Annotated in this window: 47 protein-coding genes, 5 tRNA genes, 1 other RNA gene and 2 pseudogenes (2 of these 55 cut by a window edge); 29 read left to right on the forward strand and 26 right to left on the reverse strand. The window is 36.2% G+C overall.

Annotated elements, in window-relative coordinates; translation table 11 throughout:
- Window positions 1-1,082: the 3' portion of an APC family permease gene (locus H3T83_RS04815; RefSeq protein ID WP_198215243.1), read on the forward strand. 367 nt of this gene lie to the left of the window's left edge; the window shows 1,082 of its 1,449 coding nt (coding positions 368-1,449); its start codon lies beyond the left edge, outside the window; its stop codon occupies window positions 1,080-1,082.
- Between the two features lie 76 nt (window positions 1,083-1,158).
- Here the strand turns inward: H3T83_RS04815 and rimL are convergent, their stop codons facing one another.
- The 4 genes from rimL to H3T83_RS04835 all read right to left on the reverse strand — a co-directional run bounded on the left by rimL (window position 1,159) and on the right by H3T83_RS04835 (window position 4,017).
- Window positions 1,159-1,704, reverse strand: a complete 546-nt coding sequence (gene rimL, locus H3T83_RS04820; protein ID WP_065652071.1) for a 50S ribosomal protein L7/L12-serine acetyltransferase — start codon at window positions 1,702-1,704, stop codon at window positions 1,159-1,161.
- A gap of 185 nt (window positions 1,705-1,889) precedes the next feature.
- Window positions 1,890-3,254: a PTS ascorbate transporter subunit IIC gene (locus tag H3T83_RS04825; protein ID WP_034900872.1), complete on the reverse strand. Its 1,365-nt coding sequence runs from the start codon at window positions 3,252-3,254 to the stop codon at window positions 1,890-1,892.
- Between the two features lie 15 nt (window positions 3,255-3,269).
- Complete coding sequence (locus H3T83_RS04830; protein ID WP_034900870.1) at window positions 3,270-3,542, reverse strand: PTS sugar transporter subunit IIB; 273 nt, start codon at window positions 3,540-3,542, stop codon at window positions 3,270-3,272.
- Window positions 3,543-3,573: 31 nt separating this feature from the next.
- The gene (locus tag H3T83_RS04835) at window positions 3,574-4,017 is read right to left on the reverse strand and encodes a PTS sugar transporter subunit IIA (RefSeq protein ID WP_034900868.1); all 444 of its coding nucleotides are present in this window, start codon (window positions 4,015-4,017) and stop codon (window positions 3,574-3,576) included.
- Between the two features lie 317 nt (window positions 4,018-4,334).
- On the opposite strand from H3T83_RS04835, the gene H3T83_RS04840 reads away from it, so the two are divergent.
- The gene (locus H3T83_RS04840; RefSeq protein WP_065578297.1) at window positions 4,335-5,366 is read left to right on the forward strand and encodes a LacI family DNA-binding transcriptional regulator; all 1,032 of its coding nucleotides are present in this window, start codon (window positions 4,335-4,337) and stop codon (window positions 5,364-5,366) included.
- A gap of 107 nt (window positions 5,367-5,473) precedes the next feature.
- On the opposite strand, the gene H3T83_RS04845 is transcribed toward H3T83_RS04840, so the two are convergent.
- The 3 genes from H3T83_RS04845 to tgt all read right to left on the reverse strand — a co-directional run bounded on the left by H3T83_RS04845 (window position 5,474) and on the right by tgt (window position 6,927).
- Window positions 5,474-5,604: non-coding RNA, RtT sRNA (locus H3T83_RS04845), on the reverse strand.
- A gap of 34 nt (window positions 5,605-5,638) precedes the next feature.
- Window positions 5,639-5,715: transfer RNA gene (locus H3T83_RS04850), tRNA-Pro, on the reverse strand.
- A 57-nt stretch (window positions 5,716-5,772) separates the two neighbouring features.
- Window positions 5,773-6,927, reverse strand: a complete 1,155-nt coding sequence (tgt, locus tag H3T83_RS04855) for a tRNA guanosine(34) transglycosylase Tgt (protein WP_034900864.1) — start codon at window positions 6,925-6,927, stop codon at window positions 5,773-5,775.
- A 139-nt stretch (window positions 6,928-7,066) separates the two neighbouring features.
- Between tgt and H3T83_RS04860 the strand changes: the two genes are divergently transcribed.
- Window positions 7,067-7,747 (forward strand): M48 family metalloprotease, encoded by a 681-nt coding sequence (locus tag H3T83_RS04860; RefSeq protein WP_198215244.1) that lies wholly within the window; start codon window positions 7,067-7,069, stop codon window positions 7,745-7,747.
- 45 nt (window positions 7,748-7,792) lie between these two features.
- On the opposite strand, the gene queA is transcribed toward H3T83_RS04860, so the two are convergent.
- Window positions 7,793-8,824 carry a tRNA preQ1(34) S-adenosylmethionine ribosyltransferase-isomerase QueA gene (gene queA / locus H3T83_RS04865; RefSeq protein WP_198215245.1) on the reverse strand — a complete coding sequence of 344 codons (1,032 nt, stop codon included), beginning with the start codon at window positions 8,822-8,824 and terminating at the stop codon, window positions 7,793-7,795.
- 157 nt (window positions 8,825-8,981) lie between these two features.
- On the opposite strand from queA, the gene H3T83_RS04870 reads away from it, so the two are divergent.
- Window positions 8,982-9,740 (forward strand): M48 family metallopeptidase, encoded by a 759-nt coding sequence (locus H3T83_RS04870; RefSeq protein ID WP_034900860.1) that lies wholly within the window; start codon window positions 8,982-8,984, stop codon window positions 9,738-9,740.
- Between the two features lie 187 nt (window positions 9,741-9,927).
- Here H3T83_RS04870 and H3T83_RS04875 read toward each other — a convergent pair whose 3' ends face one another.
- Entirely contained in the window at window positions 9,928-11,145 is a 1,218-nt protein-coding gene (locus tag H3T83_RS04875) for a pyridoxal phosphate-dependent aminotransferase (RefSeq protein ID WP_198215246.1), read from the reverse strand.
- A gap of 143 nt (window positions 11,146-11,288) precedes the next feature.
- Between H3T83_RS04875 and H3T83_RS04880 the strand changes: the two genes are divergently transcribed.
- The 11 genes from H3T83_RS04880 (at window position 11,289) to nusG (ending at window position 20,350) form a co-directional block, all read left to right on the forward strand.
- Window positions 11,289-11,558 carry an ACT domain-containing protein gene (locus H3T83_RS04880; protein WP_034900855.1) on the forward strand — a complete coding sequence of 90 codons (270 nt, stop codon included), beginning with the start codon at window positions 11,289-11,291 and terminating at the stop codon, window positions 11,556-11,558.
- A 35-nt stretch (window positions 11,559-11,593) separates the two neighbouring features.
- Complete coding sequence (locus H3T83_RS04885) at window positions 11,594-12,949, forward strand: PFL family protein (protein ID WP_065578304.1); 1,356 nt, start codon at window positions 11,594-11,596, stop codon at window positions 12,947-12,949.
- Window positions 12,950-13,336: 387 nt separating this feature from the next.
- Entirely contained in the window at window positions 13,337-14,131 is a 795-nt protein-coding gene (gene tcdA / locus H3T83_RS04890) for a tRNA cyclic N6-threonylcarbamoyladenosine(37) synthase TcdA (protein ID WP_370528009.1), read from the forward strand.
- 296 nt (window positions 14,132-14,427) lie between these two features.
- Window positions 14,428-17,130: a bifunctional acetaldehyde-CoA/alcohol dehydrogenase gene (adhE, locus tag H3T83_RS04895; protein ID WP_065652060.1), complete on the forward strand. Its 2,703-nt coding sequence runs from the start codon at window positions 14,428-14,430 to the stop codon at window positions 17,128-17,130.
- A 367-nt stretch (window positions 17,131-17,497) separates the two neighbouring features.
- Window positions 17,498-17,573 (forward strand) — tRNA-Thr (locus H3T83_RS04900).
- A gap of 32 nt (window positions 17,574-17,605) precedes the next feature.
- Window positions 17,606-17,690 (forward strand) — tRNA-Tyr (locus H3T83_RS04905).
- A gap of 55 nt (window positions 17,691-17,745) precedes the next feature.
- Window positions 17,746-17,820 (forward strand) — tRNA-Gly (locus tag H3T83_RS04910).
- Window positions 17,821-17,823: 3 nt separating this feature from the next.
- Window positions 17,824-17,899 (forward strand) — tRNA-Thr (locus H3T83_RS04915).
- 183 nt (window positions 17,900-18,082) lie between these two features.
- Complete coding sequence (tuf, locus tag H3T83_RS04920) at window positions 18,083-19,267, forward strand: elongation factor Tu (protein WP_034900851.1); 1,185 nt, start codon at window positions 18,083-18,085, stop codon at window positions 19,265-19,267.
- 134 nt (window positions 19,268-19,401) lie between these two features.
- Window positions 19,402-19,803, forward strand: a complete 402-nt coding sequence (gene secE, locus H3T83_RS04925) for a preprotein translocase subunit SecE (protein WP_065577660.1) — start codon at window positions 19,402-19,404, stop codon at window positions 19,801-19,803.
- 1 nt (window position 19,804) lies between these two features.
- Complete coding sequence (nusG, locus tag H3T83_RS04930) at window positions 19,805-20,350, forward strand: transcription termination/antitermination protein NusG (protein WP_065602493.1); 546 nt, start codon at window positions 19,805-19,807, stop codon at window positions 20,348-20,350.
- A gap of 84 nt (window positions 20,351-20,434) precedes the next feature.
- On the opposite strand, the gene H3T83_RS04935 is transcribed toward nusG, so the two are convergent.
- Window positions 20,435-22,357 (reverse strand): ABC transporter ATP-binding protein, encoded by a 1,923-nt coding sequence (locus H3T83_RS04935; protein ID WP_198215248.1) that lies wholly within the window; start codon window positions 22,355-22,357, stop codon window positions 20,435-20,437.
- Window positions 22,358-22,447: 90 nt separating this feature from the next.
- On the opposite strand from H3T83_RS04935, the gene H3T83_RS04940 reads away from it, so the two are divergent.
- The gene (locus H3T83_RS04940; protein ID WP_086361607.1) at window positions 22,448-23,608 is read left to right on the forward strand and encodes a sugar diacid recognition domain-containing protein; all 1,161 of its coding nucleotides are present in this window, start codon (window positions 22,448-22,450) and stop codon (window positions 23,606-23,608) included.
- 86 nt (window positions 23,609-23,694) lie between these two features.
- On the opposite strand, the gene garD is transcribed toward H3T83_RS04940, so the two are convergent.
- Entirely contained in the window at window positions 23,695-25,233 is a 1,539-nt protein-coding gene (gene garD, locus H3T83_RS04945) for a galactarate dehydratase (RefSeq protein WP_370528010.1), read from the reverse strand.
- Between the two features lie 456 nt (window positions 25,234-25,689).
- Here garD and H3T83_RS04950 point away from each other — a divergent pair, with 456 nt between their 5' ends.
- From H3T83_RS04950 to H3T83_RS04975, 6 genes are all read left to right on the forward strand, one after another.
- Window positions 25,690-27,021 carry an MFS transporter gene (locus H3T83_RS04950; protein ID WP_034900846.1) on the forward strand — a complete coding sequence of 444 codons (1,332 nt, stop codon included), beginning with the start codon at window positions 25,690-25,692 and terminating at the stop codon, window positions 27,019-27,021.
- Window positions 27,022-27,060: 39 nt separating this feature from the next.
- The gene (locus tag H3T83_RS04955) at window positions 27,061-28,398 is read left to right on the forward strand and encodes an enolase C-terminal domain-like protein (protein ID WP_065577657.1); all 1,338 of its coding nucleotides are present in this window, start codon (window positions 27,061-27,063) and stop codon (window positions 28,396-28,398) included.
- A 42-nt stretch (window positions 28,399-28,440) separates the two neighbouring features.
- Window positions 28,441-29,775 carry a glucarate dehydratase gene (gudD, locus tag H3T83_RS04960; protein ID WP_198215250.1) on the forward strand — a complete coding sequence of 445 codons (1,335 nt, stop codon included), beginning with the start codon at window positions 28,441-28,443 and terminating at the stop codon, window positions 29,773-29,775.
- 47 nt (window positions 29,776-29,822) lie between these two features.
- Entirely contained in the window at window positions 29,823-30,593 is a 771-nt protein-coding gene (gene garL, locus H3T83_RS04965; protein ID WP_034900840.1) for a 2-dehydro-3-deoxyglucarate aldolase, read from the forward strand.
- A 36-nt stretch (window positions 30,594-30,629) separates the two neighbouring features.
- The gene (gene garR, locus H3T83_RS04970; protein WP_198215251.1) at window positions 30,630-31,511 is read left to right on the forward strand and encodes a 2-hydroxy-3-oxopropionate reductase; all 882 of its coding nucleotides are present in this window, start codon (window positions 30,630-30,632) and stop codon (window positions 31,509-31,511) included.
- A 62-nt stretch (window positions 31,512-31,573) separates the two neighbouring features.
- Entirely contained in the window at window positions 31,574-32,722 is a 1,149-nt protein-coding gene (locus H3T83_RS04975; protein WP_065613814.1) for a glycerate kinase, read from the forward strand.
- A gap of 48 nt (window positions 32,723-32,770) precedes the next feature.
- Here the strand turns inward: H3T83_RS04975 and H3T83_RS04980 are convergent, their stop codons facing one another.
- Window positions 32,771-34,774, reverse strand: coding sequence for an OPT family oligopeptide transporter (locus tag H3T83_RS04980; RefSeq protein WP_198215252.1), 2,004 nt, complete (start codon window positions 34,772-34,774; stop codon window positions 32,771-32,773).
- A 226-nt stretch (window positions 34,775-35,000) separates the two neighbouring features.
- Here H3T83_RS04980 and mazG point away from each other — a divergent pair, with 226 nt between their 5' ends.
- Both mazG and H3T83_RS04990 read left to right on the forward strand, forming a co-directional pair.
- Window positions 35,001-35,798 (forward strand): nucleoside triphosphate pyrophosphohydrolase, encoded by a 798-nt coding sequence (mazG, locus tag H3T83_RS04985; protein WP_198215253.1) that lies wholly within the window; start codon window positions 35,001-35,003, stop codon window positions 35,796-35,798.
- The gene (locus tag H3T83_RS04990) at window positions 35,791-36,231 is read left to right on the forward strand and encodes a hypothetical protein (RefSeq protein WP_065577652.1); all 441 of its coding nucleotides are present in this window, start codon (window positions 35,791-35,793) and stop codon (window positions 36,229-36,231) included. Before mazG ends, H3T83_RS04990 begins: the two co-directional genes overlap by 8 nt.
- Before the next feature lie 78 nt (window positions 36,232-36,309).
- Here H3T83_RS04990 and H3T83_RS04995 read toward each other — a convergent pair whose 3' ends face one another.
- Together H3T83_RS04995 and gltB are read right to left on the reverse strand one after the other, a co-directional pair.
- The gene (locus H3T83_RS04995) at window positions 36,310-37,722 is read right to left on the reverse strand and encodes an FAD-dependent oxidoreductase (protein ID WP_198215254.1); all 1,413 of its coding nucleotides are present in this window, start codon (window positions 37,720-37,722) and stop codon (window positions 36,310-36,312) included.
- 14 nt (window positions 37,723-37,736) lie between these two features.
- Window positions 37,737-42,194 (reverse strand): glutamate synthase large subunit, encoded by a 4,458-nt coding sequence (gene gltB / locus H3T83_RS05000; protein WP_198215255.1) that lies wholly within the window; start codon window positions 42,192-42,194, stop codon window positions 37,737-37,739.
- A gap of 395 nt (window positions 42,195-42,589) precedes the next feature.
- On the opposite strand from gltB, the gene H3T83_RS05005 reads away from it, so the two are divergent.
- Entirely contained in the window at window positions 42,590-43,774 is a 1,185-nt protein-coding gene (locus H3T83_RS05005) for an NAD(P)/FAD-dependent oxidoreductase (protein ID WP_198215256.1), read from the forward strand.
- Here the strand turns inward: H3T83_RS05005 and H3T83_RS05010 are convergent.
- Window positions 43,771-45,192 carry a sigma-54-dependent Fis family transcriptional regulator gene (locus tag H3T83_RS05010; protein WP_198215257.1) on the reverse strand — a complete coding sequence of 474 codons (1,422 nt, stop codon included), beginning with the start codon at window positions 45,190-45,192 and terminating at the stop codon, window positions 43,771-43,773. The genes H3T83_RS05005 and H3T83_RS05010 overlap by 4 nt on opposite strands.
- Window positions 45,193-45,449: 257 nt before the next feature.
- Between H3T83_RS05010 and lysA the strand changes: the two genes are divergently transcribed.
- The 4 genes from lysA to H3T83_RS05030 are packed head-to-tail and all read left to right on the forward strand — an operon-like array spanning window position 45,450 to window position 50,893.
- Entirely contained in the window at window positions 45,450-46,847 is a 1,398-nt protein-coding gene (gene lysA, locus H3T83_RS05015; protein WP_065577647.1) for a diaminopimelate decarboxylase, read from the forward strand.
- Window positions 46,848-46,902: 55 nt separating this feature from the next.
- The gene (locus H3T83_RS05020) at window positions 46,903-48,315 is read left to right on the forward strand and encodes an APC family permease (protein WP_034900800.1); all 1,413 of its coding nucleotides are present in this window, start codon (window positions 46,903-46,905) and stop codon (window positions 48,313-48,315) included.
- A gap of 19 nt (window positions 48,316-48,334) precedes the next feature.
- A complete protein-coding gene (locus H3T83_RS05025) occupies window positions 48,335-49,441 on the forward strand; it encodes an alanine/ornithine racemase family PLP-dependent enzyme (protein WP_034900798.1) in 1,107 nt (368 codons plus the stop codon).
- 54 nt (window positions 49,442-49,495) lie between these two features.
- The gene (locus tag H3T83_RS05030; RefSeq protein ID WP_198215258.1) at window positions 49,496-50,893 is read left to right on the forward strand and encodes an amino acid permease; all 1,398 of its coding nucleotides are present in this window, start codon (window positions 49,496-49,498) and stop codon (window positions 50,891-50,893) included.
- Between the two features lie 110 nt (window positions 50,894-51,003).
- On the opposite strand, the gene H3T83_RS05035 is transcribed toward H3T83_RS05030, so the two are convergent.
- The 11 genes and pseudogenes from H3T83_RS05035 to murQ all read right to left on the reverse strand — a co-directional run.
- Complete coding sequence (locus H3T83_RS05035) at window positions 51,004-51,609, reverse strand: MarC family protein (RefSeq protein WP_198192160.1); 606 nt, start codon at window positions 51,607-51,609, stop codon at window positions 51,004-51,006.
- 157 nt (window positions 51,610-51,766) lie between these two features.
- The gene (gene rplS / locus H3T83_RS05040; protein WP_034900792.1) at window positions 51,767-52,117 is read right to left on the reverse strand and encodes a 50S ribosomal protein L19; all 351 of its coding nucleotides are present in this window, start codon (window positions 52,115-52,117) and stop codon (window positions 51,767-51,769) included.
- Between the two features lie 31 nt (window positions 52,118-52,148).
- Window positions 52,149-52,901 (reverse strand): tRNA (guanosine(37)-N1)-methyltransferase TrmD, encoded by a 753-nt coding sequence (gene trmD, locus H3T83_RS05045; RefSeq protein ID WP_065613829.1) that lies wholly within the window; start codon window positions 52,899-52,901, stop codon window positions 52,149-52,151.
- A gap of 16 nt (window positions 52,902-52,917) precedes the next feature.
- The gene (gene rimM / locus H3T83_RS05050; protein ID WP_034883158.1) at window positions 52,918-53,448 is read right to left on the reverse strand and encodes a ribosome maturation factor RimM; all 531 of its coding nucleotides are present in this window, start codon (window positions 53,446-53,448) and stop codon (window positions 52,918-52,920) included.
- Window positions 53,449-53,467: 19 nt separating this feature from the next.
- Entirely contained in the window at window positions 53,468-53,716 is a 249-nt protein-coding gene (gene rpsP, locus H3T83_RS05055; protein ID WP_034900786.1) for a 30S ribosomal protein S16, read from the reverse strand.
- A 274-nt stretch (window positions 53,717-53,990) separates the two neighbouring features.
- Window positions 53,991-54,359: a DUF956 family protein gene (locus H3T83_RS05060; protein WP_065651529.1), complete on the reverse strand. Its 369-nt coding sequence runs from the start codon at window positions 54,357-54,359 to the stop codon at window positions 53,991-53,993.
- Between the two features lie 150 nt (window positions 54,360-54,509).
- The gene (locus H3T83_RS05065; protein WP_065651528.1) at window positions 54,510-55,421 is read right to left on the reverse strand and encodes a PTS system mannose/fructose/sorbose family transporter subunit IID; all 912 of its coding nucleotides are present in this window, start codon (window positions 55,419-55,421) and stop codon (window positions 54,510-54,512) included.
- 16 nt (window positions 55,422-55,437) lie between these two features.
- Window positions 55,438-56,238 (reverse strand): PTS mannose/fructose/sorbose transporter subunit IIC, encoded by an 801-nt coding sequence (locus H3T83_RS05070; RefSeq protein WP_065577640.1) that lies wholly within the window; start codon window positions 56,236-56,238, stop codon window positions 55,438-55,440.
- A 21-nt stretch (window positions 56,239-56,259) separates the two neighbouring features.
- Window positions 56,260-56,799 (reverse strand): annotated as a pseudogene (locus H3T83_RS11520) (PTS system mannose/fructose/N-acetylgalactosamine-transporter subunit IIB); the annotation flags it as partial.
- Between the two features lie 65 nt (window positions 56,800-56,864).
- Window positions 56,865-57,231, reverse strand: a pseudogene (locus tag H3T83_RS11525) (PTS sugar transporter subunit IIA); the annotation flags it as partial.
- Window positions 57,232-57,454: 223 nt separating this feature from the next.
- Window positions 57,455-57,671 carry the 3' portion of an N-acetylmuramic acid 6-phosphate etherase gene (gene murQ, locus H3T83_RS05080; RefSeq protein WP_199283280.1) on the reverse strand. The gene runs 683 nt beyond the window's last position, so the window shows 217 of its 900 coding nt (coding positions 684-900); the start codon falls outside the window, past its right edge; it ends in the stop codon at window positions 57,455-57,457.

Genomic DNA, 57,671 nt, shown 5'->3' on the forward strand with positions numbered 1-57,671 from the left:
TATTTGGGATCAATGATGCCTATCGTATGGCGGTAAGCGCTGGTGTTTTGGGGCTTATTGCATGCATTAATTCAATAGGCGTAAAACAGGCTGGATATCTGCAAACCATAGCTACCTTTTGTAAGCTTGTTCCCATTTTGTTATTAGCAATATTTGGTTTGTGGAAAGGTAATGGTCAAGTTGCATTATTTAATGCTAGTGGTCAAGGTATTGAAACTTATGCGCCATTTGCAGTAGCAATCTTGGCGACGCTATTTGCTTATGATGGATGGGCGCAAGTTGCCTCTGTTGCTGGTGAAATTCGTAATCCATCAAAAGTATTACCTAAAGCAATTATTCTAGGCATAATATTTTTAGTAATTGTTTATGCATGTATCAATATTGCACTGTTCAAGATATTTCCAGTACAAGAAATGGTTACACTTGGCCATGACGCTTCAGCAGTTGCTTCACAGCGCATGTTTGGACATTTAGGCGGTAATTTAGTTGCTGTTGGTATTATGGTTTCAATTCTTGGTGGTATTAATGGTTATATTATGACCTTATCTCGAACTATTTTTAGTATGGGAGAACGAGGCACTATTATTGGGGCAAAATTTTTAAGTACCATTGATGACGATAGCCGTTCACCAGTGAATGCAATTATTATATTGGTTGTTTTTTCATTCCTTTATTCAACGCTACTTGATGCTGATCGCTTATCTGAAATTTCGATGTTCTCCATTTGGGTTTTTTATCTATTAACGTTTATTGGGGTAATTATCGCGAGGAAAAAATTTGCTGATATCCCAAGACCTTATAAAGTCATTGGTTACCCAGTTATTCCTCTTATCGCTATTTTAGGTGCTGGATATGTTATATACGGTATGTTAATTCACCAAACTGTAAATGGGATAGCCTCGATAGTGTTAACCCTAATTGGTTTACCTCTTTATTACTATTTTGATAATAAAAATAAACATATTGAACTTTCACTTGGTGAAGTGAAGAAATATCAATTCAAAACCAAGTATATGATTGCGATATCTTCAATTATTATTGTTTTAGGTTTAATCGCTTACGGTTATTTTATAATCAAATAATCGTTAAACACATTTACTAAACAATTGTTAATCAAAACCGACTTAGGTCGGTTTTTTTATCAGCAAATAATTAAACTTAATCGACAATCAAACCATAAATATTTTGATCATGAAAAGTTTCATTAATATATTCAGCTTGTTTTAAAGTACCTTCATAACTAAAACCACAGCGTTTGGCTAAAGCATTACTTTTCTCATTATAAACAGTACACTTAATTACAAATCGTCTAATTATTTTTTGCATAGCATAATGCTTTATTAATGCATTGAGTGCCACGGTCATTACTCCATTGCCTTGCATTGAACCATCTAACCAATAACCGATATAAGCTGTTTTATTATTTTTATCAATCTGATTAAAAGATAGTAATCCAATAGCTTGACCTTTTAATAAAATGACATAGGTTTTGCTTTCATTCTGTTGATGTTTTAACCAACAAGAATCTAAAAAATGCGCTGTATCAGCTTGGTTTTTTACAAATTTAGGCCATGCCATAAATTGACTAAAGTACTCTCTATTGCTAGCGATAATATTATAAATATCTGATGCATATTGATTATTTGCTGGTACTAAGCAAAGATGTTTATTAATATCAATTATATCTTTTTGATTATTTGTCATTATTAACTTTTTTAAAATACCTAACAAAGTTGCTTAAATATTTTAAACAAATTATGTTGTCATGTATATTAAATAAACGACGTTGTTGAAAGTTGATAGGCTAAGTTGTAGTAAGATGAAATAGTATAAAATTGCCAGACTAACAAGTCTGGCATCATATTGTTACTTAATGAAAAGATAATAATCTATTTTTCATTGTTACTTTTTTTAGGTTTTGTTAATGCATTATGTACAACTAACAAAGCAAAAATAGCGATAAAGATTCCCATAATAATATCTTTATTGAACCATTTTGCCATATTGCCCAGAATAATTCCTACACCACAAAAGTCTACATCAGAGAAAGTTGTATTAGAAAAACCAAGTGACCCTAAAACTGGTAATAAAAGTACTGGTAGGAATGTCACTAATAAGCCATTTGCAAATGCACCAAGCATTGCACCTCGACGGCCTCCCATAGCATTACCAAATACGCCAGCAGTTGCGCCACAGAAGAAATGAGGTACAACACCCGGTAAAATAAGTACAGCATTTAGTTGTCCTAGTACAAATAATCCAACTAATCCACCAAGAAAACTAAATAAGAAGCCAATTAATACTGCATTTGGTGCATAAGGGAAAACAACAGGACAGTCTAAAGCAGGTTTTGCATTTGGTACTAATTTTTCTGAGAAACCAGTAAATGCAGGAACAATTTCAGCTAAAATAAGTCTAACCCCTTGAAGGATGATGAATACACCTGCCGCAAATGTGATGGCTTCAATAATCGCATAAACTAAATAATTATCTCCTTTACTTAGGTTTGTTTGAATATAATCAGGGCCAGCAAATATAGCTAAAATTAAGTAGATAATCATCATTGTTAATGAGATAGAAATTGAGCTGTCACGTAAAAAACTTAAGTTTTTTGGTAAATTCATTTCTTCAGTAGAACGTGAGCCTTTACCAAAGGCAGAACCAAGCCAACCCGCTAATACATAACCTAAGGTTCCGAAATGACCGAATGCAACATCATCATTGCCAGTTATTTTGCGCATTTGTGGTTGGGCTAAAGCTGGGAAGAATGCCATGATCAAGCCGAGAACCAATGAGCCAGTAAATACTAATTGCCAACCTTCAAATCCAGCAACGGTCAAAATAATACTGATCATACATGCCATATAAAAAGTATGATGGCCAGTTAGAAAAATATATTTTAAGCATGTGAATCTAGCAACCATAATATTTGCAACCATACCGAATGCCATAATTAACGCGGTTGCTGTCCCATATTCATTTAATGCCATTGAAACGATGGCTTCATTATTAGGGATGATACCTTGAAGTTTAAAAGCTTCTTCAAACATTAAACCTAAAGGAGTAATTGCACTGATTAAAACCGTTGCACCACCACCTAATACTAAAAAACCTAAAATTGTTTTAACCGTTCCTTTAACTGTATCTGCAAATGATTTTCGTTGTGCTAATAGCCCAACCATGGCGATTAGACCTACGAGTATTGCTGGAACTTTTAATATATCAACAACGAATTTAATTACTTCTTGAATCATAGCATTACCTCATAATTAGGCTTTATTAAAATGTTCAACGAGTTTTTGCTCTAAATCGTTGATATCAATAATATTGTTTAAAACTACTAATTTATCTTGTGGAATGCCAGAACTTGCTGCTAGATCTTTAGTCATCACAAAAAGATCTGCTTGTTCTGGTGTGGCTGAGGCAAGATCGGCATGTGTTACTTCAGCATCAATGTTTAATTTTTTGAGTACTTTTTTGATATTCATTTCAACCATGAAACTACTACCAAGTCCTGAACCACAAACAGCCATAATTTTCATATTATTTATCCTTATATTAATTGGTTTGAATTTAATAACGATCAATTACTGTTAAAATTTCATCGCTATTTTTAGCATTAAAAATTGTATTAACATCATTTGATTCAGCAAATAATGAAGCTAACTGAGTTAACATTTCGATGTGACTAGTGCTATCACTTGCGGCTAACAAAGTAATTAAATAAACAGGATCATTTTCTTCTGAATTAAAATTAACGCCATTTTTAACTAATAGCATCGATAATCCTAAATTATTTACTCCTTGTTCTGGTCTGGCATGAGGCATTGCAATTCCTGGTGCTAATACATAGTAAGGACCAATTGATTCATGTAGCTGAAAGATAGCATCAATATAGTTTGGTGTTATTGATTGATTCTCTAATAATGGAGTGGCGCAAAGCTCTATTGCTTCTTTCCAATCTTTGACAGAATCAACAATTTTTACCGTTTGACCAGTTAACCATTGATTTAACATTTTACCTCCGAAAAACTGATTTATTATCTGTTAATATTACGATAGTAGAAAATTAACACATTGGCTAACAATAATAATTTAAAAAAAACAAAAATGTGATAGCGCTATCATTTTTTAGTCAATAATTTTCCTATTTTGTGATTTGGATAGCATTTTTAATATATATTTGAAAAAAAATTGTTATTGCATAATATTATAATAATCTCTTTTCTTTTGATTAAATATTTAAATTAGTAAGTTAACTTATTGTAATTATTTGTTTTGTGAAATTTTGGAGTATACATTTAACTATTAGTTAGTTCTAGTTGAGATCAGATATGCAGGATACAAAAAAGCGCAGAAGTACAGGTCAAACAACTTTATTTGATGTCGCTAAATATGCTGGTGTTGGTACGATGACTGTTTCAAGAGCATTACGAACGCCAGATAAAGTGTCGGATAAACTGCGTCAAAAAATCCAACTAGCAGTTGAGACATTAGGCTATAAGCCTAATATAGCAGCCAGTTTACTCGCATCAGCTTCTGCCAATAAAGTTATTGCAGTCATTACTACAAAAATTTATGAAGATTCAACCCGTATAGCACTCAATTCACTGCAAGCATATTTACTAAAAGAAGGTTATACCACAATTATATTTGAATCTTATTATTTCTATAAACGTGAATCACAACTATTAGATACTCTCTATAGTAATAATCTTGAAGCGATATTGCTCTTTTATATTGAAAATGATGATTTTGTTGAAAAAATATTAAACAATAAAACGATTCCTACTTTCAATATTGGTAAGTCGTATGATGAAGTGGCAAATATACATATCGAAGTGGATGATAGTTTAGCAATGTGTATGTTGACTGAACATGTAATAAAAAAAGGCTATCGCCATATTGGTTTACTTTGTGCTGACCATCAATGTCATGTTTTTCAACAAAGGTTACATGGTTGGCATAAAGCTATGTTAAACAATCATTTGCCAACCCATAGAATAATTAATCCGGCAAAACCGGCTAATTTTAGTACTGGTAGTGCATTGTTACCTGATATCTTGTTGAACTGGCCTGAAATAGATGCATTAGTTTGTACTACCGATGAGTTGGCGTGTGGTGTGCTCTATGAATGTCAAAGACGACATATTCGCGTTCCTTATCAATTAGCCGTTTGTGGATTTGGTGATAGCGAATTTAGTCAGGTAAGCATTCCAACACTCACTACTGTTTCTTTACCTTCAAAGAAAAAAGGGGAATATATCGGTAATTTATTATTGAATGAATTAACAGATAAAGGTGGTCATTCAAGTTTCGAAATATCAACTCTGGTACCAACAATTTGTTTAAGAGATAGTTTGTAATTTAACCAGAAAGTTAATTGTTTAAAGAAATACTTTAAGTTTGAATTAATCTAATAGCTATGATAATAAAAAAGCCCACTCAAACGAGTAGGCTTTCTTATTAAATTGGTCGGCGAGAGAGGATTGACTCGCATTTTATGCTCGCCCTACGGGTCGTTGCTAAAGCAACGCTGTCTCGTTCTACTCGGCTCGAACCTCTTATCGGTTCGAATCAAATGCATCGTTGTAGTAATAAAAAAGCCCACTCAAACGAGTAGGCTTTCTTATTAAATTGGTCGGCGAGAGAGGATTCGAACCTCCGACCCACTGGTCCCAAACCAGTTGCGCTACCAAGCTGCGCTACTCGCCGTTAGGAAGCGCATAATACTGCGCTAACTATAATGTGTCAATAGTTGATATATAAATTTTAGCAACTTTGTTCGGCTTTGTTACCTAATGGTGCTGGTGTTTTACCTATTCGTTGATAGAATTCAGTAACAAACGCTTCATATCGTCTATTTGCTACCGCTTCGCGTATTTCAGCCATTAAACGTTGATAATAACGTAAATTGTGAATAGTATTTAAGCGAGCTCCCAATATTTCACCGCATTTATCTAAATGATGAAGATATGATTTTGTGTAGTTTTTACAGGTATAACAATCACAGTGCGGATCTAGTGGTGTCGTATCGTCTTTATATTTGGCATTACGAATTTTTATAACTCCATTGGTAACAAATAAATGACCATTACGAGCGTTTCGAGTTGGCATTACGCAGTCGAACATATCGATACCTCGACGTACACCTTCAACTAAATCTTCTGGTTTACCAACACCCATTAAATAACGGGGTTTATCGGCAGGTAATTGTGGGCAGGTTCCTTCAAGTATGCGGTGCATATCTTCTTTCGGTTCACCAACCGCAAGCCCACCAACCGCATAACCATCAAAACCAATTTCGGTTAAACCCTTAATTGAAATATCACGTAATTCTTGATGTATACCACCTTGTACAATACCAAATAATGCATTTTTGTTATTTAGTTCATCAAAACGTTGTCGGCTACGTTTTGCCCAACGTAAGGACATCTCCATTGATTTTTTGACATAATCCCATTCAGCAGGAAAGGGGGCACATTCATCAAAAATCATTACAATATCAGAACCAAGATCATATTGGATTTCCATTGAAATTTCAGGAGATAAGAAAATTGAATCACCATTAATTGGATTACGAAAATAAACACCTTCTTCTTTTATTTTACGAATATCACCAAGACTGAAAACTTGAAATCCCCCTGAATCGGTTAAGATTGGTCCTGACCACTGCATGAAATCATGAAGATCTCCGTGTTTGCGCATAATTTCCTGTCCTGGTCTTAACCATAGATGAAAAGTATTACCCAATAAGATTTGTGCTCCTGTTGCTTTTACTTCTTCAGGAGTCATACCTTTTACTGTGCCATAGGTACCAACCGGCATAAAGGCAGGAGTCTCAACGGTATATTCCACTCCACGACGATCAAACTTCATACGGCCACGACGAGCTAAGCCGTCAGTATTATCTAACTCAAATTTCATTTTTATATTAACCTCTTGCGACCAAATAAACAGTTTGGCGCCAATTATTGCTATAATACAAACTTGTATTATTAAATAGTGGCGCCTAGTGTATCGTGCTAAGCTTAATTAGACAATATTTGTAAGGATTTTCGAACCATTGAAATCTATTATTTTATTTATCTCATGTGTTGTAATACTTATGCAGGTTGGATGTCAAAGCCAAACTAGAATACCACCAACGATTGTTTCACCTGAAGGAGTTAAAAGCTTATCGGAAAATGATATATTGGCAATTAGTCAACAAGCATGTATTGAAAATGACAATAGAGCGATTATTCCTCCTGATTATCATCATCTTAATCGTCGATTATCTAAAATAGCCCAAAGTTTACCGAAACGAATAAATAATATTGAATTAAACTATAAGGTTTATATTGATACAGACCCCAATGCTTGGTCAACAGCTAATGGTTGTATTCGAATAAATAGTGGTTTAATAAAATTACTTGAAGATAATGAGTTACAAGCCGTACTTGCGCATGAACAGGCTCATATAGCCCTAAAACATGGGATAAGTTTGTTTCGACAAGCTCCTTATATTGAAATTACTGACAAAGCTAATGAACTTGTAATTATTGTAAAAGAAGAAACCTCACATCAATATGAGGTTGAAGCAGATAGTTATGCTTTTAATTTATTAGTGCGAGAAAGTATAGATCCAATTGGTTTGCTCAAAATGTTAACAAAAATGCCAATTCATTCTAAAAATCAACCTACCTCACATCCATCAAGAATAAAACGAATGGCCAATATTGTTGATAGGTTGAATTATCATTAACCATTTTTAATTTATTGAATATAAATGATTTATTCTAGATATAAATCATTTATTATTGGTAATTAGCATTGCATCACCATAACTAAAGAATTGATATTTTTCTTTTACGGCATACTGATAAGCATTCATGGTGTTCTCATAACCAGCAAATGCTGAAACCAGCATAATTAATGTTGATTCAGGTAAATGGAAGTTAGTGATAAGAGAATCAATGACTTTAAATTGATAGCCAGGGTAAATAAAAATTCGGGTGTCAGCAATAAAAGGTGCTATAGTTCCAGTTTGTTGTGCCGCACTTTCAAGAGCTCTGACCGATGTTGTTCCTACAGCAATAACTTTATTTCCACGAGCTTTACAGTCTAAAACAGCTTTCACAACTGATTCTGGAACTTCTGCATATTCGGCATGCATAATATGGGTTTCAATATTTTCAACTCTGACCGGCTGAAATGTACCAGCGCCCACATGTAAGGTAACAAATTCCATCTCAACACCTTTTTGTTTAAGTTTGTCTAATAAAGGTTTATCAAAATGAAGACCTGCTGTTGGGGCTGCGACAGCTCCGGGAACTTTGCTATAAACGGTTTGGTATACTTCACGATCTTGAGCATCATCAGGGCGATCTATATAAGGAGGTAATGGAATATGGCCAATTTCATTTAAGATGCTAAGCACATCGTCAGGAAATTGTAGCTCAAATAATGCATCATGGCGTGCTACCATAGTAACTTGGATATTTTCATTTTCACCTAAAATAAGTTCTGCTCCTATTTTAGGCGACTTTGAGGCTTTAATATGTGCGAGTGCTCGATTTCCTTCTAACAATCGTTCAATCAATACTTCAATTTTTCCACCTGATACTTTTTTTCCATATAACCGTGCAGGAATCACTTTAGTATTATTGAAAATGAGTAAATCACCAGCATTGATATAATTAACAATATCTGTAAATACTTTATCTTCAATTTTACCTGTATGGCCATCAAGTGCTAATAATCGACAAGAACTTCTTGTTTCTGAAGGGTATTTTGCTATCAGTTCTTTGGGGAGAGTAAAATTGAAATCAGACAGTTGCATAATTATGTTCCTCAAAAAAATGAGGCACTAGTCTAAATGGCTAATTATCTCTAAGCAAGTAATTATTTGTTGATTATTATTAAAGTTGCGTTAAAATTCAATTTATCTAACATTTATGTTAGAAGAAAGTAAAGTCTGTTAATATAAGGAAAATATTATGAAAAAACATCAAAAAACATTGCTTGTTGCACTACCTTTAGTTGCAGCTATGTCTTTAGCTGGCTGTAAAAATATGAGTGCTAGTGATTTAACTAGTCTTGGTATGAAAGGTTTAAAAGCAGCAACACTCAGTGATAATGATGTGAAATCATTAAGCCAACAATCATGTGCGCAAATGGATGCTCAATCAAAAATTGCTCCAGCTAAAAGTGCTTATACTAAACGCTTAAATAAAATTGCTAAAGCTCTTGGTAATAATATCAATGGAACTCCAGTTAACTATAAAGTGTATATCACTAAAGATGTTAACGCTTGGGCAATGGCTAATGGTTGTGTTCGTGTTTACAGTGGTTTAATGGATATGATGACTGATAACGAAATTCAAGGCGTTTTAGGTCACGAATTAGGTCACGTAGCTTTAGGTCATAGTAAAAAAGCAATCCAAGTTGCTTATGCAACAGAAATTGCTCGTGATGCAGCGGCGGCATCAGGTAACAGTACTGTTGCAGCATTATCTAAATCTTCTTTAGGTGCTTTAGCTGAAGCTGTTATCAATGCTCAATTCTCTCAATCACAAGAACAAGACGCTGATAATTTCTCTTTTGATTATTTAGTTAAGAAAAAAATCAATCCAGCTGGTCTTGCAACTGCATTTGATAAATTAGGTGGCGGTGATGCATCAATTTTAAGCAGCCATCCATCTTCAGCAAAACGTGCTGAAAATATTCGTAATAAATTAGCTGAATTAAAAAGATAATTCATTTAATTAATTTATTAGAAAAAAAGCGCCTTTTTGGCGCTTTTTTATTGGTTACTGTTTATGATTAATAATAAATAACAAGCTTAAGCAATGATTAAGCAATTTAATACTTTGTTGAAATAAAAAATAGTTTTTAATAGTTGAATATCCCCCTATCTATAATTAGAGGGATATAGGAATTAAATTATGCTTGTTTATAGTTAGATAAAAAGTGTGCGAATCGAGCTATAGCGTCTTGTAGTTCTCCAGTATGAGGTAAAGCAACAATTCTAACATGATCTGGTTTATGCCAATTAAATCCACTTCCCTGAACTAACAGTACTTTTTCTTGTAACAAAAAGTCTAAAACTAATTTTTGATCGTTATGAATATTAAATTTTTTCTGATCCAGCTTAGGGAATAGATATAAAGCACCCTGAGGTTTGGTACAAGAAACGCCGGGAATATCATTTAATAAACGCCATGCCAACATACATTGATCATAGAGTCGACCGCCAGGCACAATAAATTCGTTAATACTTTGATAACCACCCAATGCACCTTGAATTGCATGTTGCAGTGGTACATTGGCACATAAACGCATTGAAGCTAACATATTTAGACCTTCAATATAGCCTTTAACATGTTGTTTGGGTCCACACAGTGCCATCCAACCTTGCCTAAAACCAGCAACTCGATAAGTTTTCGATAAACCACTCATAGTAATAACAAATAGATCTGGCGCTAAAGCTGCTATTGAATGATGTACGGCATCATCATATAAAATTTTATCGTAAATTTCGTCAGCAAAAATAATTAGATTATTTTGGCGTGCGATTTCCGCTATTTCGAGTAAAACTTCTTTACTATAAACTGCGCCAGTAGGATTATTTGGGTTAATAATCACAATCCCTTTGGTTTTAGGGGTGATTTTTTGTTTGATATCTTGTAAATCAGGTGACCAATTAGCTTCTTCATCACAAAGATAGTGAACCGCGTTACCACCAGATAAACTAACGGCAGCAGTCCAAAGTGGATAATCAGGCATTGGTACTAATATTTCATCACCACTATTAAGTAATGCTTGCATTGATTGAACAATTAACTCAGAAACACCATTACCAATATAGATATCTTCTACATCTAAATTAGTAATTCCTCTGGATTGATAATGCTGCATAATCGCTTTACGAGCAGAATAAAGACCTTTTGAATCACAATATCCTTGTGATGTTGGTAGGTTGCGAATAACGTCGACTAATAATTCATCTGGAGCAGTAAAACCGAAAGGGGCGGGATTTCCAATATTAAGTTTAAGAATGGTTTGACCTTCTTCTTCAAGCTTTTTTGCATGATCAAGAATTGGTCCACGAATGTCATAACAAACATGATCCAATTTATTGGATTTTTGATAATTCACCATAATAACGCCCTTTCATTTTATCTTTTTGTTTTTTATTTTGATTAAAAAAACAATCTACTCCTATTTAGATAATTTTTGAAGGTGTTATTATAAACAACTCAATAAATATTTTTTAAGTGTATAAAATTTGTGCGGAGAGTGTGATGAAAACAATTTTAACGGTAATCGGAAAGGACCAAACAGGAATTATTGCAGGGATAAGCCAAAAGTTATATGAATTAAATATTAATATTTTAGATGTTAGCCAAACTATCATGGATGAGTATTTCACCATGATTATGTTATTAGATTTATCTAAAATTAACGCCACTTTTGATGAAGTTAAAAATACTTTAGTACATACCGGTGAGCAGTTAAAAGTTAAAGTGAATATACAACGAGAAGAAATTTTTGATGCAATGCATCGTTTATAAGCTCAATTTCATATTTTTACGAAAGGATAGAACTAATGGAAACAAAACAGATCCTCGAAACAATTAAGATGATAGAGGAAGAAAAACTTGATATCCGCACAATAACCATGGGTATATCTCTTCTTGATTGTATTGATAGTGATGGTGCAAAAGCGCGTCAAAAAATCTACGATAAAATTACACGATTAGCGAAAGATTTAGTTAAAGTTGGCGATCAAATTACTTCTGAATTTGGTATCCCTATTATTAATAAGCGTATTTCGGTTACGCCTATATCATTGATTGCAGGCGCAAGTGACGATAAAGACTATGTTGCTTTTGCTAAAACACTCGATGAAGCAGCCAAAGCGGTTGGTGTTAATTTTATAGGTGGATTTTCTGCATTAGTGCAAAAAGGTTATCATAAAGGCGATGAAATTCTTATTAAATCAATCCCACAAGCATTAGCACAAACCGAACGAGTTTGTTCATCAGTTAATGTCGGTTCTACTCAAACTGGTATTAATATGGATGCAGTAAAGCAAATGGGACAAATTATTAAAGAAGCGGCAGCTTTAACCGCCGATAATAGTAGTATGGCTTGTGCGAAATTAGTGGTATTTGCTAATGCAGTTGAAGATAATCCATTTATGGCTGGTGCCTTTCATGGTGTTGGTGAAGCTGACTGTGTGATTAATGTCGGTGTGAGTGGGCCGGGTGTAGTTAAGCGAGCATTGGAAAAAGTTAAAGGTCAGCCTTTTGATGTTGTTGCTGAAACCATTAAAAAAACAGCCTTTAAAATAACTCGTATGGGGCAATTGGTAGGTAAAGAAGCGTCAGAACGGTTAGGGGTTAAATTTGGGATTGTTGATTTATCATTAGCGCCAACTCCTGCCATCGGTGACTCAGTAGCACATATTTTAGAAGAAATGGGACTAGAAGTTGTTGGAACACATGGAACTACCGCTGCGCTAGCGATGCTGAATGATGCCGTGAAAAAAGGTGGCGTAATGGCTTGTGGCCATGTAGGTGGATTAAGTGGTGCATTTATTCCTGTCTCAGAAGATGCTGGTATGATTGATGCGGTAAACAATGGGGCACTAAACCTTGAAAAATTAGAGGCCATGACTTGCGTTTGCTCAGTGGGGCTAGATATGATTGCTATTCCTGGTGATACACCAGCTGAAACTATTTCAGCAATTATCGCTGATGAAGCAGCAATTGGCGTAATTAATCATAAAACTACGGCTGTCAGAATTATCCCTGCGGTAGGTTTGAAAGTAGGCGATAATATTGAATTTGGTGGTTTACTTGGCCATGCGCCAGTAATGCCTGTAAATAAATTTAGTTCATGTGATTTTATTAGTCGTGGTGGGCGTATTCCAGCTCCAATTCACTCCTTTAAAAATTAAGTTATTATGATTCTGCCTTAAATATTTATTTAGGGCAGAGTTACAAATTATTTCTCATCATAAAACATATCGATAACATAGATTCAATGTTTAGTGTGCTTATTCTAAATTGTTCATATATGCAATATTATTTGCTAATTAATTCTTGCTCTTGATTTATATTATAAAAAAACAATTAGTTAAACCAAATACCATCAGGTTAATTGTCAATTATAGGGATGCCAATTAATATCAATAATTCTAAACAAATTAATGTTTCACTCTTGAAAAGGTATAATAGGAATAATATTAATGGATAAGTTATCAATAAAAGAGAATAAATATTCTCATCTAAAAAGGTTTGAGGAGTATATGGTGTTTAAACATAAACACTATCAGTAAATAATGATGAAAACAGAACTCTATTTTCAACGCTTTAGTGGTATCGCTAGACTTTATGGTGAACAGGCATTACAACGTTTCTCTCAAGCTCATGTCTGTGTCATTGGTATTGGTGGTGTGGGGTCTTGGGTCGCTGAATCGCTTGCTCGAAGTGGTATTGGACAAATTACTTTGATAGATATGGATGATGTTTGTATTACCAATACTAATCGTCAAATTCATGCTTTAAAATCTAATATAGGTAAAGCAAAAACCTCGGTGATGGCAGAGCGGATCTTACAGATTAATCCTGAATGTATTGTTAATGAAATAGATGATTTTATTAATGCCGATAACGTTAATGATTATTTGGGTTCTAAACAACATCCTCGTTATAACTATATTATCGACGCAATTGACAGCGTCAAAGATAAAGCTGCTGTTTTGGCTTATTGTAAGCGACAAAAATTAAAGGTCATTACAATCGGGGGCGCGGGGGGGCAAAAAGATCCTACACAAATTAAAATCGCCGATTTAGCGAAAACAATTCAAGATCCTTTAGCGGCTAAATTGCGTGAACGATTGAAAAATGATTATAAACTTAACAAAGATAGTAAAGGCAAATTTACTATTCCATGTGTTTTTTCAACTGAACAATTTACTTATCCGGCATCTAATGGCCAAACTTGCTTAATGAAAAGCCAAGCGCAAGGTGCAAAAAAAATGGATTGTGAATCAGGTTTTGGGGCAATCAGCACTGTCACGGCAACATTTGGTTTTGTGGCGGTTAGTTATGTGTTAAATAAGTTAAGCATTACATAATATTTATTATTTATTTACGCTAAAAAAATATATTTTTTACTTTGTTGTAAATTGTTTTTTTTGAAATGCTTTGATATTAAATTAATAGAATTTTGAATTTTAATCAGCAAAAAAACAATAAAAATATTTGCTCTTTTAAATAACATTCATTTTTTGTGAATATCTTATTGTGTAAAGTAAAAAACTGATTTACGATATCCAACAATTTCGTTTTGCTATTATAAATATGCTTTAAATATGTTCAAGGAAGACGCCAAACGATCCAAGTTTATTTTTTAATTTTCAAGGAGAAATCTATGGCAGTAACCAATATGAATGAGTTAAATGAGTTAATGACTCGAGTTAAAAAAGCTCAGGAAACTTATTCTACTTATACTCAAGAGCAAGTTGATAAAATCTTCGTGGCAGCAGCAACAGCCGCAGCCGCAGCTCGAATCCCTCTTGCACAGCAAGCTGTTGCTGAATCAGGAATGGGGATTGTAGAAGATAAAGTTATTAAAAACTTATTTGCTGCAGAGTATATTCTTAATAAATATCGCAATGACAAAACTTGTGGTGTTGTTGCTGAAAATGAGTCTTATGGTACCATTACAATAGCGGAGCCATTAGGGATTATTTGTGGAATCGTGCCGACTACAAACCCGACTTCAACCGCAATTTTTAAATCATTAATCAGTTTAAAAACTCGTAATGCTATTGTCTTTTCACCACATCCACGCGCTAAAAAATCAACTATTGAAGCCGCTCGAATTGTGCTTGATGCAGCAATTAAAGCCGGTGCTCCAAAAGATATTATTGGCTGGATTGATGAGCCGTCTATCGAATTATCTAATGCATTAATGCATCATGATGATGTATCAGCTATCTTGGCTACTGGTGGTCCAGGTATGGTTAAAGCCGCTTATAGTTCAGGTAAACCAGCATTAGGTGTGGGTGCAGGTAATACCCCTGTAATTATCGATGAAACTGCTGATTTAAAACGTGCTGTTGCATCAGTACTTATGTCTAAAACTTTTGATAACGGTATGATTTGTGCGTCAGAGCAAGCCATTGTTGTGGTTGATTCAGTTTATGATGAAGTACGTGATTTATTGACTCAATATGGCGCTTATGTTTTAAATGCTAAAGAAACAAAAGCTGTTCAAGGTATCATCTTAAATGATAAAGGCGCTTTAAATGCTAATATCGTAGGTCAACCAGCAACTAAGATTGCAGAAATGGCTGGCATTAAAGTTCCTGCCGGTTCGAAAGTACTTGTTGGTGAAGTAAGTAAAGTGGATTTATCTGAACCATTTGCTCACGAAAAACTTTCACCAACATTAGCTATGTTTAAAGCTAAAGACTTTAATGAAGCGGTAGATAAAGCTGAAAAACTCGTTGAAATGGGTGGTATGGGACATACTTCAGTACTTTATACTGATCAAGATAGTAATCGTGATCGTGTTGCTTATTTTGGCAGTAAAATGAAAACATGTCGTATTTTAATCAACCAACCAGCTGCTCACGGTGGTATCGGTGATTTGTATAACTTTGATTTAGCGCCATCTTTAACATTAGGATGTGGTTCTTGGGGTGGTAACTCGGTCTCAGAAAATGTCGGTCCGAAACACTTAATTAACAAGAAAACAATCGCTAAGAGAGCAGAAAACATGTTATGGCACAAATTACCAAGTTCTATCTATTTTAAACGTGGCTCACTTCCAGTTGCTTTAAATGAAGTGATTGAGCAAGGTGCCAAACGAGTATTTTTAGTAACTGATAAATTCTTATTTAATAATGGCTACTCAAAACAAATTACTGATCAACTTGAAGCGCAAGGTGTGATTTGTGAAACCTTCTTTGATGTTGAAGCTGACCCAACATTAAGTGTCGTCCGTAAAGGTACTGATTCAATGACAGCATTCCAACCTGATACTGTTATTGCTTTAGGTGGTGGTTCACCAATGGATGCGGCGAAAATTATGTGGGTTCTTTATGAACATCCAGAAACTAAATTTGACGAATTAGCATTGCGTTTCATGGATATTCGTAAACGTACTTGTCATTTCCCTAATATGGGTAAAAAAGCAAAACTAATTTGCGTGACAACCACATCTGGTACTGGTTCTGAAGTGACACCGTTTGCGGTAGTTACTGATGATGCAACTGGTCAAAAATATCCATTAGCTGATTACGCAATTACACCAAACATGGCAATTGTCGATGCTAACTTAGTTATGAATATGCCAAAATCACTTTGTGCTGCAGGTGGTTATGATGCGGTAACTCATGCTTTAGAAGCTTATGTGTCAATTATGGCAAGCGAGTTTTCTGATGGTCAAGCATTACAAGCATTAAGTTTATTAAAAGCTTACTTGCCAACAAGCTACAAAGAAGGAGCAAAAAATCCTATCGCTCGTGAAAAAGTGCATAATGCTGCAACTTTAGCTGGTGTTGCGTTTGCTCAATCATTCTTAGGTGTTTGCCACTCAATTGCCCATAAAATTGGTGCGGCATTCCACATTCCTCATGGTGTAGCGAATGCGATGTTAATTAGTAATGTTGTTCGCTTTAATGCAACGGATAAACCGACTAAACAAGGTACATTTAGCCAATATGGTTATCCTCAAGCTGTAAGACGTTATGCTGAGATTGCTGAACATCTTGGCTTAACTGTAGCAACAGATAAAGACGAGAAGAAAGTTGAGAAACTAATTGCTTGGTTAGATCAATTAAGAAAAGATCTAGATATTCCTTTCTCTATCAAAGAGTTTGGTGTAGATGAGAAAACTTTCTTAGCTCAAGTTGATCAACTTGCAGTTGATGCATTTGATGACCAATGTACTGGTGCTAATCCTCGCTATCCTTTAATTGCAGAATTAAAACAAATTCTACTTGATACTTACTATGGTCGTGCGTATCAAGATAAAGGTGATATTAGTGAAGATGTAGCTGTTCACACTGCCGCTAAAGGTGCAGCAGCAACGACAACTAAGAAAAAAGCGCCAAAAAAGAAATAATTTAAATATTATTCTTGATTAGCAAAAGCCTGAGATAGTTTATATCTCGGGCTTTTTTATTGTTTAATTTTATTAAACTTATAAATTCTGCTTGAAATTCGTTATAGTATTGCGTCAATATAAGGGCAATATTTATAATAATTTTGCTATTAATACCGTTTTTAAACAGTAGTTTGTAACTAAAACCAAGAAAAAAGCGTAAAAGAAGAATTAATTTAACATATATTTCTTGATTAAAAAAAATTCTAAAATAGTTTATATCTCAGTCTTTTTTGGTTTTTTTGATTTTTTTTTAAGCAAACAATAAAAAAAATGTTTTTTTTGCTTGCAAGCTTAAATGTTCTAGTACATAATGCGCAGCACTTAGGCCGGCTTAGCTCAGTAGGTAGAGCAACTGACTTGTAATCAGTAGGTCGCCAGTTCGATTCCGGCAGCCGGCACCATTTTCCTAAGTAAACAGTTTATAATGATTCGGGGTGGGGTTCCCGAGCGGCCAAAGGGAGCAGACTGTAAATCTGCCGTGTCACACTTCGAAGGTTCGAATCCTTCCCCCACCACCATTATCTAACATTAGCAATTGCTAATTGAAGCATTTAGGTAGCCGAGTTTGAACATGCGGGCATCGTATAATGGCTATTACCTCAGCCTTCCAAGCTGATGATGCGGGTTCGATTCCCGCTGCCCGCTCCAATTGCTGATATAGCTCAGTTGGTAGAGCGCACCCTTGGTAAGGGTGAGGTCGGCAGTTCAAATCTGCCTATCAGCACCATTCTTGTTACTTTCCTAAACCTTCTAAAAAAATTAGATTTGACTGCTTTAGAGCTTGTCACTTGACGGCTTTATCTGGTATCATTCAGAGCTAATTTTAAGTTAGTATTATGTTAAAACTAAATATGATACTTGGTTAATGTGGTGAATCACCACCGATTTGTATTACATTGAGGGACGATAAATGTCTAAAGAAAAATTTGAACGTACAAAACCCCACGTTAACGTTGGTACAATCGGCCACGTTGACCATGGTAAAACAACTTTAACTGCAGCGATCACATCAGTATTATCTAAAAAATACGGTGGTCAAGCTCGTGCATTCGATCAAATCGATAACGCACCAGAAGAAAAAGCACGTGGTATTACCATCAATACTTCACACGTTGAATACGATACACCAACTCGTCACTATGCACACGTAGACTGCCCAGGCCATGCTGATTATGTTAAAAACATGATCACTGGTGCGGCACAAATGGACGGTGCTATCTTAGTAGTAGCAGCAACTGATGGTCCAATGCCACAAACTCGTGAGCACATTCTTTTAGGTCGTCAAGTAGGTGTACCTTACATCATCGTATTCTTAAACAAATGTGATATGGTTGATGATGAAGAGTTATTAGAATTAGTTGAAATGGAAGTACGTGAACTTCTATCTCAATACGATTTCCCAGGTGACGATACACCAGTAATTCGTGGTTCAGCGCTTAAAGCGTTAGAAGGCGATGCAGCATGGGAAGACAAAATTGTAGAATTAGCAGAAGCATTAGACAGCTACATTCCAGAACCAGAGCGTGACATTGATAAACCATTCTTATTACCAATCGAAGACGTATTCTCAATCTCAGGCCGTGGTACAGTAGTAACAGGTCGTGTAGAGCGCGGTGTAATCAAAGTTGGTGAAGAAGTTGAAATCGTTGGTATCAAACCAACAACTAAAACAACTTGTACTGGTGTTGAAATGTTCCGTAAATTACTAGACGAAGGTCGTGCTGGTGAGAACGTAGGTGTATTATTACGTGGTACAAAACGTGAAGAAATCGAACGTGGTCAAGTATTAGCAAAACCAGGTTCAATCACTCCACATACAGATTTCGAATCAGAAGTGTATATTCTAAGTAAAGATGAAGGTGGTCGTCATACTCCATTCTTCAAAGGTTACCGTCCACAGTTCTACTTCCGTACAACAGACGTAACAGGTACTATTGAATTACCAGAAGGCGTAGAAATGGTAATGCCAGGTGATAACATCAAAATGACAGTATCATTAATTCACCCAATCGCAATGGCAGACGGTTTACGTTTCGCTATCCGTGAAGGTGGTCGTACTGTTGGTGCTGGTGTTGTTGCTAAGGTTATTAAATAATTTCAGCAATCGCGATCATAGAAAGGGTATCTTTTGATACCCTTTCTTACCTAGTCTGTTTAGCAAAATGTTTTTAGAGAAAGAGCATTTTGGAAAATGGATAATATTATAAATAACATAATCATAGGTTTTATATGCTAGTAAGTAACGAGAGTCAAGATACAAGCACTGTTCTAGACAAATTTAAATGGGTTTTGGTTCTAGTATTAATTGCGTTAATTGTTTGGGGAAATTCTTATTTCTCTGTACCTAATGATATATATCAACCAAATGCGATCGTTCGAATTATTGCAGTTGTTGTGGTTTCGCTTTTAACCTTATTTATTGCATTTACAACCACTAAAGGAAAATCGTTTATAACATTTCTGCAAGAATCACGAAAAGAACTAAGAAAAGTTGTATGGCCTACTCGTAAAGAAACTGTACAAACAACCTTATTAATCGCTGTTATTACCGTTATTGTTGGTACTGCGCTTTGGGGAATGGATTCTTTGTTCCGTTCAATCATCTTTTATCTAACTTCAATAGGGCGTTAATATGAGTGAAACACAACAAAAACGCTGGTATGTGATCCAAGCTTATTCTGGCTATGAAGCACGTGTTGCACAATCATTACGTGAATATATTAAATTACATAATATGGAAGACTCTTTCGGTGAAGTTTTAGTACCAACCGAAGAAGTTGTTGAAATGAAAAGCGGCCAACGCCGTAAAAGTGAACGTAAATTTTTCCCTGGTTATGTTTTAGTTGAAATGATGATGAACGATGCGACTTGGCATCTCGTTAAAAGTGTACCAAGAACAATGGGATTCATTGGTGGAACATCAGATAGACCAGCGCCAATTAGCCAACGTGAAGTTGATGCAATTATGAATCGTCTACAACAAGTTGGTGATAAACCACGTCCTAAAACCTTATTTGAGCCAGGTGAACTTGTTCGTGTTAACGAAGGTCCATTTGCTGACTTTAATGGTGTAGTTGAAGAAGTGGATTATGAAAAGAGCCGCTTAAAAGTATCGGTTTCTATTTTTGGTCGTTCTACGCCGGTTGAATTAGATTTTAGCCAAGTAGAAAAAAGTTAATCTATTTGTCATCTAATTAAAAAAATCACAGCTATATGCTGTGATTTTTTGTTTTTAGGCATTTAAATTTTGCTAAATTGATGGTTAACTTCCCTCAAACTCTTCCAATTGTTGCTGTAGCTCTAGCCATTTTGATTCTGATTCATCTAATTCAGCCTTTAAATTACTTTGATTAAGTAATAATTGTGTTAATTCTGATTTTTTATCTGTTTCGTAAATCGATGAATCAGCCAATTGCTCTTCAATCACTTTTAACTGATTATTTAAACGAGCAATAGTTTGTTCTTCTTTATGTAACTGTTTTTTCAATGGTTGTATTTGTGCTCTGGCTTCTGCATCTTTGCGTTTCTGTTCTTTACGTTCTTGCGCTGAAACTTTAGGTAAATTTTCCCTTTTTATTGGTTTATCTTTTTCTTGTGGTTGATTTTCAGCCTTTTGCTCATCGGTCAACCATTTATGATAGTCATCAAGATCACCATTAAAAGGTTCGACTTTATGATCATGAACTAAGTAAAACTCATCAGTAGTAGAACGCAATAAATGTCTATCATGCGAGACCACAACTAACGCCCCCTCAAAATCGATTAATGCTTCAGTCAATGCTTGTCGCATATCTAAATCTAAGTGGTTTGTTGGTTCATCAAGCAACAGTAAATTTGGTTTTTGCCAAACAATTAACGCTAAAACTAATCGAGCCTTTTCACCACCAGAAAATGTTTTTACTGGTTCACTAACTTTATCACCATGAAAATCAAAACCTCCCAAATAATTACGTAATTCTTGTTCGGTATTTTTCGGTTCAGCAAGTTGTTTTAAATGCCATAAAGCTGATTCATCTGCTCGTAAATATTCTAATTGGTGTTGCGCAAAATAGCCAAGTTGTACCCCTTTAGCCAAGCTAACTTGACCTTGCATTGGTGGTAATTCACCTGCCAATAACTTGATGAGTGTTGATTTACCAGCACCATTACGACCTAATAAACCTATGCGAGAACCTGGAACTAAATTAAGTTTAATTTGTTCTAATACAATTTTGTCACCATAGCCAGCAACGATATTTTCCATGGTTAATAATGGACTAGGTAAGAATTCTGGTCGTCTAAATTTAAAGTGAAATGGATTATCGACATGTGCCGGTGCAATTAATTCCATTCTTTCTAACATTTTTATTCGGCTTTGAGCTTGTTTAGCCTTAGTTGCTTTGGCCCTAAAACGATCAATATAGCTTTGTAAATGTGCAACTTTAAGTTGCTGGCTTTCATACATTGATTGTTGCTGAGCCAGTTTTGCTGAGCGTTGTGTCTCAAATGATGAATAATTACCGGTATACTCAAATAGTTTCTTTTGTTCAATATGAATGATTTTATTAACCAATGGATCTAAGAAATCACGGTCATGAGAGATTAAAATAAGTGTACCTTGATAATTACTTAACCATTTTTCTAACCACATCACTGCGTCTAAATCAAGATGGTTAGTTGGTTCATCAAGAAGCAGTAAATCAGAACGACACATTAACGCTTGTGCTAGATTAAGTCGCATACGCCAACCACCAGAGTAGGATTTAACTGGTAACGTTAATTGTTCATTGGAAAAACCTAAACCATGCAATAATGTTGCTGCTCGAGAGCGGATAGTCCAAGCATCAATGTTATCAAGTTTTTCATGAATAAGCGCAATTTGCTCACCGTTATTTTTTTCGTAAGCAATCTCTAAATCTTGCTCTAATTTTCGAAACTCTCGATCACCATCAATAACATATTCGATAGCCGCTGTATCTAATGCTGGAGTTTCTTGGTTTACCCATGCTAATTGCCATTGGGCAGGAATAGAAACACTGCCAGCATCTGTTTGAATTTCACCTTTAATTAAAGAAAAAAGTGTGGACTTACCACAGCCATTTTTACCGACTAATCCAACTTTCTGTTTAGGATTTATTGTTGCAGAGGCATTATCTAAAAGTAGATTAATACCTCTACGAATTTGGATAGAATCAAACACTATCATGACGAAGTCACCTATGATTCAATATAAAATGTGTTATGCTAACAAAAAATAAAGCGTATGCAAAATGATAATAGGAAATTTAACATGGTAATGAATTCTTATTGCCTAACCCCCAAAATTGCTCAACAGATTGTTGACAGAACCATGAAAATTATTGATTGTAATATCAATGTAATGAATGGGGATGGTTGTATTATTGGTAGTGGTGATTTAGAACGTATTGGAGAATTACATGAAGGTGCAATACTGGCTATATCTCAAAAAAGGACTGTTTCAATTGATGGCACAATGGTTAAACGTCTGAAAGGCGTTAAACCGGGTATCAATTTACCATTAAAACTTAATAATCGTATCGTTGGTGTTATTGGTTTAACTGGTGAACCATCCGATATAAGGCAATTTGGTGAATTGGTTTGTATGTCAGCAGAAATGATGATGGAACAAACCCAATTATTACAAGAATTATCTTATGATAATCGTTTAAAAGAAGAATTAATTCTTACTCTAATTGAAAAAGAAGTCTTGCCTGAAAGTATGGTGCAATGGGTTAAACGATTAGATATTAATTTACAATTACCGCGGGTAGTGTGCATGATTGAAGTCGATAGTGGCCAATTAGGTATTGATACTGCTATGAGCGAATTGCAACATCTACAAAATCAAATACAACATGTTAGCCAACATAATTTAGTTGCCATTAAATCTATTACTGAGTTAGTTATTTTAATTCCTGCTTTAAATCGTTATGGTCGATGGGATTTACTAGAGCACAAAAAGAAATTAGAACAATTAGTGATTACCATCAAAGATTCCACTCATTTAGATATTCGAATTTCATTAGGTAATTATTTTGAACAACATCCTTATCCATTAGTTAAATCTTATCAAACTGCTAAAACAACTATGTTAATTGGTAAGCAAAGAATGCCGAATATCCGTAATTATTATTACCAAGAACTTATTCTTCCCGTTTTATTACATGGTTTAAGTTATGATTGGCAAGCTGAAGAATTATTATTACCTTTGAAAAAATTAAGGATGGGTGATAATAATGGCGTACTGCAAAAAACATTGCAAACATGGTTTAAGAATAATGTACAAAATGGTGATACGGCCAATGAGCTGTTTATTCATCGTAATACATTAGAATATCGATTAAATAAAATTGCTAATTTGACCGGTTTAAATCTAGCCAAATTTGACGATCGATTATTATTATATATTGGATTACAGTTGGACAGAAACGAATAAATTCTAAATACACTTTTTATTTTTTAATAATTAAGGTGTATTTAGAATTGCAATTAATAATATATTTATATGTAATTTATTGTTTTTTAGGTAACTGGTGCCGGATTAAAAATAGCTAGTGGATTGTATAATTTCCAATGATCTGACCATGGTTGTTTGCGCCCACTAGCCACATCTAGGATTAAATGGAAAAGTCGCCAACCGATATCCTCAATAGTTGCTTCGCCTAAAGCAATATCTCCAGCACTAATATCAATAAGGTCGAACCATTGTTCTGCGACAATATTACGGCTAGACATTTTAATGACAGGTACCATAGCTAATCCATATGGTGTTCCACGGCCAGTAGTGAAAACTTGCAATGTGATACCTGATGCAACTTGTTGAGCACCACACACAAAATCACTAGCCGGCGTTGCAGCAAAAATCAGACCTTTTTTGGTAGGTCTTTGACCAGGAGATAACACTTCGACAATTGGACTTGTGCCTGATTTTGCAATTGATCCCATTGCTTTTTCAACTATGTTATTTAAGCCACCTTTCTTATTGCCTGGTGTAGTATTGGCGCTACGATCAACTTTTCCGGCAGCAAGATATTCATCATACCATTGCATTTCTCTAATTAGTGCTTTACCGACTTCTTCATCAGCTGCTCTTGGCGTCAGCAAATGAATACCATCACGAACTTCAGTTACTTCAGAAAACATAACTGTTGCTCCACATCTTACTAATAAGTCAGAAGCAAAGCCAACTGATGGATTAGAGGTAACACCAGAAAATGCATCACTACCACCACATTGCATTCCGACGATTAATTCTGATGCAGGCACTGTTTCACGTTTGCGTTGATTTAGACGTTGTAAGTGTTTTTCTGCCACACGCAAAATATGGTCAACCATGGCTTTAAATCCATGTTCATCTTGTAAAGTAACAAGGTCATCATCTTCTAATTTTATCGGAATGGTATCGTGAGTACCTTTAAGTAGTCTCTCTGGTTGTAACTTTTCACATCCTAAACTGATCACCATAATTTCGCCTCCGAAATTAGGATTCTTAGCTAAATTATGAATAGAACGAATTGGTACAATAGCTGCTGGAGCGTCAATGGCTACACCACACCCATATAAATGGGTCAATGGCACGACGCCATCTACATTAGGATATTTTGGTAATAAATCACGTTCAATAATTTTGGCAACATATTCAACAACGCCCGAAACACAATTAACACTCATGGTAATACCAAGTATATTCCTAGTGCCTACCGAACCATCTTTGTTGCGGTAACCTTCAAAAGTATAACCTTCTAAAGGTGGTAATGGATCCGTTTTTTTCGTTGCTATTACTAATTCATGCAATTCTGGCGCAGTTGGCATTAGTGTTACAGCTTCATTTATCCAGCTACCTTGTTTAATGTCTTTTTTAGCGTAACCAATGATTTCACCATAACGTACTATAGCTTGTCCTTGGTTGATATCATTTAATGCAACTTTATGCCCTTGAGGTACATCTTCAATTAATTGTAGTCCATTGTCAAAAATTGTACCTTTGGGTAATCCATTATTATTGACAACAATCGCAACATTATCAATTTCTTTAATTTTGATAAAGAGCGGCTTGTTAATTTGCTTCTCCATTACTCAACTCCCATTATGCTAATTAATTTTTTAGATATTAATTAATAGCAAATTAAATTTTATAACATTTCTCATAATTTCTTCGTTATATCTTAAATCCGAATAAAATAAATAGCATTGTGCATATTCACAATTATAAATTCATAAATTAGCTAAATATCATAAAAATACCCATAAAAGTCGCTTTGTATCACAAAATTTTGTAGTTTTATTAAATTTTTGTGAAGAACGTAACATTAATTTATGTATTTGCATATAAATAAATGTAATTTGCACTTATTTTTTGTGCTTTTACCCAATGAATTTTTATGATGAACCCCCCATACTTATTTACTATTAGTGGATTATCTTAGAAACGTAAAAAAGTCTATTTATTTTCTACTTCAGCTATACCTTTTATATTTAATAATTAAATTTAGGAAATTATAAGTTTAGGAGCTAAACATGGAAATAAACAAAACCAAACAAAAAAGGACTAACGCCAGATGGATGACGGTCGTTTTTTTATTTATAGTTACAGCTATTAATTACGGCGATAGAGCAACATTAGGTATAGCTGGAAAAGCAATGTCGGGGGAACTAGGATTTGATGCAGCAGCCATGGGATGGGTGATGTCATCATTTGGTATTGCTTATGTAATAGGACAATTACCAGGAGGATGGTTGCTAGATAGATTCGGTTCTAAACGAGTTTATTTTTTAAGTATTCTATTTTGGTCTATTTTTACTCTATTACAAGGGACTGTACACTTTTTTATTGGTGCTTGGGCACTAATTATGCTTTTTACCTTCCGTTTTTTAATGGGACTTGCCGAAGCACCTTCATTCCCTGGAAACAGCCGTATTACCGCCGCGTGGTTTCCAGCTAAAGAAAGAGCAACAGCAGTAGCCATTTTTAACTCTGCACAATATTTTGCAACCGTTATTTTTGCACCAATTATGGGTTGGTTGACTCATGAGTATGGTTGGCAATCAGTATTCTTCTTTATGGGAGGATTGGGTATTTTTGTCAGTGCTGTTACTTTGTTTGTTATTCGCAACCCTAAAGATCATCCTTTAGCCAATCAAGCTGAAGTTGATTATATCGTTGAGGGTGGTGCTTTAGTTGATATGGATCAGAAAAAAGACAATGGTAAACAAGAAGGTCCAAAATTAGGTTATTTATGGCAATTATTGACCAATAGAATGTTGCTTGGTGTTTATTTAGGTCAATATTGTATCAACTGTTTAACATTCTTCTTTATTACTTGGTTCCCTATTTATTTAGCAACACAGCGTGGAATGAATATTAAAGAAGTAGGCTTTGCTGCTGCAGTTCCTGCTATTTGTGGCTTTATTGGTGGAATTAGTGGTGGGGTTATTTCTGATTTCATTATGCGCAAAACCAATTCTTTATCAATAGCCCGTAAAACACCAATCATTTTAGGTATGCTATTCTCAATGACTATGATTATGTGTAATTACGTTGATTCAATTGGACTAGTTATTTTATTTATGTCGATGGCTTTCTTCGGCAAAGGTGTTGGTGCGTTAGGTTGGGCAGTAATGGCAGATACAGCGCCAAAAGAAATGAGTGGTCTAGCTGGTGGTTTATTCAATATGTTTGGTAATGCATCAAGTATCATTTCTCCAATTATTATTGGTTATATTGTGGCATGGACAGGGCGCTTTGAATGGGCATTAGTATTTGTTGCCGGTCATGCGTTTGTTGCTGCTTTCAGTTATTTAGTTCTTGTTGGTCCAATTAAACGAATGGAATTAAAGAAAAAGGATTAAATAATAACAAAACAAATTTATGAAATGGAGAATCGTAGTATGAATACTCAATCAGTGCCAATTATTACTTCAATGCAAGTTATACCTGTTGCAGGTTATGACAGTATGTTAATGAACATTGGCGGTGCTCACGGTCCATACTTTACCCGTAATATTGTTATATTAACAGATAATGCTGGTCATGTTGGTGTTGGTGAGGCTCCTGGTGGTTCAACAATTGAAAATGCATTGAAGGAAGCTTGTGCACATGTTGAAGGTAGACCTATTTCGATTCTTAACCGTATCGTAAATGATATGCATCAAGGCTATTTAGATTCTGATTATGATACTTTTGGTAAAGGTGCATGGACATTTGAACTACGAGTTAATGCTGTAGCAGCTTTGGAATCAGCACTGTTAGATTTAATGGGGCAATTTTTAAATGTGCCTGTGGCTGAATTATTGGGTGGTGGCAAACAAAGAGATGAAGTAACTGTTTTAGGCTATTTGTTTTATATTGGTGATGATAAGAAAACTGATCTACCTTATGACCAGCCACTCAAAAATGGTCATGAATGGTACAACATTCGACGCCGCGAAGCGATGACAGTTCAGTCGGTAATAGAATTAGCTGAAGTAGCAAAAGATCGCTATGGTTTTAAAGATTTTAAAATGAAAGGTGGTGTATTAGCTGGTGAAAAAGAGATTGAAACGGTCACTGAGCTAAAAAAACGTTTTTCAGATGCTAGAATTACTTTAGATCCTAATGGCGGTTGGTTATTGGAAGATGCTATACGATTATGTAAAGGGCTTAACCATGTCCTGACTTATGCCGAAGACCCTTGTGGTGCAGAAAATGGTTATTCGGGACGTGAAGTAATGGCAGAGTTTCGTCGTGCCACTGGTCTACCAACAGCAACGAATATGGTTGCAACTAACTGGCGAGAAATGTGTCACTCAATTATGTTACAAGCTGTTGATATACCTTTAGCAGATCCGCATTTTTGGACTTTAACTGGTGCAAGTCGGGTTGCTCAGCTTTGTCATGAATGGGGATTAACTTGGGGTTGCCATTCTAACAATCATTTTGATATCTCATTAGCGATGTTTAGTCATGTTGGTGCATCGGCACCAGGCAATCCAACTGCACTTGATACTCATTGGATATGGCAGGAAGGACAGGCCAGATTGACTAAAAATCCATTAGAAATAAGTAATGGCAAAATTAAACTGCATGATAAACCGGGATTAGGCATTGAATTAGATATGCAACAAATTATGAATGCTCATGAATTACATAAAAAATTAGCAAATGGTGCACGTAATGATGCTATTGCAATGCAGTATTTAATCCCTGGTTGGCAGTTTGATCGTAAACGACCTTGCATGGTTCGTTAAAACAGAATTAGAGAAATACAAGAAATTTAAGAGGTTAATATTATGAGTTTATCAACGCCAATTATAACGGAAATGAATGTTTATCCTGTCGCTGGATATGACAGTATGCTACTTAATTTAAGTGGTGCACATTCACCGTATTTTACTCGAAATATTGTTATCCTAAAAGATAACTCAGGCAACATTGGTGTCGGCGAAGTACCGTGCGTCGGAACGGTTACTAAGACATTAGAAGATGCTAAATCATTAGTTGTTGGTCAATCTATTGGCCAATATAAAAATGTGATGAATCGAGTGCGTCTTCAATTTGCTGATCGTGATGTCGGTGGTCGAGGCAATCAGACATTTGATCAACGCTCAACAATTCATGTTGTTACTGCGATTGAAGCGGCAATGTTAGATCTACTTGGTAAACATTTAGGCGTTACCGTGGCATCATTACTTGGTGATGGGCAACAACGTGATGAAGTAGAAATGTTAGGATACTTATTTTATGTCGGTGATCGCAACAAAACAGATTTACCTTATCAAAGTCAAAATGATGAAAAATGTGATTGGTATCGCCTACGACATGAAGAAGCACTAACGCCTGAAAAAATTGCCCAATTGGCTGAAGCTACTTATGAAAAATATGGTTTCCGCGATTTCAAATTAAAAGGCGGTGTTTTATCAGCAGAAGATGAAGCAGAAGCAGTAATAGCAATTAAAAAGAAATTCCCAGATGCTCGAGTAACACTTGACCCTAACGGAGGATGGTTATTAGAGGAAGCGATTCGTATTGGTAAATATTTGAAAAATACTTTGACTTATGCAGAGGATCCTTGTGGTGCTGAACAAGGTTATTCAGGGCGAGAAGTCATGGCTGAATTTCGTCGGGCCACGGGTTTACCGACTGCTACCAACATGATTGCAACCGATTGGCGTCAAATGGGACATACATTATCGTTACAATCTGTTGATATTCCATTAGCTGATCCACATTTTTGGACCATGAATGGCTCAGTTCGTGTTGCACAAATGTGCCATGAATTTGGTTTAACATGGGGTTCACATTCTAATAACCATTTTGATATCTCTTTAGCTATGTTCACACACGTAGGTGCAGCAGCACCAGGCAATCCAACTGCACTGGATACTCATTGGATTTGGCAGGAAGGTAACCAACGTTTAACGAAAGAACCATTACAAATTATTAATGGTAAAATTAAGGTTCCTGAAAAACCAGGATTAGGCATTGAAATTGATATGGATCAAGTAATGAAAGCTCATGAGTTATTTAAGAAAATGGGTCTTGGTAACAGAAATGACGCAATGGCCATGCAATATTTAATTCCTGGCTGGCAGTTTGATAATAAAAAACCATGTTTGGTTAGATAATTGAACTATTATTATCAAAAATAACTCGAGAATTTAAAAGGTAAATTATGAAAAAAATAACCTGCCACAACCAATTTAAGCAAGATATGTTAGAACGTAAAAAACTTATTGGTTGTTGGGCTGCTTTAGGAAATCCAATTTCAACAGAAATACTTGGTTTAGCTGGTTTTGATTGGTTGTTGCTAGATGGTGAGCATGCGATTAATGATGTTACCACGTTTGTACCGCAATTGATGGCATTAAAAGATAGTAGTAGTGCACCAATAGTTCGTCCTGCTTGGAATGATCAAGTTTTAATTAAGCGATTACTTGATATTGGGTTTTATAATTTCTTAATCCCATATGTAGAAACAGTAGAACAAGCCAAATCAGCAGTAGCTTATACCCGCTATCCACCTGAGGGGGTAAGAGGAGTTTCTGTTTCTCATCGTAGTAATGGCTTTGGCACTATTACTGATTATTTTACTAAAATTAATCAAAATATTTGTGTTGTGGTACAAATTGAAACTCAACAAGCAGTTAATAATGTTGAAGCAATAACTGCAGTTGATGGTATTGATGGTATTTTTGTTGGACCGAGTGATCTCTCTGCTTCATTAGGCCATTTTGGTAATCCTAAGCACCCTGAAGTGCAAGCAGCGATAAAACATGTTTTTGATGTTGCTAAAGCACAAGGTAAAGCATGCGGTATTTTGGCACCAATAGAAGCTGATGTTCATCATTATATTGATATGGGGGCAACATTCGTTGCTGTAGGTAATGATCTAGGTTTATTAAGAAGTTCAACCCAAGCGCTAGCAGATAAGTTTTTAAAGTAACGAATACTATTTTAGTCGTAAAAAAAGGAGAGTAAAATGAAAATTGGTTTTATTGGTTTAGGTATTATGGGTAAACCGATGAGCAAAAACCTGTTAAAAGCAGGTTATTCATTAGTCGTTTGTGATAAAAATCAATCTGCAGTGGATGAAGTAGTGGCTGCAGGGGCACAAAGTGCCGTAAATGCTAAAGAAGTTGCTAAACTTTGTGATGTGATTATTACCATGTTACCAAATTCACCACATGTAAAAGAGGTTGTATTAGGTGAAGATGGGATAATTGATGGTGCTAAATCTGGTACTACGATTATTGATATGAGTTCAATTGCACCATTGGCAAGCCGTGAAATTCATGATGAAGTCGTTAAAAAAGGATTGGTAATGTTAGATGCGCCAGTGAGTGGCGGTGAACCTAAAGCGATTGATGGTACTTTATCGGTCATGGTAGGTGGTGATAAAGCTATCTTTGATAAACATTATGACATAATGAAAGCCATGGCTGGTTCAGTGGTTTACACTGGTGAAATTGGTGCTGGTAATGTAACTAAATTAGCAAATCAAGTTATTGTTGCTTTGAACATTGCGGCTATGTCAGAAGCATTAGTTTTAGCAACTAAAGCTGGCGTAAATCCAGAGTTAGTTTATCAAGCAATTCGTGGTGGATTAGCTGGAAGTACTGTACTAGATGCTAAAGCACCAATGGTTTTAAATCGTAATTTTAAACCTGGTTTCAGAATTGATTTACATATCAAAGATTTACAAAATGCTTTAGATACTTCTCATGGTGTTGGAACATCATTACCATTAACTGCATCTGTAATGGAAATGATGCAAGCCCTAAAAACTGATGGTCTGGGTGATTGTGATCATAGTGCATTAGCACGTTACTATGAATCTTTAGCAAAAATAGAAATTAAATAATTAAGGTTAAGATTGAGTATGGCGACATACTCAATACTTTGACTAATTGCATAAGGATAAATATGAAAATTGTCATTGCTCCTGATTCTTTTAAAGAAAGCCTAAGTGCGATTGAGGTTGCTAATATAATTAAAAATGGATTTTTAAACGTATACCCAAAGGCTGAATACTTTTTGATTCCAGTTGCTGATGGTGGTGAAGGTACTGTTGATGCAATGGTTGATGCATTAAATGGAAATAAAATCACAGTATCGATTACTGACCCATTAGGTGAAAAAGGTTTGGCTTTTTATGGTATTTCAGGAGATGGACAAACAGCGGTAATTGAAATGGCCGCAGCAAGTGGTCTTGAAAGAGTTCCTGTTACTAAGCGAGATGCGAAAATTACGACCTCATATGGTACTGGAGAATTAATCAAAGATGCACTAGATAAAGGTTGTAAAAAATTTATTATTGGGATTGGCGGGAGTGCTACCAATGACGGTGGCGCTGGCATGCTACAGGCTCTAGGTGTCAAGCTTCTTGATAAAGCCGGTAACCAAATTGGTTATGGTGGAGCTTCATTAAGCGAGCTTGATAAAATTGACATTAGTGAAATTGACCACAGAATTAAATTCTGTGATTTCGAAGTTGCTTGTGATGTTACTAATCCTTTGACTGGTGCGAATGGTGCTTCATTTATATTTGGTCCGCAAAAAGGCGCGACACAAGATGATGTTCGTTTACTTGATGAAAATCTGAAACATTTTGCTCAAGTAATAAAACGTAGCTTTAATATGGATATTGAATTTACCCCAGGGACGGGAGCTGCTGGTGGAATGGGGGCTGCTTTATTAGCGTTTATGAATGCTAAATTAAGGCCTGGAATTGAAATTATTACTGAAGCACTAAATCTAGATAAGCTTATTTCTAATGCAGATTTAGTTATTACCGGTGAAGGGCGATTAGATTACCAAAGTATCAATGGTAAAGTACCTGTAGGGGTTGCTAGTATTGCCAAAAAATACCAAAAACCAGTAATTGCTATTGTTGGTAGTTTGGGTGACAAGGCTGAAACCATTTATCCTTATGGTATTAATGCCATGTTTAGTATTTTAAGTAAAGTTGCGACTTTGTCTGAAGTACTAGAATCAGCAACGGCAAAAGCAAATCTTTATCAAACCTCAATGAATATTGCCTTAACACTTAATTTAGGCCGTAACCTTAAATAGTCATAAATACCCTTTATCAGTATCCTGATAAAGGGCATCATAATCATATTATCGTTTAAGTGCTGACAAAGATCTGCGAATAATAAGACAACAGATCGTAATGAAAACAAATAATCCTAAATATTGAGACATATTGCCTAAGTCAGGGAATATTGCCAGAGGTGCATCTCCACCACCATTAGTGACACTAATGACAATCACAATGGCAAGTATAACACCAACTAAACTTTCACCGACGATTAAGCCTGATGCAATCAAGGATGCTTTACGATCTACTTTTTTGAACTCAGTTTCTGGATCTAAATTTAGTTTTTCTGCTTTCACATATGCCTGACGTTTTACTATCCATGATAATAATGAACCGATAAATATAGCCATTGTAATACTTGGTGGTAAGTAAATACCTAGTCCGACAGCTAAAGCAGGTAGACGGAATTTAGTTTTCTTTTTGGCTAAAATTAGGTCAATGATGATAACTGTTGCGCCTACCGCTAAACCTATCAAGATCATTGTCCAATCTAGATTATGAGAAAAAATTCCTTTAGCAATGGTTGTCATCAAAGTTGCTTGAGGTGCAGCCAATACTTGGGTAGGGTCCATATTTGGACGAGGAACCGCACCAGTAAAACCATAAGCGTTATAGAGTATTTCAAGAATAGGGGCAATGACAATTGCACCAACAACACAACCAATTAAAAGGGCTACTTGTTGTCTCCATGGCGTAGCATGAACTAAATAACCTGTTTTCAAATCTTGTAAATTATCATTTGAAATACATGCAATTGATAGCACAACACTAGTTGTGAATAGGGCTAATGCAGTGATAAAGTCAGTTCCTTCTACAGAGGATAACATACCATGTGTTTCACTTAAGCCAAGCAATATTAGTGAAATAGCTATAGCAGCAACAATGGCAATACCTGATATAGGACTGGCTGAAGAACCAACTAAACCAGCCATATAACCACAGGCAGCGGCAACTAAAAATCCCATAACAAACGCAAATAAAACTGCACAAATGACTAGCAACCAAGCAATATCAGTTGATAAACCACTATCAGAAATAAAAGAGTAAAATGTTGCAACTAAGATAATTAACATGCCAGCCATAATCATAAAAATAGTTTTTGGTGACAAGTCTCTATCTGTTCGATCAATATCGTTTACAGAAATATCTGAGCGAAGTGTTTTTAACGATGTTTTTAAACCTTCAATAACTGGTTTGATTAAAGTCAGTAATGTCCAGACTGCGGCAATCGCTATGGTACCTGCACCGATAAAACGAATATCTGTGGCCCACAATCCCATTGCAATTTTAGATAGAGGTTGGGAAGTATCATAATCAGTAAGGGCACTTAGGATTGGAATACCAAATCCCCAAGCTATAATGGTTCCGATTAATACCGCAATTCCTGAAATAATACCAATTAGATAGCCAGCACTTAGTAATGCTAATGAAAATCCCATTGGGATCTGAAATATTGATTTACCACCAGTAAACCAATAAGCAGTGCTATCAGATAATAAACGAAATCCATTAGTAAATAAGCTCACTGTAGAGGCAATAATACCGCCAAATACGATATCCTTTAATCCATCATTTGCTTCTTTATCGTTAGTTTTCGAACCAGCTTTTAATATTTCAGCAGCAGCGACACCTTCTGGATAAGGTAAATCACTTTTCACTACCATAACATGACGTAATGGAATAGAAAATAATACCCCTAACATGCCGCCAGCAGCGCAAACTGAAAAGGTTAGCCAGAAAGGAAAATTACTCCAATATCCCATCATTAATAAACCAGGCATAACGAAAATAACAGAAGATAAAGTTCCTGCAGCAGAAGCTTGAGTTTGCACCATATTATTTTCTAAAATTGTCGATCCCGAAAATAATCGTAAAATAGCCATGGAAATGACGGCGGCAGGAATGGCAGATGAAAAAGTTAATCCGACTTTCAAGCCCAAATAGACATTGGAGGCTGTAAAGACAATAGTAATTAAAGCACCAAGAATGGTACCGCGTAGTGTAAGTTCTCGTAAATTATTCATACTACCTATATATTAAAGTTAAATTGATAGCCTGTTATTATATACTTAATTATGTTTTATCTGCCATTAATTCTACAATTAAGTTCATATTTTGCCCATTTTTCTTGATTTATTTGCTGTAAGTTATTTTTATTCTTAAACAATAAAATTTGTATATTAAAGATTAGTCACAGCGTAATTATGCTATGCTGGTTATATTCTTAATCATTAACCAATTGTGAGAAAAATGTTAAGCGAATTAAAACGATTGCAGGATATTACTAAAAAGTTGCGCAACCCTATTGATGGCTGTGAATGGGACAGCGAACAAACTTTTGACTCGTTAAAATCCTATACTTTAGAAGAGACTTATGAAGTCTTAGATGCAATTGATAGACAAGATATGGTTGAACTTAAAAGTGAACTGGGTGACCTACTGTTTCAGATTGTGTTTTATGCGGATTTAGCCAGTGAACAAGGTTTGTTTAATTTTGATGATATTTGTCAATCAGTGGCTGATAAATTGATAAGTCGTCATCCGCATATTTTTTCAAATAATACGAGTAAACCAAATTGGGAACAGCTTAAACAACAAGAACGTGATAAGCGGGAGCAATATTCGCTATTAGATGATATTCCCAATGCTATTCCGGCATTAATGAAGGCTGAAAAAATCCAAAAACGTTGTGCGTCAGTTGGATTTGATTGGACTGAACTACAACCAGTCATAGCTAAAGTTAAAGAAGAACTTAATGAAGTTGAACAAGAATTAGCACAATCAACTATTGAGCAATCAAAAGTTGCAGAAGAAATGGGAGACTTGTTGTTTGCTACCGTCAATTTGGCAAGACATCTAAAAGTTAAATCGGAGTTATGCTTACAAAATGCTAATAACAAGTTTATTAGGCGTTTTAAACAAGTTGAATCACTGCTGAAACAAAAAAATCACAATTTAGTTGATGCAACACTTGAAGAAATGGAAGATGCATGGCAAATTGTCAAGCAAACAGAAAAATCAACTAGCGAAGTAAATAAAAATGACTGAACAAAAAAATGAATTATATCAAGAAATAGAGGCTTGGTCTCAAAATGCTATTTTACATAGCCCAACTTGGAGTATTAATCAATTAGATTACTCGGAAAAGAGTATTACTGTTGTTGAAATGATTATTGGTGAAATGGCAGATAAAAGCTTTGGTCTTCCTGAAGAACAACTCAATATGATATCACAAGAATATGGCTGTTATTTATTATTAACTGCACATAAATTATATGGTGGTCAGTTCTTTTGGAATCAGGAATTTGAACAACCAATGTTAATTTGTTGTGAGCCCGACGCCACTATTGCGTTATTAACATGGAATAAAGTAAAAGGACGTTTATTGGGTGATAAAACCGATCATATTGCTTATTTTTTGGATGAATTTGGTAAAGCTACTTTTCAACCAGAAAAAGGCACTCAACGTGTTTATTTATAAAAAATTACTTATATTTCATAAATAAACCCGCCATAAATTAGCGGGTTTAAATGTTGAATTGGAATTCAAGCGTCGTTTTTAAACTTCTAAGTATTCTAAAATACCTTCAGCAGCTTTGCGTCCTTCACTAATTGCGGTGACGACTAAATCAGAACCACGCACAGCATCTCCGCCAGCAAAGATTTTAGCATTCGAAGTTTGATAACCTTTGCTTTCTGGGGCAATTATTCGTCCTCTATCGTCAAAATCAACCCCATGTTCAGCTAACCACGGCATTGCATGCGGTTTAAAGCCAAATGCCATTACCACCGCATCCGCCGGTAACACAAATTCTGAGCCTTCAATAATCACTGGTGAGCGACGACCTTTCGCATCGGGTTCGCCAAGCTCGGTTCTCACCATTTTTACGCCAGTAACATGTCCTACATTGTTAATTTCAATACTCAGCGGTTGTACATTGAATTGGAACTGCGCGCCTTCTTCTTTAGCATTTTTTACTTCACGTTTAGAACCAGGCATATTGGCTTCATCACGGCGATATGCACACGTCACCTCAGTAGCACCTTGACGGATAGACGTTCTTACGCAGTCCATGGCAGTATCACCACCGCCTAATACTACGACACGTTTATTTCTCATATCTACATAAGGCGCATCGTCAGTTTGTTGGTGCTGCATAATATGTTTAGTATTAGCAATTAAAAATGGTAATGCATCATAAACGCCATTAGCATCTTCATTTTCAAGGCCGGCACGCATTGATTGATAAGTACCTGCCCCAACAAAAACGGCAGCAAACTCAGCAAGAAGATCGGCTAATTGTACTGTTTTACCCACTTCAGTATTAAGGCGGAACTCAACGCCCATTTCACTAAAGACATGTCTACGATGAACTAAGACCTCTTTATCTAATTTGAAGGCTGGAATACCGAATGTTAATAAACCACCGATTTCAGGATGTCGATCAAAAACGACAGGGGTGACACCATTACGTACTAAAACATCAGCACAAGCCAAGCCGGCCGGGCCAGCGCCAATAATTGCGACTCTCAACCCGGTTTTTTCCACGTTAGAGAGATTTGGTCTCCAGCCCATTTTAAAGGCTTCATCGGTAATATAACGCTCAATACTACCAATAGTTACCGCACCAAATTCAGCATTCAAAGTACAAGATCCTTCACACAGACGATCTTGTGGACAAACTCGACCACATACCTCAGGTAAACTATTAGTTTGATGAGACAGTTCAACTGCTTCTAAAATTTTGCCTTCATTGATTAATTTTAACCAATTTGGAATATAGTTATGTACCGGACAGCGCCATTCACAATAAGGGTTGCCACAAGCAAGGCAACGATCTGCCTGAGCTTGTGATTGTGAGGCGGAAAAGCCTTCATAAATTTCTACAAATTCAATTTTACGGATGTTTAGCGATTTTTTAGGCGGATCGACACGTTGTAAATCGATAAACTGATAAACATTTTGACTCATATCGTGTTTTCTCCTTACTGTGCCTGAACACGTAGTTCAGCTGCTGACCGACTACGGTGACCTAATAATGCTTTAACATCGCTAGATTTTGGTTTAACTAATACAAATTGTTTAGCAAAATCTTCCCAATTAGCTAATATTTCTTCGGCCCAAGTAGAGTGAGTTAGTTGTGCGTGCTCCATAATTAAACCGCGTAGATGCTCTTCATGAATTGAATAGTCAGCAACATCTAACATTTCGACCAACTCTTTATTGATTCGCTTATGTAAATCACCATCAGTATCTAAAATATAAGCAAAACCACCGGTCATACCTGCACCAAAGTTAACGCCGGTTTTACCTAAAACACAGACAATACCGCCAGTCATATATTCACAGCCATTATCACCAATGCCTTCAACCACACTTATAGCGCCTGAGTTACGCACTGCAAAACGTTCACCTGCTCGGCCAGCAGCAAATAATTTACCTCCAGTGGCACCATACAAACAGGTATTACCAGCAATGGTCGCTTCATGGCTTAAAAATGCCGAACCTTGTGGTGGACGAATCACAATGCGACCGCCAGCCATACCTTTACCAACATAGTCGTTGGCATCGCCAGTAAGCGTTAAATCAACACCGCCTGCATTCCATACACCAAAGCTTTGTCCGGCAGTACCGTTGAAATTCAATGAAATAGGGGACGTGACTAAGCCTTGATCGCCATATTTTTTAGCAATATAACCAGATAAAGTTGTACCAACAGAACGATCAGTATTTTGAATGTCAAAGTAGAAACTTTTACTTTGACGATTATCCACTGCTTGTTGTGCTTGGGTTATAATCTCTTTATTCAGCACACCTTTATCAAATGGTTTATTGTCTTCAATACAGTGAACCGGTTTACCTTCTATTGGGGTTGCCGTTTCAAGCAAGCTTGATAGATCCAATTTCTGTTGTTTTGCGGTAATACCATCAAGTTCAAGAAGTAAATCAGTACGACCGATCAAATCAACGATTCGACTAACGCCTAGTTCTGCCATAACTTCTCGCGTATTACGAGCAATAAAACGGAAATAGTTCATCGCTTTTTCTGGTAGACCGTGATAATGCTCACTACGTAACTTCTCATCTTGAGTGGCAACACCGGTTGCACAGTTATTAAGATGACAAATACGGAGATATTTACAACCCAATGCCACCATTGGTCCAGTACCAAAACCAAAGCTTTCAGCACCTAAAATTGCCGCTTTAACAATATCGGCACCAGTTTTTAGGCCTCCGTCAACTTGTAAGCGTATTTTATGACGTAAACCATTAGCAACTAATGATTGTTGGGTCTCAACTAGACCAAGTTCCCAAGGAGAGCCGGCATATTTAACCGAAGTTAATGGACTGGCCCCAGTACCACCGTCGTAACCTGAAATAGTGATTAAATCAGCATAGGCTTTGGCAACACCGGTTGCGATAGTACCTACTCCCGGTTCAGAAACTAACTTAACCGAAATCATGGCAGTTGGATTAATCTGTTTCAGGTCAAAAATCAATTGCGCTAAGTCTTCAATTGAATAAATATCATGATGCGGTGGTGGTGAAATTAATGTCACACCCGGTACAGAAAAACGTAATTTTGCAATATAAGGTGTTACTTTATCACCTGGTAATTGACCACCTTCACCTGGTTTTGCACCTTGAGCAACTTTGATTTGAATCACGTCAGCACTCATTAAGTAACCCGGTGTTACACCAAATCGACCGGAAGCCACTTGTTTGATACGTGATACTTTGACGGTGTTATAACGGGCAGGATCTTCACCGCCTTCACCAGAATTAGAAAAACCACCTAAGGTGTTCATGGCTTCGGCTAATGATTCATGTGCTTCTGGACTTAACGCACCAATTGACATAGCTGCCGAGTCAAATCGTTTAAATAATGACTCTTCTGGTTCCACCTGATCAAGTGCGATAGCTGCGTTTTCAGGTGGATTAAGTTTTAACAGATCTCGCAAGGTTGCAGCTGGTCGATTATTTACGATATCTACATAGCGCTTATAATCTTCATAATTACCATTATTTACCGCTTTTTGTAGTGATTGTACTACATCAGGATTGTAAGCATGGTATTCACCACCATGCACAAATTTCAACAATCCACCTTGTTCTAATGGTTTACGCCGTAGCCATGCTTTCTTAGAAAGATTGAACTGATCTTGAGCAAAATCATCAAAATTGGCACCACTAATACGGCTTGTTACCCCTTGGAAGCAAAGTTCAACTACTTCTTCATTTAGACCTACGGCCTCAAATAGTTTAGAACAGCGGTAAGAGGCAACAGTTGAAATGCCCATTTTGGACATGATTTTGTATAAGCCTTTATTAATACCATTGCGATAATTAAGAATTGCTTCTCGATAAGACTTATTTATTGTGCGATTATCCACCATTTGCGCTAAGGTTTCATAGGCTAAGTATGGATAGATTGCCGTCGCTCCAAAGCCTAATAAAACAGCAAACTGATGCGGATCGCGACAGCTTGCGGTTTCAACAATGATGTTAGCATCACAGCGTAAACTTTTTTCAACTAAACGTTGCTGTACCGCACCAACAGCCATTGGCGCAGGGATCGGTAAACGGTCAGGGGCAATATTTCTATCGGATAAAATGAGTAATACCGTTCCCTCACGAACTTTCTCTTCGGCATCACCACATAATTGTTCAATTGCATCACGTAAACTACCGTCAATTTCATATGTGATATCAAGCGTTTCTGATTTGTAATAACGTGATTCTAAAGTAGTTAATTGTTTGAAATCAGAATGAACCAATACTGGATATTTAAATGCAACCCGATGTGCCTGACCTTCTGCTTCGGCAAATACATTCATCTCACGACCGATACTAGTCGACAGTGACATGACATGTGCTTCGCGTAATGGATCTATCGGTGGATTGGTTACCTGAGCAAATTTTTGTCGGAAGTAATCATAAATTAAGCGCGGACGGCTAGATAACACGGCAAACGGTGTATCATCGCCCATTGAGCCGGTTGCTTCTTGGCCGTTTTCACCCAAAACTCGAATACATTGGTCGAGCTCTTCGGCACTATAACCAAATTGTTTTTGGTAAGTAGCGAGTAAAGTGTCGTCATAATCACGAGAGCCGATATCATCATCTGGAAGATCTTCAAATGGGATCAGACGTTTCACATTTTTAGCCATCCATTCTTTATATGGATGACGTTTTTGGAGATCATTATCGGTTTCTGAAGATTGTAAAATGCGACCTTCTTCAGTATCAATGACCAGTAATTCGCCCGGACCAACTCGCCCTTTGCTGACGACTTCATCGGGTTGATAGTCCCAAATACCGATTTCTGAGGCACAAGTGATGAGTTTATCTGTAGTAATCACATAACGAGCAGGACGTAAACCATTACGGTCTAAGTTACAGGCAGCATAACGACCATCTGACATAACAATACCAGCAGGCCCGTCCCATGGCTCCATATGCATAGAGTTAAAATCAAAGAAAGCACGCAGATCTTCATTCATATCAGGGTTGTTTTGCCATGCAGGTGGTACCAATAGACGCATAGCACGGACAATATCCATACCGCCGACTAAAAATAGTTCCAGCATATTATCTAGCGAGCTTGAATCAGAACCGGTGACATTAACAAACGGTGCCGCATCTTGTAGATCTGGAATCAAGGGTGTTTTAAATTTGTAAGATCGCGCTTTTGCCCATTGGCGATTGCCCTCAATGGTATTAATTTCACCATTATGGGCTAAATGTCTAAATGGTTGCGCCAGTGGCCAACGCGGTACAGTATTGGTTGAGAAACGTTGATGGAATAAACAGATTGCGGTTTCCATACGAATATCAGCCAAATCTAAATAGAATCGAGGTAAATCCTTTGGCATACATAAGCCTTTATAGATATTAACCTGATTTGAAAAACTACAGACATAAAACGTATCATCTTGCACTCGTTTTTCAATACGACGGCGAACCATATATAGACGGCGTTCTAAATCAATCTTGGTCCAGCCAGCAGGTGCATTGACAAATACTTGTTCAATTCTTGGTAGTGATGAGAGTGCGATTTCACCAAGCACACTTTTATCAATTGGTACTTCACGCCAACCTAAAACATATAAGGTTTCTTCTGCTAGCTCCTCTTCGACAATTTTACGGCTAGCTTGAGCTTCTGCTTCATCTTGACTTAAAAATAGCATGCCAACGGCATAATTAGCGGCTAAGCGCCAACCGGCGTCTTCGGCGACTAATCGGAAAAATCGATCAGGTTTTTGCATTAAAAGACCACAGCCATCACCGGTTTTACCATCCGATAATATAGCACCACGGTGTTGCATGCGAGCAAGTCCGTGAATTGCGGTACGCACCACTTTGTGACTTGGTTGCCCTTCAATGTGAGCAATTAAACCAAATCCGCAGTTATCTTTTTCATGATGCTGGTTATATAACATATCATTGCCTCAAATTCATCGTTATTATTTTTTGTGAAGGTATAGGCATTAATCCCATATTAGGTGTGAAGGTAATTAAAAATAGGTTTTAGGTCAAATAAATATTATTTATAAGTCAATATTTTAATCACTTAACCCATATATATTAATGAAGCTTATATCTTGTGTTAACTAATTGTTTTTATTGGTTTTAAATTTTTTTTAAGATTAAGGCTAATTAATTTAAAAATTTTTTCATAATAAGAATTAATATCTGATTAAAAAAAGTTTGAGGAAAGGGGTTTTTTAGCTATAAAAATTGATTATATTTGCTGATTTTTTCCAAAATCAGGGAGTTATAATCACCAGATTTATGCTGTTATAATAGATTATCGATTATTGCTTATAGATGAAATATGCAAACTAAAATTACAATTATAGGTGCTGGCGCTGCAGGGCTTTTTTGTGCTGGTCTGTTGGGACAACAAGGTCATGATGTTACTGTCATTGATAACGGTAAAAAATTAGGTCGTAAAATCTTAATGTCTGGTGGTGGTAAATGTAATTTTACCAATCTTAATGTCGAAGCAAATCATTATATTTCTGAAAATCGCCACTTTTGTAAATCTGCTTTAAAACGGTTTAGCCAATGGGATTTTATCCAACTGGTTAATCAATATGGTATTGCCTATCATGAAAAAGATCATGGTCAACTATTTTGTGATAATTCAGCGCAAGATATTGTCGATATGTTGATCAAAGAGTGCCAAAAAGGGCAAGTTAAATTTATGTTAAAAACACAACTTGAAGATGTTGATGCAGAACAACAAGGATTTAAGTTATCTACTTCACAGGGTTGTGTTTATACTGATAAATTAATTGTGGCAACGGGTGGACAATCTATGCCTGCACTCGGTATGACTGCTATTGGTTATAAAATTGCTGAAAAATTTTCTATCCCAGTTGTGCCTGTAAAAGCAGGGCTAGTGCCGTTTACCTTACATAAACCTTTGTTAGCTGTATTATCGACGTTATCAGGAATTGCTCTACCAGTTGAAGTATCTAATAAACGTATCAGTTTTAAAGAAAACCTACTATTTACTCATCGAGGATTATCTGGGCCAGCCATTTTACAAATCTCCAGTTATTGGCAAGCAGGAGAAGCCATTACGATCAATTTATTGCCTGACTTTAACTTTGAGGATGATTTTAAACCTCTGTTAGATAATAATCGCAATCAAAGTCTTAAAAATTGTTTAGCCCAAATATTACCTAAGCGGTTAATTGAAGCGTTAATGCAACTAAATTTGATTGTTGATTCAACTGTTAAACAGTTAACTCCTACTCAGCAACAAGCGCTGTATCAAACATTAACAACATGGAATGTAATACCAAATGGAACAGAAGGTTATCGTACGGCAGAAGTGACCTTAGGTGGGGTAAGTTGTGATGCGTTATCCTCAAAGACGATGGCGGTAAAAAATCAGCCTAATCTCTACTTTATTGGTGAAGTTTTAGATGTAGCCGGTTGGCTTGGTGGTTATAATTTCCAATGGGCTTGGAGCAGTGCATTTGCCTGCGCCCAAGCTTTTGGTGATTAACTATCAATTACTCCCATTTGTATATTATATTTCTTCACCTTATATTGTAACGTTGTTCGTGAGACATTGAGCAGTTTCGCCGCAGTAATAATTTTACCATTGGCTTGATTTAATGCATCAATGATAAGTTGCTTTTCATAATGTTCAACTTGTTCGATTAGATTGCCGGTTATCTCTTTAATATTTGGCTTTTCAAGCTTAGCTTCTTCTTGTGAAGAAGGGCTTGGAAGGTCAAATAACTCGTCATCAAGAACAATTTGTTGTAATTCACCAGGTTCATTTTGTAAAACCATACTACGGACGATAGCATTCTCTAGCATTCGTACATTACCTGGCCATGGAGCTGACATTAATTGCTGCAATGCATGTTCACTGATGCCGCTGATCACCATATTGACATCAGTTTTATGTTTATCGATAAAATATCGTGCCAATACAGGGATATCTTCTTGTCTTTCCCGTAAGGCTGGAAGTTTGATTAAACCAACATTTAATCGATAAAATAGGTCACTGCGCATTTTACCGCTTTTTAACAATTCCGCTGGAGACTCATTCATCGCCGCTACAATTCGTACATCGGCATGTTGCTCTTTATTACCGCCTAAAGGCCAATAAGTTTTTTCTTGCAAGAAGCGCAATAGTTTACTTTGCATTTCAAGTGGCATTGCATTAAGTTCATCAAGAAATAAAGTTCCACCATTAGCCAGTTCAAGATAACCTTGGCGATTTTCAGCACCGGTAAAGGCTCCTTTAACTGTCCCAAATAACGTACTTTCAATCAAGGAGGTTGGTAAAGCACTACAGTTTAGTGAAATAAACGCCTTATCGCGGCGATGGCTGGTTTGATGAATTAATCTGGCAAATAGCTCTTTCCCTGTACCAGTTTCACCAACAATTAATACCGGAACATCATTACTGCCTAAAATATTGGTTTGATCGATAACCTCTTGCATTTTTTTCGACGCAAAAACAATTTCCGGTAGCGGTTGTTCTTTATTGTGATATAACTTTCTATTAAGGCGAAAAACCTGATCTTGTAACTGCCTAACATTGGATATATTTCGACCTATTTCAACCGCACCGATAATCTCTTTATTATGATTATAAAGCGGTACCGTTGTATGTTGATAATCGACTAACTTGCCCACATGATTAAAGTAAGTTTGATAGGTATCTTGATACTCCTTACCATGTAAAGCTTGTAGCATAGTACTATCTTCTTTTTTCAAATTAGGGTAAACTTTAAGCATTGGTTTACCGATGGCTTGCTCCATTGAATAACCATCAAGTTCTGCGCTTTCCTGATTGTAATAAATATATTTACCTTCTTTATCAATAATGGCCATTGGCTGATGTATTAGATCAAAAAAATGTTTAAATATTTCCAATGCTTGTAATAATTCAGGATCAATTATCATGATTCTAAAGCCTTTTAAAAATGGATTATTGTTAAGTATAGCTAGCGTTGATTTAAATATCTTTCAAGTATTACTAAAAATAGTGACAAATTTTCGTCATAAAAACGTATTTCTTACTAAATGACTAGTATTTTATTTGTAATTATTTCGTTAAGATATTGATTATTTGTGTTTTTATAAGTTGGCACGTTGATTGCATTGTAAGTGAGTAATCTTTTTTACTTACCTTTTTTATGTACTAATTAACTGGAGGTCATATGTCCGACACAATTATGTCAAATTATAACAAATTACGTACCGATCTAATAACAAAAGATCGTCGTTTCAGTGCGCAAAACGGCAAACTTTGTTTTGATGGTGTGAATTTGGAAGAATTAGCAAAGAAATATCCAACACCTTTCTATGTATTTTCTGAAAAAGAAATCGATCGTAATATTCAGGAAATCAAAGATTCGTTCAAAGCTCATCCAAATACTAAGATTTTCTATGCGTCAAAAACCTGTTCAGTAATGGGTGTTCTTAAAGCGATTAAAGATGCGGGTATCTATGCAGAAGCAAACTCAATGTTTGAAGTACGTAAATGTTTAGAAATCGGTTTCCCAGGTAGTCAAATTGTTTTCAACGGTGTGGTTAAAAAACCGGTTGATTTAGAATTTGCAATCCAAAACGATCTTTATATCATCAACGTTGATAGCTTATATGAATTAGATATCATCGATGAAATTTCACGTCGCTTAAAGAAAGTAGCCAATGTTTGTGTGCGTGTTGAACCAAATGTTCCATCAGCAACTCACGCAGAATTAGTTACTGCTTACCACGCTAAATCAGGTATCGATTTAGAACAAGCTGAAGAAACTTGTCGTCGTATTCTTGAAATGCCTTATGTACATTTACGTGGTTTACATATGCACGTGGGTGACCAAGTGCCAGAAGCAGAACCATTTGCTAAAGCAACAAAAGTATTAGTTGATGAATCACGCCGTTTAGAAGAAGTTTTAGGCATTAAATTTGATTTAATCAACGTAGGTGGTGGTATTCCAGTTCCTTATAAATATGATGATGAAAATGGTAATCCATTACAAGACAACATGTATGCTGGTATTACTGCACAAGATTTCGCTGATGCGGTAATTAGTGAAGTTCACAAATGGCGTACAGACGTTGAAATCTGTATCGAACCAGGTCGTAAAGTTACCGGTTCAGCAGGTGTGCTTTTAACTGAAGTTGCTTGTGAAAAACGTAAAACTAACTACGATTTAGACGGTAACATCGAAGAACATGTTGAATGGAAATTTGTTGATGCTGGTTATAGCGTATTATCTGACAGCCAACACTTTGATTGGTTCTTCTATGTTTATGATGCGTCAAAAATTACTGAACAACATGATGAGTACATTAAATTAGCTGGTCCATTATGTGATGGTGGTGACTATTTCCATGTTGGTGTTAAAGGTGAAGAATTCTTATTACCTAAAGACACTGAGATTGGCGATATCATTGCTTTCCTTGATGCTGGTGCTTATACCATTGAAAGCCAAACAGTTTATAACAATCGTCCACGTACAGCTGTTGTTATGATCGATAAAGAAGGCAAAGACCGATTGATTCGCCGTGAAGACACTTACGAGGATATGGTTGGATACGACGTGTATTAATCATGAGCTATCTGGGGCACTTAGTGCTCCAGATATTATAATGTGAGGTTATTTTATGAGTGATTCTAAAGATTCAAGTTTACTTGGTATTAAAGACATTGTGTTTATGAATGTCATTGCGATTCTAAGTTTACGTCAAATTCCTAATGTTGCTCCTTATGGAGCGTCAGCAATGGTGCTTTGGCTACTTGCTGCATTTTGTCTGTTTTTCCCATTAGCTATGGTTTGTGGTGAACTTTCTACTGGTTGGCCAAAAGATGGTGGGATATTTGTTTGGGTAAAAGAAGCGTTTGGTAAACGAATTGGCTGGATAGTAGTCGTTTGTTTCCTATTTTCATGCGTGCTTTTCTTCCCACTTATGTTGCAATTTGGTTTTACTGCAATTGGTTACATGTTTAGTCCTGAATTAGCGCAAAATCAGGTGTTTATTGGTGTTGGCTCCATGGTGGTATTCTGGGTCTTAACATTAATGAATATCAAAGGGATGAAATGGACTAAAATCATTAACAGTGTTAGTGCTTGGTTAGGGGTATTTATTCCTGCTGCTATTATCGTGTTATTAGCTATTGTCTGGTTAATGACAGGTCACCCAATGGCAACTGATTATAGTCATGTTAGTGATTGGATTCCAGATTTAAGTAGCTGGGATACTATTGTATTTTTATCAAGCATGATGTTCGCTTTTGCTGGACTTGAAGTTGCACCAATGATTGCTGGTCGTACTCGTGATCCACAACGTGACTTCCCTAAAGCAATGGCAGTATCTGCAATTGTTATTGTCGGTATCTATATGATTGGTACTTGGGCAATTAATACCTTATTACCTGCTGCTGATACTGATATTGTTGCCGGTGTAATGCAAGCGATGGAAGCTGCCGCTCAAGAGTTACATATGCCTTGGTTATTACCTGTAATGGCAATCTGTTTATTCTTTGGTGCATTAGGTCAAATTAACTCATGGTTAGTTGGTCCTATCTATATGTTACAAGAAGCATCAAAAGAAGATAATTTACTTGGCGAACGTATTGGTCGTTTACATCCTGTATATCAAACACCAGCATTTGCTTTAGTTATCCAAGCAATCATTGTAACGGTACTTTGTTTCTCAACATTCGTATCACCAAGTATTGCTGCTGCATATTGGATGTTAACTGCATTAACAACCATTTGTTACTTTATCCCTTATTTAGTGATGTTTATTGCTTACTATCGCTTACGTATTACTCAACCAGATGTACCACGTAGCTTTAAGATCCCAGGTAAAGTATTACCAATTGTTTTACCAGGTTTAGGATTCTTATCTACATTATTTGCGGTGATCTTAGTGTTTATTCCACCAGCACAAATCGATATGGGTGGATATGTTGAGTACATCGCGAAAATTGTTGGTGGCGCAGTGCTTGCAATTGTGTTAGCTGAATGGATATACCATCGCGCACAAAAACGTAATCGCTTGCAACAACAATAAGATATAGAGGAGTAATTTTATGTACAAACCTATATTAGAAATTGATTTAGGTAAATTAAAAGACAATGCTCGTGTTGAAAAAGAGCTATTAGCTAAACACGGCATTGAAGTGATGGCTGTAAATAAAGTTTTTGATGGTTGCGTTGAAACTGCCAAAGCAGTTCTTGATGGTGGTATTGATGTTATTGCTGAATCAAGAACCTACAATTTGAAGAAACTTAAAGATGCATTAAATTGTAAAACTTGCCTATTACGCAGCCCTTGTTTAAGTGAAATCAGTGAAGTTGTTAAGTATGCTGATATCAGTTTAAACAGTGAAAAACAAGTTATTCAAGCACTTTCTGATGAAGCGGTAAAACAGCAAAAAGTCCATCAAGTTTTATTAATGGTGGATATGGGGGATTTACGCGAAGGGATTTGGTTTGAACATGTAGACGATATTATCGAAACGGTCAAACTGATCCTTTCTTTACCCGGTGTTGAGCTTTATGGGCTTGGTACTAACTTTAACTGCTATGGTACGGTGCTACCGACAGTGAAAAATGGCGTAGATTTTTTACACATAGCACGCAAAGTAGAAGAAGCTTGTAATATCAAGATCAAATATCTATCTGCTGGTAACTGTACAAGTTACCATCTACTTGATAAAGGGATCTGGCCAGAAGGGCTTAATCACATTCGTATTGGTGGTTTACATGAGTTTGGTATTGAGTATGTGGATATGAAATATCTTGATGAATTTCATCACTCAAACAAACCTGTCGAGAAAGCTTGTAGTGACATGTATAAATTATATGCACAAGTTATCGAGCTTAATAGTAAACCTACCGTGCCTGTTGGTGAATTAGGTGTTGATGCCTTTTTGAACAGCAAAACCTTTGTTGATCACGGTACTCGTAAACGAGCTTTACTTGCTTTTGGTCGTCAAGATGTGCCGGCGGAAAGCTGTGTACCGGTTAATGATAACATTACGGTATTAGGTCAAACGAGTGATCATACTATCGTTGATATTGAAGATGTTTCTGAAACATTGCGAGTTGGCGATATGATTGTTTTTGAGCTTGATTACACAGCTCTGCTTATGGCTTGCCAAACCAACGGCGTAGAAAAACGATTTGTTTATTAATATATAACTGCTGCTGGGCAACCAGCAGCTATTATTGATTACTAGGCGGTTTACATGGCAACATCAGAACCTCAAGAAAGTCCTTATCCCAGTACTTTAAAGAAAAACTTAAAGAATCGTCATTTATTGATGATTTCATTAGGTGGTTCAATTGGTACCGGATTATTTATTGGTATTGCAGCGCCACTTAGCACGGTTGGGCCTTTAGGGACCATTATCGCGTATCTACTTGCCGGCAGTATTATGCTGTCAACCATGCTTTGCTTAGGTGAACTTTCTTGTGCATTCCCTCATGCAGGGTCTTTCCAGCATTATGCATTAATGTTTATTCCACATCCTATCTGGAGTTATACTATTGGCTGGTTATATTGGTTAAGCTGGGTACTATCTATGGCTGCTGACTTAACAGCGGCGTCTATGATTGCTCATCAAGTTTTTTCCTCTATTCCTATCTACATTCTTAGTCTAATTATTCTAACTGTTATCACTTGTGTTCATTTAACCTCTGTTCGTGCTTTTGGTGAAAGTGAATACTGGTTTTCAACGATTAAAGTATTAGCTATTATTGCGTTTATTGCAGTTGGTATATATCTACTTTATCAACAATATAATCAAACACATGTATTACCAACCTTCAAGACAGAGCAGGGCTGGTTTCCTAATGGATTTTTATCCATCTTTGTTTGTATGACTATTGTGACTTATTCATTTCAGGGTGTGGAATTAATCGGTAGTGCTGCCGGTGAAGCGCAATCACCACAAACGGTATTACCGAAAATTATTACTGGTGTGGCGTTTCGTATCATCTTGTTTTATGTGTTAGCAATAGCCGTATTAGCACTGGTTTATCCTTATGGCACAACACATGATGAGATTAGCCCATTTGTTTGGGTATTCAATAAAGCGGGGATTACCTTTGCATCGTATGCAATGCTGTTTGTTATCTTTTGCGCGGCGATTTCGGCTGCTAATTCGGCAATTTATGCTAGTTCTAGAATGTTATGGTCGATGGCCCAGGATAATTTAGCGCCAAAATCTTTTTCAGAAGTGAATAAACGTGGCGTGCCAACCAAAGGAATATTATTTATTGCTATTATTGCTTTAGTTTCGCTATTTTCCAAGTATATCGCAGCTGAAAAATTATACCTCTATTTAGTAGCAAGTACCGGACAAGTTGGCTGTTTTGCTTGGATTATTATTGCTTGGTGTCAGTATCAATTTCGCAAAGGAGTAAATGAAGGTAAATACAGTAAAGATATGATTAAATTTAAATCCCCACTATTTCCTTGGTTAGCGATGATCTCTATTACCGTTAACATTATTATTATTGTTGGCGTATGGTTTGGTGAGTCAGGGCATTTTATTTTATTATCAGAAGTGCTTTTAATTTTTGTTATCTTAGTTTCATACTACTTTTTTAAAAAACGACATTTAACTAATAAATTAAATTAATCTTATTCTTTATTTATGTAATCACCTAAACTCTCAATTAAAGGTGATTACATACTATCAGTGATAACTTTCTCTATCTTTATTTCTATCTGAAAGAGGGCTAGCCTGACTTATTTTAGGAATGCAGCAACGCCAGTAAAAACAACTTGTGCCGCAATCGCTGATATTAATAATCCGGTGAGTTTTGACAAAATGGCAATACCGGTATTTTTTAACACTTTAGCAATGCTTTTGGCACATAGTAACATGGCGTAAATACCACTTGAGGCAATCAATAACGAAAGCGCGCCAATAAGATTTTGCATAATACCAACTGAACTCGTCCCCATAACAATAATTGTACCGATTGATGCTGGCCCCATACATAATGGTATTGCTAGTGGTACGACACTAATATCATCATCGTCACTATGAATTTTATTTTTTTCCGGTGAATCATTCATTAATGTCACCGCGGTAATAAACAGTAATGCTCCCGAGCCAATTCTAAATGCGTCAAGTGTAAAACCAAACACGCTGAACATGGCATTACCAAAAAAGAATAGCACAATACCAATAATAAATACCGCACACGATGTTTTAAGTGCCGTTTTACGGCGTTGTGCTTCATCATACTGCTTAGTGCCACTTAAAAATGCACTTAGCACAGCTGGTGGCGTCATCAATGCAAATAACTTGGTTGTGGTGGCAAGAATCTCAACAAGATAGTTGTCCATAGTGTTACCTTTTTTTATCACTAGATGTTGCTTGAAATGTGTCAACGATTGTTGGCGGGAATGAACATTTACTATACACATAAAAACGGTCACCATAAAGGTGACCATTTTAATTGGATATATTTTAATTAGTTTATTAAATATGAACCAATTGGAATTAGTTAAGGCGCTCTTTGATACGAGCAGCTTTACCACGAAGTTCGCGTAAGTAGTAAAGTTTAGCTTGACGTACTTGACCACGACGTTTCACAGTAATTGAATCAACAATTGGTGAGTGAGTTTGGAATACTCGTTCAACACCTTCGCCATTCGAAATTTTACGTACTGTAAATGCAGAATGTAAACCACGATTACGAATAGCTATAACTACACCTTCATATGCTTGAAGACGTTTTTTGTTACCTTCAACAACCCATACTTTAACTTCTACCGTATCACCCGGGCGAAAAGACGGGATGTCTTTTTTCATTTGTTCTTGTTCTAATTGCTGAATAATTGCATTTTTCATAATTTTGTCTCTTACTAGTTATACTGAAATATTATTGGCTCGGTTTATCACGATATTCCTGTTGGAATTCAGTGAGTAAACGTTGCTCTTCATCAGTCAGAGCTAGATTTTCAAGAAGATCTTCTCTTCTCAACCAAGTTCGTCCTAGTGATTGTTTTAATCGCCAACGACGAATCGCTTCATGGTGACCAGACATTAATACATCGGGCACCGCCATTCCATCTAACACCTCTGGACGAGTATAGTGTGGGCAATCAAGTAAACCGTTAGCAAAAGAGTCTTCTTCTGCTGATGATTCATGATTTAACACGCCAGGGATAAACCTTGCTAATGCATCAATCATTGTCATCGCCGGTAATTCACCGCCACTTAACACGTAATCCCCAATTGACCATTCTTCATCAATTTCGGTTTGGATAACGCGTTCATCTATACCTTCGTATCGTCCACAAATCAAAATCAATTTTTGATATTGTGACAACTCGCAAACTCCCTGTTGGTTTAATTTGCGCCCTTGTGGGGAAAGATAGATTACTTTAGTATCTTCACCTGCTACAGCTTTGGCTGCATGAATCGCATCTCTAAGTGGTTGTACCATCATTAACATGCCGGGACCACCACCATAAGGTCTATCGTCGACAGTCTTATGCTTATCATGCGCAAAATCGCGCGGGTTCCAATAATCTACTGTTAACAGCCCATTTTTAACGGCTCGACCAGTTACGCCATAACAGGTAATAGCTTGGAACATTTCGGGAAAAAGGCTAATTACGCCAATCCACATATTCTTACCTTACCAATTAAAATGCAGGATCCCAATCGACCACAATCATTTTTGTTGTTAAATCAACTTGTTTAATAAATTGTTCTTCAACAAAAGGGATTAAACGTTCTGTTGCTCCAAATGCATCTTTTAGATTTGCTTTAACAACCAATACATCATTAGAACCGGTTTCCATTAAATCAGTTACCTGACCTAAGTCATAACCATTAACTGTTTTTACTCGACAGCCAATCAAATCTTTCCAATAAAAATCACCTTGATTTAGTTCAGGCAATTCTTCTGCATCAACAAATACTTCAGCATTGGTTAACGCATTAGCTTGGTCGCGATCATCAACGCCTTTGAGTTTGACAATCATGTCCTGATTATGCGGTTTAAAGCTCTCTACAATTACTTCTTGCCATTTTCCAGCACGCTGGATATACCAAGGTTTGTAATCAAAAATACTATCTGGAAATTCTGTAAACGAAAAAATTCTGAGCCATCCACGAATGCCGTAGCTTGAACCAAGTTTACCAACAACAATTAGATTCTCAGTATTCATCATCACAGTTACTATTACTTAATTAAGCAGCTTTTTGTGCTTGTTTGATCAATGCATTAACACGATCAGAAACGGTTGCACCTAAACCAACCCAATGATTTACGCGATCAAGATCTAAACGTAATTCTTCTGCTTTACCTTGTGCAATTGGATTAAAAAAGCCAACGCGCTCAATAAAACGACCATCACGTGGGTTACGGCTATCAGTGACAACTACTTGATAAAAAGGGCGCTTTTTAGAGCCACCACGAGCTAAACGAATAGTTACCATAACATCCTCTTAAATTAAAAAATAATCTTTCTTTTGCCCAACATGGACAAAATCAAAGCCCCAGAATTATACTCTTTCTAGCAAAAAGTGCAATGATTGATTGAGTGTGAAAAAGCGTGGTGGATTTGGTTATTGGCAAGTTTTGTGATGAATGAATATAAATTAATCTTTTAACCAATTTATATTATAGATAATAAGCTTAAGCTATGTTGGTTAATTAGCTGAATTATAATATTGCGATAGTTAGCCTTTTAAATAGCTGTTTGCCCAATAATTAAGACTTTTTACGCTTAAATGCGCGAATTAAAATATCAAAAAAACCTAATGATTTAACCATTCTTTGACCATCAACATATACTCGGATAGCTCTTAATACTTGTTTGGGATCTTTAGATGCAAAGGCAAATGTACCATCTTTTTTGGTTTGTATAGAGTAACGTGATATCCATCTTCCTTTAAAAAATACCGATGCGATAACATAATCGACTTCTTCCCAAGGTATTTGAATATATTTGCGGGGATCTCGCTGATGATAAAATTCGAACGCTTTATCGCCAATCATAATATGACCGTATTCTGAAAGTCCTGAAAAAGCAGTCGCTTTTACGGTTAAATCTATTTTGCTATTTAATGACTGAACCATTTAGTTGTTTGTATCCCTGATGTAAATTTGAGTTACTCATTACACCCTTTTTCGATTATTTTGAAAAAAGGGTGATTAATGTTTGAGGAAAGCGACAATTTTTGCTTTAAAAAGTGCTCTCCTCAATTTTTTTAGTCAAAACGATTATTTCTATAAAAGACCAACAACGTGACCAATAATACCGACTAAAAATAGTCCAAGAATAATTAAAATTGGCGATACTTTTTTACGAAGTAACCACATACATAAGAAAGTTAATAATAATGGCACCAGTCCAGGTATTAACTGATCTAAGTTATTTTGTAAGGTGGTGACTTTTTCTTGGTTAAGTGCTAATCCACTTTGCATTTGAATCAATGCTTGGTGAATACCTTCGGCACCAGCTGGAAGGGAATTCCAATCGATAAATGCACCATTATCTAATTTAACTGTCGATACAATTGGTTGGAATTTTATTGAAACCCATCTTTGCACTAATGCTGCTAGTACAAACATCCCCAAGATAGATGCACCTTTGGTGATTTTTTGTAGCAAACCACCACCTAAATTGTCGGTAATTTTTGAACCAGTACGGTACCCGAATTCTTGGGTAAACCACATAAAGCTCCAACGAATAATATTCCAAAATAAGAAGAATAAAATTGGTCCTAAAATGTTACCGCTTAGGGCGAGTGATGCACCAAGTGCGCCGAGCATCGGACGAACAGTAAACCAGAACACCGGATCACCTACACCGGCTAAAGGTCCCATCATGCCCACTTTTACCCCTTGAATTGCAACATCATCAACCGGTGCACCATTAGCTCGTTCTTCTTCTAAAGCTAGAGTTACACCTAGTACTGGTGATGCTAAATAAGGGTGAGTATTAAAAAATTCTAAATGGCGTTTCAAAGCTGCTGAACGGTCTTCTTTTGTAGTATATAATTTTTTGATAGCCGGAATCATTGAATAGGCCCAACCACCATTTTGCATACGTTCATAATTCCAAGAACCTTGGAGGAAAGTTGAACGCCAAGCTACCGCTAAACGGTCTTTTTTGCTTAATTGAATTCGATCTGTCATGTTCTTCTCCAAGTTGCTAGTAATCATTCAAAATATCATCAAGTGGATCGCCTTTACTTCCACCGTTTGATGAATTGCCACGTTCAGAAAGGTTTATATAAATCAGTGCTAAAGCGATACCTAAGGCACCGAGTGCAATCAAAGTTAATTGTGATATTGCCGCAACCACAAAACCGATAATGAAAAATGGCCAAACTTCGCGGTTTGCCATCATATTGATTACCATGGCATAACCAACGGCAACCACCATTCCACCACCAATAGCCATTCCCGTTGTTAACCATTCAGGCATTGCGTTTAACGCTTCTTTGACGGCTTCAGCAGGAATAAATAATAGTGCAGCAGCTGGAATAGCAATACGTAGACCTTGTAAACAAACACCTAACATTTGTAGCCATTCTATTTTGCGAATATTACCTTCTTCAGCCGCAGCATCCATTAAGTGTACTAAAGGTACTGCAATTGTTCGCACAATCATAGTTAAAAACAGGCCAGCAACAGCAAGTGGAATTGCGACGGCAATCGCAGTTGATACACCTGCAACACCTTGACCACCAAGCACTAAGATAATCGATGAAGCTACAGCAGCAAGAGCTGCATCAGGTGCTACTGCTGCACCAATATTCGCCCAACCTAATGCAATCATCTGTAATGATCCACCAAGTACGACGCCTGCTTCTAGATTACCTGTTACCAGACCAATTAATGAACAAGCAACCAATGGTTGGTGGAATTGGAATTGATCCAAAATACCTTCCATCCCGGCTAAAAAAGCAATAACTATCACTAGAATGATAGCAACAATTGATAAAGTCATAATAATAACCCCTTAATTAAACTAATTTTGTTCAGCTAATTCTTGTTTCGCTTTTTTTAATAATTCATCCATATTATCGTTTGAATCATTAGGTACTTTGCGAACATCAAATTTCACATTTTTCGCTTTCAATTTTTCGAATGCGTCAACATCTTGAGCGCTCATTGATAACACTTTGTTGACCATTACTTTGCCAACTGAATGTGCCATTGAACCCACATTTAATGTTTCAATATCGACACCACCGTCTAAAGCTCGCAGTACATCTTCAGGGTTTTCGAACAGTAATAAGGCTTTGGTATTGCCAAAACGCGGATCATGGGCAACTTGAATAATCTTTTTAATTGGTACGACATTAGCTTTAACACCAGGAGGAGCCGCCTCTTCAATCAGTTTTTTCCGTAATTCATCTTTGGCTACTGAATCAGAAACCACGATAATCCGGTTAGGATTAGTTGCTTTAGTCCAAGACGTCGCCACCTGACCATGTAATAAGCGCGAATCAACACGAGCTAATACTATTTTCAACTTACCATCACCTAACACAGTACCTTCTGGGATAGTATTTGATTGTTGGTTATTTACTTGTGGTTTAGCCGCAATTTCAACAGTTGTTCGAATTCCTTCTTGAGCTGACTCTATAATTGCTGCAGCCACTTGTTTGGCACTATCCATGGATAAACGTGATGAATAGGCTTCGATCAGCATGGGAAGGTTCAAGCCAGCAACGATAGCCCAATTTGGGTGTTCGCCACAGAGTGTATTGGCTTGATTAAATGGCGTTCCACCCCATAAATCAACTAAAAACAGTACTTCGTTTTGGTTATCGAAAGTAGCTATTGCTGCTAGCATCCGTTCTTTTAAACTATCTGGACTATCACTTGGGTGCAAGGTAACGGCTTTAACGTTTTCTTGCTCGCCAAATATCATCGTCCCTGATTGTAAAATACCTTCAGCAAACTCACCATGAGTTGCTAGGATAATTCCAACCATAACGTACCTCCTAGGTTTCTATATTATTGCTAATATAAAGTTAATAAAATAAAGCAAAGTAATTTTATTTTAGTTAACAAAATAAGCTATTACCTTGATCTGTATCAAAGATTAATAACAATAATTGTCAACTGATTAAATAATCTTCATTTAACTAACATATAAAAATTATGTCATGCTTTCTAAGACTAATGTTCAATAAGAGAATAAATTAGGTATTATTTTATACTAATGCTTTACGAATGAAGCCATTATTTTGTTCTAGTTTTGTTTTTGCTTGCTGAGCGGTTAGTCCGGCAAGAATCATTAAAATAGCTGTTTTACAATGTTGATTACATTGATTTAACGTTGTTATAGCTGTATCTCGGTTGCAATCGGTGGCTTGCATAACAATTGATATTTGCCTTTCAACAAGCTTAGCATTAGTGGCTTCAACATCA

The organism is Gilliamella sp. M0320, from assembly GCF_016101635.1.
GTDB lineage: Bacteria > Pseudomonadota > Gammaproteobacteria > Enterobacterales > Orbaceae > Gilliamella > Gilliamella apis.

What these genes read in the sequence shown, in the direction of transcription:
- H3T83_RS05030 (WP_198215258.1), top strand. Translation starts at nt 49,496, where the DNA reads ATGGCAACATCAGAACCTCAAGAAAGTCCTTATCCCAGTACTTTAAAG.
- nusG (WP_065602493.1), top strand. Translation starts at nt 19,805, where the DNA reads ATGAGTGAAACACAACAAAAACGCTGGTATGTGATCCAAGCTTATTCT.
- gudD (WP_198215250.1), top strand. Translation starts at nt 28,441, where the DNA reads ATGAGTTTATCAACGCCAATTATAACGGAAATGAATGTTTATCCTGTC.
- H3T83_RS04935 (WP_198215248.1), bottom strand. Translation starts at nt 22,357, where the DNA reads ATGATAGTGTTTGATTCTATCCAAATTCGTAGAGGTATTAATCTACTT.
- H3T83_RS05025 (WP_034900798.1), top strand. Translation starts at nt 48,335, where the DNA reads ATGTACAAACCTATATTAGAAATTGATTTAGGTAAATTAAAAGACAAT.
- rimM (WP_034883158.1), bottom strand. Translation starts at nt 53,448, where the DNA reads ATGATGAATACTGAGAATCTAATTGTTGTTGGTAAACTTGGTTCAAGC.
- H3T83_RS04975 (WP_065613814.1), top strand. Translation starts at nt 31,574, where the DNA reads ATGAAAATTGTCATTGCTCCTGATTCTTTTAAAGAAAGCCTAAGTGCG.
- H3T83_RS05060 (WP_065651529.1), bottom strand. Translation starts at nt 54,359, where the DNA reads ATGGTTCAGTCATTAAATAGCAAAATAGATTTAACCGTAAAAGCGACT.
- H3T83_RS04835 (WP_034900868.1), bottom strand. Translation starts at nt 4,017, where the DNA reads ATGTTAAATCAATGGTTAACTGGTCAAACGGTAAAAATTGTTGATTCT.
- trmD (WP_065613829.1), bottom strand. Translation starts at nt 52,901, where the DNA reads ATGTGGATTGGCGTAATTAGCCTTTTTCCCGAAATGTTCCAAGCTATT.
- H3T83_RS05010 (WP_198215257.1), bottom strand. Translation starts at nt 45,192, where the DNA reads ATGATAATTGATCCTGAATTATTACAAGCATTGGAAATATTTAAACAT.
- garR (WP_198215251.1), top strand. Translation starts at nt 30,630, where the DNA reads ATGAAAATTGGTTTTATTGGTTTAGGTATTATGGGTAAACCGATGAGC.
- garL (WP_034900840.1), top strand. Translation starts at nt 29,823, where the DNA reads ATGAAAAAAATAACCTGCCACAACCAATTTAAGCAAGATATGTTAGAA.
- H3T83_RS04955 (WP_065577657.1), top strand. Translation starts at nt 27,061, where the DNA reads ATGAATACTCAATCAGTGCCAATTATTACTTCAATGCAAGTTATACCT.
- gltB (WP_198215255.1), bottom strand. Translation starts at nt 42,194, where the DNA reads ATGTTATATAACCAGCATCATGAAAAAGATAACTGCGGATTTGGTTTA.
- H3T83_RS04885 (WP_065578304.1), top strand. Translation starts at nt 11,594, where the DNA reads ATGGAAACAAAACAGATCCTCGAAACAATTAAGATGATAGAGGAAGAA.
- H3T83_RS05035 (WP_198192160.1), bottom strand. Translation starts at nt 51,609, where the DNA reads ATGGACAACTATCTTGTTGAGATTCTTGCCACCACAACCAAGTTATTT.
- H3T83_RS05005 (WP_198215256.1), top strand. Translation starts at nt 42,590, where the DNA reads ATGCAAACTAAAATTACAATTATAGGTGCTGGCGCTGCAGGGCTTTTT.
- tgt (WP_034900864.1), bottom strand. Translation starts at nt 6,927, where the DNA reads ATGAAATTTGAGTTAGATAATACTGACGGCTTAGCTCGTCGTGGCCGT.
- H3T83_RS04950 (WP_034900846.1), top strand. Translation starts at nt 25,690, where the DNA reads ATGGAAATAAACAAAACCAAACAAAAAAGGACTAACGCCAGATGGATG.
- queA (WP_198215245.1), bottom strand. Translation starts at nt 8,824, where the DNA reads ATGCAACTGTCTGATTTCAATTTTACTCTCCCCAAAGAACTGATAGCA.
- H3T83_RS04830 (WP_034900870.1), bottom strand. Translation starts at nt 3,542, where the DNA reads ATGAAAATTATGGCTGTTTGTGGTTCAGGACTTGGTAGTAGTTTCATG.
- H3T83_RS04880 (WP_034900855.1), top strand. Translation starts at nt 11,289, where the DNA reads ATGAAAACAATTTTAACGGTAATCGGAAAGGACCAAACAGGAATTATT.
- H3T83_RS05070 (WP_065577640.1), bottom strand. Translation starts at nt 56,238, where the DNA reads ATGACTTTATCAATTGTTGCTATCATTCTAGTGATAGTTATTGCTTTT.
- H3T83_RS04870 (WP_034900860.1), top strand. Translation starts at nt 8,982, where the DNA reads ATGAAAAAACATCAAAAAACATTGCTTGTTGCACTACCTTTAGTTGCA.
- H3T83_RS04825 (WP_034900872.1), bottom strand. Translation starts at nt 3,254, where the DNA reads ATGATTCAAGAAGTAATTAAATTCGTTGTTGATATATTAAAAGTTCCA.
- secE (WP_065577660.1), top strand. Translation starts at nt 19,402, where the DNA reads ATGCTAGTAAGTAACGAGAGTCAAGATACAAGCACTGTTCTAGACAAA.
- H3T83_RS04875 (WP_198215246.1), bottom strand. Translation starts at nt 11,145, where the DNA reads ATGGTGAATTATCAAAAATCCAATAAATTGGATCATGTTTGTTATGAC.
- H3T83_RS05065 (WP_065651528.1), bottom strand. Translation starts at nt 55,421, where the DNA reads ATGACAGATCGAATTCAATTAAGCAAAAAAGACCGTTTAGCGGTAGCT.
- H3T83_RS05020 (WP_034900800.1), top strand. Translation starts at nt 46,903, where the DNA reads ATGAGTGATTCTAAAGATTCAAGTTTACTTGGTATTAAAGACATTGTG.
- H3T83_RS04980 (WP_198215252.1), bottom strand. Translation starts at nt 34,774, where the DNA reads ATGAATAATTTACGAGAACTTACACTACGCGGTACCATTCTTGGTGCT.
- mazG (WP_198215253.1), top strand. Translation starts at nt 35,001, where the DNA reads ATGTTAAGCGAATTAAAACGATTGCAGGATATTACTAAAAAGTTGCGC.
- H3T83_RS04990 (WP_065577652.1), top strand. Translation starts at nt 35,791, where the DNA reads ATGACTGAACAAAAAAATGAATTATATCAAGAAATAGAGGCTTGGTCT.
- H3T83_RS04840 (WP_065578297.1), top strand. Translation starts at nt 4,335, where the DNA reads ATGCAGGATACAAAAAAGCGCAGAAGTACAGGTCAAACAACTTTATTT.
- adhE (WP_065652060.1), top strand. Translation starts at nt 14,428, where the DNA reads ATGGCAGTAACCAATATGAATGAGTTAAATGAGTTAATGACTCGAGTT.
- lysA (WP_065577647.1), top strand. Translation starts at nt 45,450, where the DNA reads ATGTCCGACACAATTATGTCAAATTATAACAAATTACGTACCGATCTA.
- rpsP (WP_034900786.1), bottom strand. Translation starts at nt 53,716, where the DNA reads ATGGTAACTATTCGTTTAGCTCGTGGTGGCTCTAAAAAGCGCCCTTTT.
- rimL (WP_065652071.1), bottom strand. Translation starts at nt 1,704, where the DNA reads ATGACAAATAATCAAAAAGATATAATTGATATTAATAAACATCTTTGC.
- rplS (WP_034900792.1), bottom strand. Translation starts at nt 52,117, where the DNA reads ATGAAAAATGCAATTATTCAGCAATTAGAACAAGAACAAATGAAAAAA.
- H3T83_RS04940 (WP_086361607.1), top strand. Translation starts at nt 22,448, where the DNA reads ATGAATTCTTATTGCCTAACCCCCAAAATTGCTCAACAGATTGTTGAC.
- tuf (WP_034900851.1), top strand. Translation starts at nt 18,083, where the DNA reads ATGTCTAAAGAAAAATTTGAACGTACAAAACCCCACGTTAACGTTGGT.
- H3T83_RS04995 (WP_198215254.1), bottom strand. Translation starts at nt 37,722, where the DNA reads ATGAGTCAAAATGTTTATCAGTTTATCGATTTACAACGTGTCGATCCG.
- tcdA (WP_370528009.1), top strand. Translation starts at nt 13,337, where the DNA reads ATGAAAACAGAACTCTATTTTCAACGCTTTAGTGGTATCGCTAGACTT.